Raw genomic sequence first — 57,671 nt, forward strand, 5'->3', positions numbered from 1 at the left:
GGAGGACCACACCGATGTCCGAAGTCCATGTCTTTCCGGTGCCGGAAGCCACCGCCGCCAGCGCCCGCGTCAATTCGGCGACATACAACGAGATGTATCAGCGGTCGATCAAGGATCCGGAAGGCTTCTGGGGGGAGCACGGTAAGCGCATCGACTGGATCAAGCCGTACACGCAGGTCAAGGACGTCTCCTATGACCCGCACGACGTCCACATCCGCTGGTTCCACGATGGTACGCTGAACGTCGCGGCCAACTGCCTGGACCGGCATCTGGCGACGCGCGGCGATCAGACCGCCATCATCTGGGAGGGCGACGATCCCGCCAAATCGGAAAACATCACGTACCGGGATCTGCACGAACGCGTCTGCCGCATGGGCAACGCCATGCGTGACATGGGCGTCAAGAAGGGCGACCGGGTCTGCATTTATATGCCGATGATCCCGGAGGCTGCGGTGGCCATGCTGGCCTGCGCGCGCATCGGCGCCGTTCACTCCGTGGTGTTCGGCGGTTTTTCGCCCGACAGTCTGGCCAACCGCATTCAGGATTCCGAATGCTGCATGGTCATCACCGCCGACGAGGGCCTGCGCGGCGGCCGCACCGTGCCCCTGAAGGCGAACGCCGACAAGGCGCTGGAAAGCTGCCCGTCGGTGAAGCATGTCGTGGTGGTCAAGCGCACTGGTGCCGACGTGACCATGGTCCAGGGCCGCGACCACTGGTACGACGCCGTCACCGGTGGTCAGTCGACCGACTGCGCGGCCGAGGAAATGAACGCCGAGGACCCGCTGTTCATTCTCTACACCTCCGGCTCGACCGGCAAACCGAAGGGCGTGCTGCACACCTCTGGCGGCTATCTCGTCTACACGTCGATGACGCATGAGTACGTCTTCGACTATAAGGACGGCGAGATCTACTGGTGCACCGCCGACGTCGGTTGGGTCACCGGCCACAGCTACATCGTCTATGGCCCGCTGGCCAATGGCGCGACCACTCTGATGTTCGAGGGCGTGCCGAACTACCCCTCCACCTCGCGCTTCTGGGACGTTGTGGACAAGCACAACGTGAACATCTTCTACACCGCGCCGACCGCCATCCGCGCCCTGATGCGCGACGGCGAGGACCCGGTGAAGAAGACCAGCCGCCAGTCCCTGCGCATCCTGGGCACGGTGGGCGAGCCCATCAATCCGGAAGCCTGGATGTGGTACTATAACGTTGTTGGTGAGCAGCGCTGCCCCATCGTCGATACGTGGTGGCAGACCGAGACCGGCGGCATCCTCATCACCCCGCTGCCGGGAGCCATCGACCTGAAGCCCGGCTCGGCCACCCTGCCGTTCTTCGGCGTCTGCCCGGTGGTGGTGGACAACGAGGGTAAGGAACTGGAAGGCGCGACCGAGGGCAACCTGTGCATCGCGCAGAGCTGGCCCGGCCAGATGCGCACGGTCTACGGTGACCACGAGCGCTTCGTGCAGACCTACTTCACGACCTACAAGGGCTACTACTTCACCGGGGACGGCTGCCGTCGCGACGCCGACGGCTACTACTGGATCACCGGACGCGTCGACGACGTCATCAACGTCTCCGGCCACCGCATGGGCACGGCCGAGGTGGAAAGCGCCCTGGTCGCCCACCCCAAGGTCTCCGAGGCGGCCGTCGTCGGCTTCCCGCACGACATCAAGGGCCAGGGCATCTACGCCTACGTCACTCTGGTGGCCGGCGAGAAGGAGACCGAGGAGCTGCGCAAGGAACTGGTCAAGTGGGTGCGTCAGGAAATCGGCCCTATCGCCAGCCCGGATGTGATCCAGTGGGCGCCGGGCCTGCCCAAGACCCGTTCCGGCAAGATCATGCGCCGCATCCTGCGCAAGATCGCCGAGAACGACTTCGGCAGCCTGGGCGATACCTCGACCCTCGCCGATCCGTCGGTGGTTGACGATCTGATCGACAACCGGCCGGGCTGATCCCGACCGAAGGCACGGTGACCGAACCCGGCCCGGTCCTTCCGCGCGCCCCCGAGAGAGTGTTCGGGGCATGCGGAGGGACCGGGCCGGCGCCGTTGTCAGGGACTGGAAAGGAACCGTGATCCGAAAACCGCTTGATTGGTTCGCGTTCTTCGACCGGATTTCCGTAGGTTGGGGTGAGGTGCCACGCACCGAACCCCAACGTTTCGGCCCCCAGAACCGAATGGCGTTGGGGTTCGCTGCGCTCACCCCAACCTACGCATTTGCGCACGGACCAAACGGACATCGTATGATCCGTCGTAGGGCGGCTGGCCGAAGGACAGCTGCCGGGGTGTGGGTGGGCGGCGGGTGCCCTGCGGTCACCCGCCCTACGGTGCTCGCGATCTGATATTCAAGCAAATCGTCGTCGCGATCCGGTCCGGATCGCTCGGGATTTGCTTCAAGCCGCCGCCGGCTGTTCCAGGGCCTTGCCGTTGACGATCAGACCGCCCTCGCCGGCGGAGACGCGCGCGGTGTCGCCGTCACCGATCTTGCCCTCCAGCACCATCATGGCCAGTGGGTTTTCCAGGTGGCGCTGGATCACGCGCTTGAGCGGACGGGCGCCGTACACCGGGTCGTAGCCGCGCTCGGCCAGCCACGCGCGGGCGGATGTGTCCATCTCCAGGATGATCCCCCGGTCCTCCAGCCGCTTGGCGAGGCGGGCGATCTGGATGTCGACGATCCCCGCCATGTGCTCCCGGAACAGACGGTGGAACAGCAGGATCTCGTCCAGCCGGTTCAGGAATTCCGGCCGGAACGCGGCCTGCACCTGCTCCATCACCAGCCCGCGCACGGCCGACGAATCCTCGCCCTCGGCCTGCGAGGCCAGCACATCCGCGCCCAGGTTGGAGGTCATGACGATCAGCGTGTTCTTGAAGTCCACGACGCGGCCCTGACCGTCGGTCAGGCGGCCCTCGTCGAGCACCTGAAGCAGCACGTTGAACACATCCGGGTGGGCCTTCTCGACCTCGTCGAACAGCACCACCTGATAGGGCCGGCGGCGCACCGCCTCGGTCAGCGCGCCGCCCTCGTCATAGCCGACATAGCCCGGGGGCGCTCCGATCAGGCGAGCGACGGCGTGCTTTTCCATGTACTCCGACATGTCGACGCGGATCAGCGCCGTCTCGTCGTCGAACAGGAAGGCGGCCAGGGCCTTGGTCAGCTCGGTCTTGCCGACGCCGGTCGGCCCCAGGAACAGGAACGAGCCGATGGGCCGGTTGGGATCGCCCAGCCCGGCGCGCGCCCGGCGCACGGCGTTGGAGACGGCGGACACGGCCTCCGCCTGCCCAACGACCCGGTTTGCAAGCGCGGTTTCCATCGCCAGCAGTTTGTCGCGCTCGCCGGTCAGCATCTTGTCCACCGGAATGCCGGTCCAGCGCGAAACCACGGCGGCGACCGTCTCTTCGGTCACCACCTCGTTCAGCAGGGCGTCGCCCTGGGAGGTCTCGGCGTCCTCAAGCTGTTTCTGCAGGCCCGGGATGACGCCGTATTCCAGTTCGCCCGCGCGGGCCCAGTTGGCCTCGCGCCGCGCGATGTCCAGTTCGCCGCGCGCCCGGTCGAGCTGTTCTTTGAGCGCCGTGGTGCCGGCCAGGGCGCCCTTCTGCCGCTCCCAGTCGGCGGCCATCGCCGCCGCTTTGGCCTCCAGGTCGCCCAGTTCGTCCTCCAGCTTGCCCAGGCGTTCGCGGGAGGCGGGGTCGCTTTCCTTCTTCAGGGCCTCGCGCTCGATCTTGAGCTGGATCACCCGGCGGTCGAGGTCCTCCAGCGGCTCCGGCTTGCTGTCCACCTGCATGCGCAGGCGCGCGGCCGCCTCGTCCACCAGGTCGATGGCCTTGTCGGGCAGGAAGCGGTCGGTGATGTAGCGGTTGGACAGGGTCGCCGCCGCCACCAGCGCGGCGTCGGCGATGCGCACGCCGTGGTGCAATTCGTACTTCTCCTTGATGCCGCGCAGGATGGAGACCGTGTCCTCCACGGTGGGCTGGGAGACGAACACCGGCTGGAAGCGCCGCGCCAAGGCGGCGTCCTTCTCGACATGCTTGCGGTACTCGTCCAGCGTGGTGGCGCCGATGCAGTGCAGTTCGCCGCGCGCCAGGGCGGGTTTGAGCAGGTTGGAGGCGTCCATGGACCCCTCCGCCCGACCGGCGCCGACCAGGGTGTGCATCTCGTCAATGAACAGCACGTATTCGCCGTCGCTGGAGGCGATCTCGGATAGCAGGGCTTTCAGGCGCTCCTCGAACTCACCCCGGTACTTGGCGCCGGCCACCATGGCGCCCAGATCGAGCACCATCAGTGCCTTGTCGCGCAGGCTTTCCGGCACGTCGCCGTTGATGATGCGCAGGGCGAGGCCCTCGACGATGGCGGTCTTGCCAACGCCTGGCTCGCCGATCAGGACGGGGTTGTTCTTGGTGCGCCGCGACAGCACCTGAACCGTCCGCCGGATCTCGTCATCGCGGCCGATCACCGGGTCGAGTTTGCCCTCGCGCGCGGCGGCGGTCAGGTCGCGGGCGTACTTCTTCAGGGCGTCGTACTGGTTCTCCGCGCCGGCGGAATCGGCGGTGCGGCCCTTGCGCAGGCGCTCCACGGCGGTGTTGAGCCCCTGGGGCGTCACCCCGGCGTCGGCCAAGACCTTGGCGGCCGGGGAGCCCTTGGCCAGCGCCAGCGCGAGCAGGATGCGTTCGACGGTGACGAAGCTGTCGCCGGCTTTCTCGGCGATCTGCTGCGCCTGATCGAGCAGCCGCGTGGTCTGTTGCGCCCAGTACATGGAGGACGCACCCTCGACCCGGGGCTGTTTGCCGACCGCCATGTCGATGCCGGACTTGGCCTTCTCGACGTCGCCGCCAGCGGCCGCGATCAGGCTGGCGGCCATGCCCTCCGGATCGTCGAGCAGCGCCTTGAGCAGGTGCTCCGGCGTGACCTGCTGGTGGTGTTCGCGCACGGCGATGGTCTGTGCGGCCTGCAGAAAGCCCTTGGCGCGGTCGGTGAGCTTCTCGAAGTCCATGATCAGGGTCCCCTTGGCGTGGCAGGGACGCCGGCTCCCGATGATGGGCCGCCCCGCGTCCCCCCGAACGGCGCCCCCTGTTCAAGGCGGGCACCAAGTGGTGGCGGGTCGTCGTGAAACCCGCGCTCTCGCTCCGGTCGATATAGGGAGGGCGATGAAGGGCGCGCAAGTTGGGGAATTGTCGGCGCGCCGATCGTTGGCATATTCTGCCAAGAGCGTCTGTGCCCGCCCAGGGCAATCGGGTGAATGCACTTTTGACAGAATGCGAAACTGCGTGGGGCGGGTTCGCGCCGCAGGCGCAACCCGCCGCATCACCGCCACGCGGCGGATTGCCCCGCTGCGCGGGGCGAATCCGCCCTACCCAAAAAAAGCGGTGGGACGTACTACCACAAGGCACACGATCCCCCGTGTTAACGACCACACACCTTTTCACCCGATTGCCCTGTGTGTCCGCCGAGGAGGCCGCCCGCCTGGAGGCGCTGCGCGAGGCGGTCGCCGTGGGGATCCGGGACATCGAGGCAGGGCGGTCACGGTCTTGGACAGCGCGGAAGCGCTGGCGGATCATATCGACGCCATTGCCGAACAATCCTTCGCGGCAGCGGAAGCGCCCCGGCCGCCCGTCGAATGAGGTCAGTTCATTCGACGGCCGCGATCAATGGTGGGCCGGCGCTGTTCGTCCAGTGTTTGTCTCAGCGGGCGTTCAACTCGATGTGCATGTCGAGCGCGATGCCGCCGGACACGGCCTTGACCGATTTTTCGGCGTTGCGGGGCAGGGGAATGCGGTTGTCCATGCAGAACCGGATGACCGCCGCCGCCAGATGGGTCGGCCCCAGGGTCAGGAACTGTTCCTGCCCCGTCTGGGTGCGCACCACCACCTCGACCTCCAGGGGTTCGGCTTTCTTGATGCCGCTGTCGAGCAGCGTGGCGCCATGAAACATCTGATCCCGGGCTTTCACGAATCGCTTCAGCGCCGTTTCGAATTCTGCCTCGGACAACAAGACCCGACGCATTTCCTTGGCCATCGCGAAAAGCCCTTCGCCACTCTGAAACCCGAGAAAAATAAAGGGGACACCACCCTAAAACAGGCCACCCGGAATTGGAAACATTTCCTGCGCCCCCCGCGTCCAGTGTGACCCTGGGGGGCGTTTTGCTCAGGCGACCGGACAAGAGCGCGCCCGAGTGCTTCTTTCCATGGAGGATCATGAACCTCGCTGCGGCCATGATCCGCGCGGTTGCCCGCTCACACAAAAACGGCCGACAAGGGAGGCTGACCCCCTCGTCGGCCGCTCTGGATCCCCGGACCCGTCCGGCGCCCCCGATCAGTGCAGGCGGCGCGGCAGCTCCTCAATGGCGGCATCCACCAGCGTGGCCTGAGCGCGATCATCCAGGCGTTCGGCGATCAGGCGTTCCGCCGCGGCCACGGCGACATCGACCATGCGAGCGCGGACTTCTCGGATGGCCTGGGCCTCCGCCTGGGCGATGCGTTCCGTGGCCTGCCGTTCACGACGGGCAATGGATTCCTCAAGGTCGTCCAGGGCCTTCTTGCGCAGGCGCTCGGCCTCGTTATGGGCGTGCTCGACGATTTCGTCGGCCGTGCGCAGGGCGTCCTTGTGCTTCTGCTCGTATTCGGCCAGCAGGGACTGCGCCTCCTCGCGCAGGGTGCGGGCCTCGTCGAGTTTGGCGCGGATGCCGTCCGCGCGCGCATCCAGCGCGCGGACGGCCGGAGCCCCGAACTTGACGGCGATGAAGCCGATCACGATGACGAAGGCGACCAGCACCCAGCTTTCGGCGTGACTGAAGAACCCGCCAGCGGCGTGCTCCCCGGCGTGCTCGGCGACGTGACCGGCCGTTTCGGCGGCAAGAGCCTCGAACATCAGCGTGCCTCCCGCATCACGGCGTCCACAGACGCCCGCGCGGCCGTCTGGTCGGCCGCGCCACCCATGAGTTTCGAGGTCAGGGCGGCGGTCACATCGGCGGCCGCGTCGCGCACGTCGTCAAGCGCCGCGGCCTGGGCGGCGGCAATGCGCGCCTCTCCCTCGGCGACCTGCTGGGCCAGCGCCTCCGCGACCTCGCGGTTGCGGGCCTCGCTCTGCTTGGCGATCTCCTCGCCGGTCTCGCGCAGCAGCGCTTGCGCCCGACCGCGCGCCTCGGCCAGCGCCGCCTCATAGCTTTCGATGGCGGCATCGGTGCGCGCCTTTAGGTCGGCGGCCTTGGCCAGATCCTCGTCGATGGTGCGCTGCCGGTTCTCCATGACGCCTCCGAGACCCGGGATCACCAGCTTGATGACCACTTGGTACAGAAGCGTGAAGAACACCGCCAGCCAGAACAATTGCGAGGCGAAACTGGAGGGGTCGAACTGCGGCATCCTGAGGGACTCCCGGTGTTGCGTGCGCTCCACGCGACGGGCCGGCGCGCGCCGACCCCAAGGATCGGCACGGCAACGGGCACCGCGCCGCGCGGGCCGGCGGCCCGACGGCGAGCGGCACCCGCCCGACGCGTGTCTTAGCTGAACAGGACGATCAGCGCGACCACCAGGGCGAACAGCGCGATGGCCTCGGTCACGGCGAAGCCGATCCAGCCGTACAGTTCGACGTTGGACTTGGCGGCCGGGTTGCGGCCCACGGTGGCGATCAGGTTGGCCCAGATGTTGCCCACACCGATACCGGACCCGATCATGCCGATGGCGGCCAGACCGGCACCAATCATCTTAGCGGCTTCAGCTTCCATGTTCCCAGGTTCCCTTGGTTGACTTCTCGAAAGGACAGAGACCGGCGGTGCCGCCGGCACGCGGGACCACCAACCGGGACCACCTCCGGCCCCGGCCCGGTCATTTCAAACCCTCTCAGTGCATATGGATCGCATCGTTCAGATAGATGCACGTGAGGATGACGAACACATACGCCTGCAGGGCGGCGATGAAGAACTCCAGCACCGTGATGCCGACCACCGCGGCCAGCGGCACGATGCCGCCAAGCAGCCCCAGGGAGACCACGAACCCGGCCAGCACCTTCAGCATGATGTGCCCGACCGTCATGTTGGCGAACAGTCGAACGGACAGGCTGAAGGGGCGCGACAGGTAGGAAATGATCTCGATGGGAATCAGGATCGGGGCGGTGGCGATGGGGGCGCCGTGCGGGAAGAACATCCGCAGATAGCCCACGCCGTGGCGCATGAACCCGATCACCGTCACTGCAAAGAAGATGAACAGCGCCAGCGCGCCGGTGACGATGATATGGGACGTATACGTGAAGTTACCGGGCACCATGCCCAGCATGTTGCCGAAAAACACGAACAGGAACAGCGTCAGGATGAAGGGGAAATACCGCATCCCCTCATTCCCCACGTTGTCCCGGATCATGTTGGCAACGAATTCATACATCATCTCGGCCAGCGACTGCATGCGCCCGGGCACCAGCGAAAGCCGCCGGGTGCCGGCGTAGAACAGCGCTGCGGACAGGCCGACGGCGACCGCCATGGCCATGGAGGAATTGGTAAAGGACAGATCGATGATGCCCAGATCAAGGGGCACGATCGGTTCGATTTGAAACTGCTTGACAGGATCCGCCACGGTCTTTGGTTCCTTACCCGCTTGTTTCGCCGCCTGCCCTTACCCCGACCCGGAGCGGTCATCGTCCCGTTCCCTGGACGACAATGCTCCTGTCTGGGCGGTCCGCGCCTCCGCCTCCGCCGCCTCCTGGCGGCGTTTCGCCTCAATGGCCCGGCCGAGGCCGACCCCTTCATCCAGGCCCTGCACGACCCGATAGACGTTGCTCACGCCGGCCGCCGCGCCCAGAAACAAAAACACGATCATCAGCAGCGGCGCGGTGCCCAGCCAAGCATCAAGAAGATAGCCGATCCCGGCGCCAACCGCGACAGTCACGACCATCTCGACACTGATGCGCATGCCCAGGCCCATGCCCGAGCCTCGCGCCGGCCCGTCTCCAGACTCCTTGCCACCCGTGTGTTCGGGTCCACGGGCGGCGCGGATGCGCTGCTCCAGGTCGTCGAGCGCGGAGCGCCGTTCCCGTTCATCGGCCACGGAACCCGCCTCCCGCAAAAAAAACCAACCCTCTCCGCGCCGTCAGGCACGCGGCGGGGGCCGGAAGCGCGGGCACCATAGTGAGCGGGTCAGGACGTGTCAAGCATGCCAAGCCCCCCGCGCATCGGGGCCTTGAGGGACCGCTCGCGGTTGCGCGAGAGGCGCCGGGGGCGCAGGATGACAGCCACGGTCCGCCCCGTTCGGGGCGACGCCGATAACCTGGAAAGAATCAAGCAGGAGGGTGAGACCATGACCCATGGCAAGGTGTTGGTGGCGCAGGGGGGCGGGCCGACGGCCGTCATCAACCAATCGCTGGTGGGCGCGGTCCTGGAATCGCGCAAGTTCCGTGAAGTCGAGCGCGTCTACGGCGCCTATCACGGGGTGCGCGGCATCGTGAACGAGGACTTCCTCGATCTAACCCAGGAGACCACGCATAACCTTGAAATGGTGGCGGACACGCCGTCCTCCGCGCTGGGGTCGACCCGGGACAAGCCGGACCTGGAGTACTGCAAGGAGATCTTTCGCGTCCTCCAGGCGCACGAGATCGGCTACTTCTTCTATGTCGGCGGCAACGATTCGTCCGACACCGTGCGAATCGTGTCCGAAGAGGCCGCGAAGGCCAACTACGACCTGTCCTGCATCCACATCCCGAAGACCATCGACAACGACCTGGTCATCAACGACCACACGCCGGGCTTTCCCTCCGCCGCCCGCTTCGTCGCCCAGGCCTTCACGGGCGTCAACCTGGACAACTCGGCCCTGCCAGGGGTTTACGTCGGGGTGGTCATGGGGCGTCATGCCGGCTTCCTGACCGCCGCCTCGGCCCTGGGCAAGAAGTTCACCAATGACGGCCCGCACCTGATCTATCTGCCCGAGCGCGACTTCGAGATTGATCGCTTCGTGTCCGACGTGAAGACCGTGCATGACCGGTTGGGGCGCTGCGTGGTGGCCGTCAGCGAGGGCATCCACGACGACTCCGGCAACCCGATCATCGTGCAATTGGCGAAACAGGTCGAAAAGGACGCCCACGGCAACGTTCAACTCTCGGGCACTGGGGCGCTGGCCGACCTGTTGGTTCAGGTCATCAAGGACAAGGCCGGCATCAAGCGCGTGCGCGGCGATACCCTGGGCTATCTGCAACGCTCGTTCGTCGGCTGCGTGTCCGACGTCGATCAGCGCGAGGCCCGTGAGGTCGGCGAGAAGGCGGTGCAGTATGCCATGTGGGGCGCCAAGGCCGGATCGGTGACGATCCACCGCACCGGCTTCTACTCAGTGGATTATCAACTCTCCGATTTGACCGCCGTGGCCGGCAAGACCCGCGTCATGCCGGACGAGTTCATCGCCGACACCGACAACGACATCACCGACGCCTACCGCATGTACCTGCGTCCGCTGCTGGGACGCGGCATGCCGGACGCCTTCCGGCTGCGCTCCAGCAACTTCGTCGAACGCATCCTGCACAAGGACATACCGTGGACCAACGCGCCCTGGTCCACGGCTTTGTAAGGCGCAAGGCCGTCCGGTGGAACGGGGGGGGTGTTCGTTCCGTCGGACGGCCGGCCCGCGGCGGGTTGCCGAAACGGCGCCGTGGCCTGGCCGGGTGATCGTCAAGCCCTTGGACGCGCCTGACCGCCGCTCGAACGCGCCCAAGGGGGTGATGACGGGCCCTCATCGAAAGCCGCCCGGCCAAGGTCGCCGAGAATCACGGCCGGGCCTGGAGCCATTTCAGAGCCTCCTCCAGGGTGCGGCACAGCTGTATGTCGGCGGCGATGCCGGACTGGCAAAAGATCTCGGCCACCATCGGCACAATGGCCGACTCCGCCTCCCGGTCGCTGATGTAGCACAACAAAAGGCGCTTGACGCGGGCCTGGGCGAGGATCCCGGCCTGCAGGAACAGGCCGTGGGCGTCGGTCTGGCGGTCGGAGCCGCGCGTGTCCACGACAGCCATGAGCCGCCGGGGCCACGACCGCGGCGCCATGATGCGCCGCAGGCAGTGGGCGAAATCCGTCGAGGTGCCCGCCCCGCTGACCTTGATCAGCACCACCGGACGGCCGTCGCCGGTGTCAAGCTCACTGACGGTCACGGCGCAGGTGCCGTGCCGTTCGGTAACGGTCTCCATGGCCGCGACGATTCCCTGTGCCGGTCACGGACTACACTGCACGAATCTTCAGCGCTCCGTCCAGCGCGGTTCGCACCGGGACGGGGTGGGCCGGCCTGGATGACAGCCGCTCACGCCCGACCCGGTTCGTCGGTTGACGATGCTTCGGTTCTCTCAAATGAAGCGCCGAGCGAGAAGAGGGGGCATATATAGTGCGCGGAGTGCGGAGGCGCGCCATATGAAGGGGCGGCGCCTCTCTTTTCACTCGGGGCGGGGCGGCGGATGGATGGTGGGGAACGAGAAAGAAACTGCGACACGTTGGAGGGCGGCTGGCCGAAGGACAGCCGCCGGGATGTGGGTGGGCGGCGGGTGCCTGTCGGTCACCCGCCCCCGTCCGAACGCGGCGTCGTGCAAACGGATCATCCGCAGACCCGATCAGGCGTTCCCCAATCGCAGCCGGAGCGCATTCAGCTTGATGAAGCCCTCGGCGTCGTGCTGGTCGTAGACGTCGTCGGCCTCGAACGTGACGTGTTCCATGCTGTACAGGCTGACCGGCGCCTTGCGGCCGACCACCATGGCGCTGCCCTTGTACAGCCTCAGCCGCGCGGTGCCGGTCACCCGCTCCTGGGTCTTGTCGATCAGGGCCTGCAGCGCCTCGCGCTCCGGCGCGAACCAGAAGCCGTTGTAGATCAGCTTGGCGTAGCGCGGCATGATCTCGTCCTTCAGGTGAAGCGCCTCGCGGTCGAGGGTAACGGACTCCACCGCCCGGTGCGCCGCCAGCAGGAGCGTGCCGCCCGGGGTTTCGTACACGCCCCGAGACTTCATGCCGACAAAGCGGTTCTCCACCAGATCAACGCGGCCCACGCCGTGCCGGCCGCCGATCTCGTTCAGCCGGCGCAGCAGTTTGCCGGGGGACAGCCGTTCCCCGTTGACGGCCACGGCATCGCCTTTCTCGAAGTCGATCTCGACATACTCCGGCGTGTCCGGGGCCTGCTCCGGGTTCACGGTCATGCGGAACATGTCGTCGTCCGGCTCGGCCCACGGGTCCTCCAGCGCCTTGCCCTCATAGGAGATGTGCAGCAGGTTGGCGTCCATGGAATAGGGCGCCTCGCCGCGCTTGTCCTTGGGCACCGGGATCTGGTGCGCCTCGGCGTAGGCGATCAGGCTGGCGCGGCTGTTCAGGTCCCACTCGCGCCAGGGCGCGATGACCTTGACGTCCGGCTTCAGGGCATAGGCGGTCAGTTCGAAGCGGACCTGATCGTTGCCCTTGCCGGTGGCGCCGTGGCTGATGGCGTCGGCGCCGGTCTCCTGGGCGATCTCCACCAGACGCTTGCCGATCAGCGGCCGGGCGATGGAGGTGCCCAGCAGATAGGTGCCCTCGTACAGCGTGTTGGCGCGGAACATGGGGAAGACGAAGTCGCGGACGAACTCCTCCGTCAGGTCCTCGATGAAGATCTCCTTGATCCCCATCATCTCGGCCTTCTTCCGGGCCGGCTCCAGTTCCTCGCCCTGGCCGATGTCGGCGGTGAAGGTCACCACCTCGCAGCCGTAGGTGTCCTGCAGCCAGCGCAGGATGATCGAGGTATCGAGCCCGCCCGAATAGGCCAGCACCACCTTCTTGACGTCGCCCGTGGTCTTGCTCATGCGCGTGCGCCCTTGTGTCCCGAGTCCTGGAAAGGGCGGGGAGTATAGGCCATGCGGGCCGGGGGGCAAGGGGGGCGCTGGCGGATCAGGTCAGCGACGCACCCAGCACGACGGCGCCGAACACGACGCTGAACACGACGCTGAACACTGGGGCGGTCATGACGCCGACGACGCCCCACATGTAGGTCTCCAGCGGCTCGACGTGTCGCGTCAGGTCGGACATCGGCTCGTCTCCACCTCGACTGCCGTCAGGACACCACAGGGGGGGCGGAAGGTGTCATGATCGTGGCCATCGGCTTCAGGGCCATCGGGTGAAGGCACAGTCGGCGAGCCGCGAGACTCCGTAGGGCGGGTTCGCGCCGAAGGCGCAACCCGCCGCATCATCGCCGCGCGGCGGATTGCCCCGCTGCGCGGGGCGAATCCGCCCTACCTTACGAAAAGAGGGTGGGGCGTTCCGCCACAAGGCACACGATCCACCGGGTGTTTGCGACCGCACACCCTTTCACCCGATTGCCCTGCGTCGGCCTTGCCGGGCGACGGGCAACCGTCAGAACAGGCCTTCCAGGATGCCCTTCTGGCGCCGCTCGATGGTCGGGGAGGCGCCAGTGGTTGGTGGCCGGCCCAGCGCCTGATTCTCGCGCAGACGTCGGCTTTCCGCTGCCGCGTCCACTTCGGTGCCGTAGGGGACCGGCTCGCGCCAGAACAGCAGCCTGTCGGCGAAGCCTTCGCTTTCGGCGGCCAGCGCGCTGGTTTCCTCGTCCACAACGCGCCGGATGTCGGGAATGGCCTGATCGGTGCCGGCCCGGGTCAGCAATGCCCGTTCCCCCGGGGTGATGCCGCCGGGCAGACCCTGTCCACCGCTGCCCGGTTGCTCCGGCGCGCCGGTGATGACGCGACGCGCCTGATCACGCGTCGTGCCTTCCTGCGGGCGGGGCGCGCCGGGGTTCGGTGGCGTCAGGCTATACTCGGGCGGCAGACTGAGCGGCGCGCGGGTGACCACGGCGAACTCGTCGGGCGCCTGCCGCTCCAAGCCGAGCACGCGCTTGGGGTTGTCGCACCCCGTCAGGCCGACCAGCAGGCCGGCGGCGACGCCCGTGGCGATCCAGCCTCGCATTGTCCCAAGCTCCACCCAAGTCCTCAGTTGTTCGCTGTCTTAGGCGATTTTCTGCCCGCGAACAAGGTATCCCACAGCAACAGGGCGGCCCCCACCGAGATGGCGGCGTCGGCCACGTTGAACGCGGGCCAGTGCCAGCCGGCCACATGGACATCCAGAAAGTCCATGACGGCGCCGTACAGCGCGCGGTCGACGGCGTTGCCGAGCGCGCCGCCGATGATGAGGCCCAGCGCCGCCACCAGAAGCCGGCTGTCGGCCCGGCGCAGCCACAGCGCCAGCGCGAGCGCCACCGCCAGGGCCAGCCCGATCAGCAGGACCGGCGTCCACGGCGAGCCGTTGGCGAGCAGGCCGAAGCTCACACCCGGATTCCAGATGGTGACGATGTTGAAAAAGCCGGTCACCTCCAGACCACCGAAAGGCGGCCGCAGCCCCAGGAACACGGCGTACTTGGTGGCTTGGTCCAGGGCCACGACACAGGCCGCCAGCAACAGACCCCAGGTCAGGGGCCGGCGCTCGGTGGAGTTCCTTGAACCGTTCTGTCCGCTCATCTTGCCCTACGTTTCCATCGCCGTCGCCGTCGCCGTTGCGGCGCCATGCTACGCGCAACCTGATCGCCATCCAAGAGCGCGGGTTCGCCGCAGTCCGGGGCGCCGGCCGGTGGCGGAGCCGTTGAAGACGATGGGGATCCGCTGTACCGTTTGATGCCTGACGTCGGAAGACTGGAGTGATCGCGATCAACGCGCCGTTGAGCGGCCGCTTCGAGTGGCCAAAACGCCGCCAAATCGTCAGACAGGGGAGGGGTGCCATGATTGTCTTCGGCTCGAATCCGCGACATGACGCTGACCGTGCTGTCCGGTTGACGGGGCTGTTCGTGATCGCGCTCATCGCGCTCACCCTTGTGGCGAGCCTTTCCCCACCCGCCCGCGCCGCTGACGACGACCGTCTGGCCCGGATCGAGGCCAGCGGCACGCTGCGGGTCTGCATCTGGCCGGACTACTACTTCATCACCTTCCGCAATCCTCGCACCGGCGACCTGGAGGGCATCGACATCGACATGGCGCGGGCTTTCGCCGACGATCTGGGGGCGGACCTGGAGGTGGTGGACAGTTCGTTCGCCGAACTGGTCGCGTCCATGACCGAGGATCGCTGCGACATCGCCATGCACGGCGTCGGGGTGCGCGCCGACCGGGCGGAGCACATGGATTTTAGCGAACCGTATCTGGTCAGCGGCATCTATGCGGTCACGTCCCTGGAGCATCCGACCGTCAAGACCTGGGACGACATCGACCAACCCGGTATCATCGTGGTGGTCCAGAAGGGCACCTACATGGAACCCGTGATGCGCACGTATCTGAAACGGGCCAACCTGACGGTGGTCGATGCCTTCCTGGCCCGCGAGCAGGAAGTCATGAGCGGGCGTGCCGATGTCTTCATGACGGACTATCCCTATGGCCGGCGCATGGCCGACCTGACCGACTGGGCGCGCCTGCTGGCGCCCGAGGAACCGCTGGCTCCCACGCCCTATGCCTACGCCGTGCCCAAGGGAGAACCGGCGTGGCTGGAGCGCGTCAATATGTTTGTCCGTGCCGTGAAGGCCGACGGTCGCCTACGGGCGGTGGCGGAGCGCAACGGCCTGCTGCCCATCCTGGCCACCGAATGAGATGAGTGATGGCGCGTCAGACGAGGGGAGACGTGAGGTCAAGGCGTCCGACGCGCCCGGGAACGCGATCGCCCACGCCGCAAAGCGCCGTCCCAACCGAACCGTGCTGCTGTCCGCGTTCGCCCTGGCGGTGATCGCGCTGTTCGTGGGTGCCGTCTACGCCACGTTCCTGTTGACCGAGGCCCGGTATGCCGAAACGACGCGGATGGCCGCCCATCTGGTCGAGGACAGCATCACCCGCACGCTGGAATCGACGGAGACGACCCTGCTGGGCGTCGCCACCATGATCCGGTCGGTGGGGTCACTGGAGACTCCCCAGGCCCGTCAGGACATGGCGATCCTGGTAGACCAGTCCCTGCGGTTCGCGCCCTATCTGCGCCAGATCATGATCGCCCGGTGCAACGGCGCCGTTGTCTTCGACAGCGTGGGGCGCGTCCCCGAAGACGGCGGTCACCGCATCAATCCCATCGGGCTCGGGCTGTGCGACATTGAAAAGGGGGGCGCCACCCTGTCTCACACCAGCCTGTTTCGGGGGCTGCGCATTGGCCCGGAAACCCCAGGCCGGTTCCTCCCGTTGGTGGATGGGCCGGAGGACCTTTCCCCCCGAACCATCATTCCGGTGGCGGTGATGGCCACGCCCGAGGTTCTGGTCGTGGGCGCCCTGAACCCCGCCAGCCTGCGGCGAATCCTTGACGACGCGCGATTCGGCGTGGCCAGCGCGGTGCGGATCACGCGACTGGACGGCACGACGGTTCTCGACGCGGAGGATCCCGAGGTCTCCGTGCTGCGGGGCCGCTCCGTTTCGCTGATCGACGCGGCGCGGGACGGCATTGAGGTCGGTCAAAAGACGCTGTCCGACCCGAACAGAATGCTTCCGGCCGGCAGCGCAACCTTCCGCCTGTCGTCGCGCTATCCCGTGGCCGTGGTGGTGGCCGTCGCGCGCGGTGATCTGGTACGGCAGTGGCTGGAGAGCACCGGCTCGCTTCTGTTCTGGAGCGTCGTCTCGCTGTTGGCCCTGGGTCTGGGCGGCGCGGTTCTAATGCGGGAATCGATGCGGCGCGCCCGGCTGGAGGGGCGGCTGCGGCTGATCAGCCTGACCGAGGCGGTGTTCGCGCACACCGCCGAAGCCATGCTGGTCACCGACCGGAACCATCGCATCCAGGCCGCCAACCCCACCTTTCTGACAACGACCGGGCACCACTCCGAAACCGTGATCGGCGCCACCCCGGACGATTTTCTGACCCGGGCCACTGTTGCAACGCCGGAAGACGGGGGGGAAGACCCCTCCGGCCCGCCGCACTGGTGGCTGCGCCGGGCCTCCGGCCCGCCGCGCGCGGTGGAACTGCGCGGTGCCCCGCTGGGGCCGGACACCACCATCCTGACGCTGAACGACATTACCGACCGCATCGCCGTGCAGAAGGCGTTGAAGGACGCGCTGCGCGAGGCGGAACTGGCCAATCGCGCCAAGTCCGAGTTCCTGGCCGCCATGAGTCACGAGTTGCGCACGCCCCTGAACGCCATCATCGGCTTCTCGGAAATCCTGCGCGACGAGATGTTCGGCCCCATCGGCATGGCAAAGTACAGGACCTATGCCGAGGACATTCATGGCAGCGGCAGCCTGCTGCGCGACATCATCAATGACCTGCTCGATCTGGCCAAGATCGAGGCCGGCAGGTTCGAGTTGTTCCCGGAACCGCTGGACATCAACGCCGAGATCGAGGGGGCGTGCCGTCTGGTCCGAGAGCGAGCGACCAATCACGGCCTGACCTTGACCGTGGCGGGCTGTGCGTCGGCGCCCACCCTGGTTGCCGACCGCCGGGTGTTCCAGCAGATCCTGATCAATGTTCTGACGAACGCGATCAAATTCACGCCGCGCGGCGGGCGCATCTCGGTGTCCTGCGAGCAAGACGCCGACGGAGGCCTGAGCGTGGCCGTGAGCGACACGGGCATCGGCATCGCGCTGGAGGAGCAGGCCCGCATCTTTCACACTTACGAACGGGCCATCAACACCGAGACCCGGCACATTGAGGGCAGCGGCCTGGGCCTCGCCCTGGTCAGGTCCATGATGGACCTGCACGGCGGAAGGGTCTCGCTTCAGAGCGCGCCCAACGAGGGGTCGACCTTCACGATCACGTTTCCGCCGGTTCCAGGTGACGAGGCTGATCGGAGCCATGCGGAACCGGATGACTGACTGAGTCCCGACCCGCCACCGAAAACAACCGACCGATGGCCAGGTGGGGTCTTGTTGGAGATCCCTCGACGTGCCGCCGGGCCGCCGTTCCACAGGGGTGGAGACCGGTTTTAGAGCACATCCCGAGCGATCCGAAACGGATCGCGACGACGATTTGCTTCAAGATCAAATAATTAGAGCGCATTGCGTGATTTGGAGCGCACGCAATGCGCTCTAAGGTTCTCCCGAGGCGGACAGACAGGGCCGCGCGCCAGCATGCGGAGACTCTCGTTCCGTCGCGATATGCTCCAGGAACACGACGGCCTTGTCCCCAGGGCCATAATCCGCGCGGCCGATCTCGCGAAAGTCGAGGGCCTTGTGAAACGCGAGGGAGCCCGGGTTTGGCGGGCGCTCATTGACCTCGCACAGCACGCGGCCATGCCCCTCGCGCCGTGCGGCCGCAATCACCGGATCGTATAGCGCCCGGCCGATGCCCCGCCCGCGCGCGTCCGGCGCGACCACGATCCGGTCCACATAGATCAGGTGACTCCGGTTGGCGCATCCCCAGCGATAGTTCGGGCTGTCATGGTCCAGGCCGGGCGGCAGGGCCAGCATGAAGCCGGCCAGGCCCCCATCCGCGTTCCGGCAGGCGACGGCCACCGCCGACAGCGCCCTCAACCGGTCGAGGGCCGCGAGATCCAGCGCGTTGACGTGCGGCACGGCGGCGTTGTTCAGGGCCAGGGCGTCGGGCAGGTCGGCGTCCGTCAGGGGTGTCGGCGAAGGGGTCATGACAGCGGGTCCGGCGGAGAGGTGTGGGCAAGGCCACCATGGCATAGCAAGACGGCCGGCGAGATCAAGGCCGGACGGCTTCATGCCACGTCCGCTCACCCTTGTCGGCTCAGAACTGGTCCGCGCTTGGTTGTCCTCCGGACGCCTGCCGAAGGGAGCGCGCACCATGCGCCGGCCCGGGCCGTGCTTGCCCGTCCCTGCTGGCCCCGATATAGTGGAGCAGTTCTGCATTCGTACCATATGTCGCCGCCGCGCCCGAACCGGGCGGTCCCAAACCCCGGGGGAGCCATGACCGATCCGTTCGACCTGACCGACGAGCCGTTGGACGACCCGGCCCCCGGCGCGGCCGCGGCGCCGGCCCCGGCGGATGCCCCACCGCCGCCCTGGCTGACCGGTTTGAACCCGGAGCAGCGCCACGCTGTCGAAACGACCGAGGGGCCGGTCCTGGTGCTGTCCGGCGCCGGCACCGGCAAGACCCGGGTGCTGACCACCCGCGTCGCCTATATCCTGCACCGGCGCCTGACGCGGCCGTGGCGGGTGCTGGCGGTGACCTTCACCAACCGGGCGGCCCGCGAGATGCGGGAGCGACTCGGGTCCATGATCGGCCCGGTATCCGAGAGCGTCTGGCTCGGCACCTTCCACGCGCTGAGCCTGAAGATTCTGCGTCGTCACGCCGGGCTGGCCGGGCTGCGCGACGGGTTCACCATTCTGGATGCCGACGACCAGCTCCGCCTGCTCAAGCAACTCATGACCGACGCCGGCCTTGACCCCAAGCGCGAGCCGCCCAAGGGCCTGATGGGCCGCATCCAGCGCTGGAAGGATCGCGGCCTGACCCCTGACCGGGTGCCCGAGGACGACGTGAAGGGCGCCGCCGGCCGCCGCGCCGGGGACCTTTATGCGCGCTATCAGGCGCGGCTTCTTGAACTCAACGCCTGCGATTTCGGGGATCTGCTGTTGCACACCCTGGGGATCCTGCAAAAACACCCCGACGTCGCCGAAGAGTACCAGACCCGCTTCGACTACATCCTGGTGGACGAGTACCAGGACACCAACGTCGCCCAGTACCTGTGGTTGCGCCTGTTGGCGGCGCGGCACAAGAACCTGTGCTGCGTCGGCGACGACGACCAGTCGATCTACTCGTGGCGCGGCGCCGAGGTTGGCAACATCCTGCGCTTCGAGACCGACTATCCGGGTGCGGCCGTCATCCGCCTGGAGCGCAACTATCGCTCCGCTCCGCCCATCCTGGGCGCCGCGTCGGCCTTGATTCGCCACAACGCCGACCGTCTGGGCAAGGACCTGATCGCCGCCGGAGCCACCGCCGACGACCCCGACGCGCCGCCGGTCAAGGTGCGCGGCCTGTGGGACGGCGAGGCCGAGGCGCGCTGGGTGGTGGAGGAGATCGAGGCTCTGGGGCACGAGGGCCTGCCCGCCGCCGGCACCGCGATTCTGGTCCGCGCCACCTTCCAAATGCGCGAGTTCGAAGACCGCTTGATGGCCTGCGGTGTGCCCTATCAGGTCATCGGTGGCCCGCGCTTCTACGAGCGCCTGGAGATCCGCGATGCCCTGGCCTACCTGCGGCTGGTGGCGCAGCCGGACGATGATCTGGCGTTCGAACGCATCGTCAACACGCCCAAGCGCAGCTTGGGCGAGGCCAGCCTTCAGATTGTGCAGAAGCATGCCCGGGCCGAGGGCAAGCCGCTGCTGAACGCCGCCCGTGACCTGTCGGACGGCGACGACCTGAAGGCGCGGGCGAAAAAGGCGCTGGCCGCGTTCGTCGCCGACGTGGACCGCTGGCGCGCGCTGGTGGGCGGGCTGCCCCCGGCCGAGCTGTGCGCCACGATCCTGGAAGAGTCCGGCTACGCCGCCATGTGGAAGGCCGACAAGAGCCCCGACGCCCCCGGCCGGGTTGAGAACCTGGAGGAACTGGTCGGCGCGGTGGCCGAGTTCGAGAGCCTGGACGCCTTCCTGGAGCACATCGCCCTGGTGATGGAGACCGAGAGCAAGGGGGCCGCCGCCGGGGTGACCCTGATGACCCTGCACGGCGCCAAGGGCCTGGAGTTCGACGTCGTGTTCCTGCCGGGGTGGGAGGAGGACATTTTCCCCCACCGCCGTGCCCTGGAGGAGGGCGGGCAGGCCTCGCTGGAGGAGGAGCGCCGGCTGGCCTATGTCGGCCTGACGCGGGCGCGTAAGCGGGCGTTCGTCTCCTTCGCCGCCAACCGGCGCATCTACAACAACTGGCAGGCGTCGCTGCCCAGCCGCTTCGTGGACGAACTGCCCGACGACTTCGTCGAGAAGGCCAGCGATACCGGCCTGTACGGCGCCGTCACCGCCGGCTTCGCCGAGGAGCCGGGCGGCTGGGGCACGCGACACGCCCGGCGCTCGCTCAACGGCAATGGGAATGGCGGAGGCGGTGGCGGCACGCGCCTGTCTCCCGGCACCGGCTCATGGAAGGCGCGCGACCGCTCCGGCGAGGGCACGGACATCGCCGTCGGCCAGCGCGTGTTTCACCAGAAGTTCGGCTACGGCCGGGTGCTGTCCAACGACGGCGGCAAGCTGGCCGTGGACTTCGAAAAGGCCGGCCGCAAGACCGTGGTGGCGGGGTTTGTGGAGGCGGCATAGGGAGGGGCATGCCGCGCGCGGGGGCGCGTTCGGCCCCGAATTTCAAGAAACGGTCATGCCTCCGGATGGGACCGCCGTCGCATGGTGCCGGCCGCGCGGGCGGCCGCGCTGACAGAGCCACCGATACCGAAGAGAGCTTTGATGCGTGATCCCCTGCTGCTGACCCCCGGCCCCGCCACCACCGACATCGCCGTCAAGGCCGCCATGCTGCGCGACTGGGGGTCGTGGGACGACGATTTCCGCGCTGTCACCGCCGAGATCCGCCGCCGCCTGCGGGCCATCCTGGGGCCGGCGGGCACCGATTACGAGTGCGTGCCGATGCAGGGCTCCGGCAGCTTCGTGGTCGAGGCCATGCTGGGCACCCTGGTGCCGCCGGACGGCAAGGCGCTGGTGCTGATGAACGGCGCCTACGGCAAGCGCATCACCCGCACGCTCCAGGTCATGGGCCGGCCGCCGGTGGTTCTGGACAAGGGTGACTATCTGCCCCCGACCCCGGCGGAGGTGGACACCCTGCTGGCCGCCGATCCGGCGATCACGCATGTCGTCGTGGTCCACTGCGAAACCAGTTCCGGCATTCTCAACCCGGTGGAGGCCATCGCCCGCGTCGTCGCTGGGCACGGCCGCCGCCTGCTGATCGACGCCATGAGCAGCTTCGGCGCGCTCGACCTCGACCCGGCGCGCATCCCCTTCGACGCCGTGGTGGCCTCCGCCAACAAGTGCCTGGAGGGCGTGCCCGGCTTCGGCTGGGCGCTGGTGCGCCGCGATGTGCTGGAGGCGGCGGCGGGCAACGCCCATTCCCTCAGCCTCGACCTAGCCGACCAGTGGCGCCACATGGAGGCCACGGGGCAATGGCGTTTCACCCCGCCGACCCATGTGGTCGTGGCCCTGCGGGCGGCGCTGGACGCCTACGAGGCCGAGGGCGGCCTGCCCGCGCGCGGCGCCCGCTACGAGGCCAACCGCGCCGCCCTGGTGGAGGCCATGGCCGGGATCGGCATCCGGCCGTTCCTGGAGCCGGATGTGATGAGCCCGATCATCGTCACGTTCCGGTGCCCGGACGATCCGGCGTTCGACTTCCCGGCCTTCTATGAGGCGGTCAAGCGGCGCGGGTTCGTGCTGTACCCCGGCAAGCTGACGGAGGCCGAGACCTTCCGCGTCGGCTGCATCGGGCAGGTCTGGCCGGCCGACATGCGCGCCGCCGTGGCCGCCGTTGCCGAGGCCTGCGCCGAGATGGGGGTGAGCCTGCCATGACCTTCCGCTATGCCCGCGCCTATACGGGGCCGTTGCGCGCCGTCGTGTTCGACTGGGCCGGCACGCTGATCGACTTCGGCTGCCGGGCGCCGGCGGCCGTCTTCCAGGCCATCTTCGCCGAGGCCGGCGTGCCGGTCACCGAAGCCGAGGCGCGCGCGCCCATGGGCCTGCCCAAGCGCGATCACATCGCCGCCGTCGGTGCGGCGCCACGCGTGGCCGCCGCGTGGCGCGCGGCCCACGGCCGACCCTTTGGCGAGGCCGATGTGGACGCACTCTATGACGTCTTTCTGCCGCGCCAGATCGACACCGTGGGACAGTATGCGGATCTCATCCCCGGCGTGGCGGCGGCGGTGGCGGCGGCCCGCGCGCGCGGGCTGCTGATCGGCTCCACCACCGGGTACACGCGGGACATCATGGACATCTGCCTTGCCCGCGCGGCCGAGCAGGGCCTGACGGTCGACGCGCTGGCGTGTGCCGGTGACCTGCCGCGCGGCCGGCCCGGCCCCTACCTGCTGTGGCGCGTGCTGACCGAGTTGGCGGTCTACCCACCCGAGTCGGTGGTCAAGGTCGGCGACACCCCGGCCGACGTCGAGGAAGGGCTCAACGCCGGCTGCTGGGTGGTGGCGGTCGCGGCCTGCGGCAACGAGACCGGCCTGTCGGAGGCCGACCTCGCGGCTCTGCCCGAGGCCGAGCGCGCCGCCCGGATCGAGCGGGCGCGGGGTGTGCTGGCCCGCGCGGGCGCCCATGTGGTGATCGACAGCACCGCCGACCTGCCGGCGATTCTGGACGACCTGTCGGCCCGCTTCGCGCGGGGCCAGCGGCCGTAGGCCGTTTACGGCTGATGGGTTTCCAGGCCTGTCGTGGCGGGCGCGCCGCGTTCCATTCGGTCCATCAGGCCGTCCATCGCCGCCGTCAACAGGCCGTCCGTGACCGTCACGCCGTCCACCGTGCGGCCGACCAGCGAGGCGCACAGGTTGAGCGCCGCCAACGGTGCCTCGTGGGCCTGTCGCAGCGTGTCCCAGGCCGGGCCGCCGCCGGTCGCCAGATCGCGCAGCACCGGCGGGCTGGCCATGCCGACGGATTCGATCAGCGGGAAATCGGCGACGCCGTGCAGGTGGGTCAGCATCTTGGGGCCGATGATTTGCGGGGACGTTCGGCCGGGTGCCGCGCGCGCCAGCAGACCGCCCGCGACGTGGATCAGGAACGGCAGCACCGGATCGCCCGGGCCGAACACGCACACCGCGTTGTGAACATGGCGGCGCACACGCGGCTCGCGTCCGTCCGGGCGGACCTCGACCCAGGTCTCGCGGCCGAAGGCATGGGTGCCCGCCGTGCTCAGGTCGAGTCGATCCGGCGCGAAGACGAACACGTCGGCGTCGAGCCACGCCACGCGCTCCCAGCGACCGCTCGCCAGTTCATCCCGGATCCAGAGCAGGCGGGCGAGATCGGCGCGCACCGGCCCGCGCGCATCCCGTGCCGCCAGCGCGGGCGGTAGACGGTCGAACAGGGTGTCGCCCTCAAGGCGGTGGTCCGCACCGACGCGCCCGGCCCACGCCCGCACGCTGGCCACGCATCGGCGCACCCAGGCGGGCGCGTCCGGCCCGTGCGACTGCAGGACCAGCAAACCGCCCACGTCAGGAGGCGGCGCGCGCGGCCAGGACCTCGCAGTATTCGCGGGCCAGTGCGGCGTAGCGGTCGGCCTGCTCCTGCCAGGTCTTGGTATCGTCCTCGGTCAGGTCCCGCTTGAGTTTCGCCGGGCTGCCGGCCCACAGTTCGCCGGCCTTGACCCGCTTGCCGGGGGTGACCAGCGCCCCGGCAGCGACCATGGCGCCCGTCTCCACCACGCAGCCGTCCATGACCGTCGCGTTCATGCCGACGAAGCAGCGGTCCTCCAGGGTGCAGGCGTGGATCAGGGCCTGATGGCCGATGGTGACGGAATCGCCGATGTAGGTTCCGAAGGTCCCCTTGCTGACGTGGATCACCGTGCCGTCCTGAACATTGGTGTTGGCGCCGATGCGGATTTCGTGCACATCGCCGCGCACCACGCACCCGAACCAGATGCCGGTTCCCGGCCCGATTTCGGTGTCACCGATGACCGTGGCGCCGGGCGCGACGAAGGCGTCCGGCGCGATGGTCGGCAGCACGCCCCGATAGGGCAGGATGATGGGGGTCATGGCGAGGACCTCCGCAGGTGTCAGGGGAAGATCGGTTGCAGGGCCAGCCCGGCGGTTTCCGGCAGACCGAGCATGACGTTCATGTTCTGGATCGCCTGACCGGCGGCGCCCTTGACCAGATTGTCGATGGCCGTGACCAGGATCACCCGGCCGGGCAGGCGGTCGTCGGCGGCGCCGATCAGGCACAGGTTGGAGCCGCGCACATGCCGCGTCTGCGGCAGCGTGCCCTTCGGCAGCACCTTGACGAACGGTTCGCCCTGGAACCGGACGGTCAGCTTTGACAGCAGGGTGCCGGCATCGGCTTCACCGACCGTGCGCACGTAGATGGTGCACAGGATGCCTCTGTTCATGGGCACCAGATGCGGTGTGAAGTTGACCAGCAGGGGGCGGCGCGCGGCGCGCGACAGTCCCTGCTCGATCTCCGGGGCGTGGCGGTGGCTGGCGACGGCGTAGGCATGCAGGCCCTCCGAGACCTCGCCGTGCAGCAAGCCCTCCTTGGCGCCCCGGCCGGCGCCGCTGACGCCCGACTTGGCGTCGATGATGATGTCGTCGGGCTCGATCAGGCCCGACTCGATCAACGGAATCAGCGCCAGTTGCGGGCCGGTCGGATAGCAGCCGGGATTGGCGACCAGTCGCGCGTTCGCGACCCGCTCCCGATCCAGTTCGGTCAGGCCGTAGATGGCGGTCTTCTGAAGCTCCGGCGCCTTGTGCGGGCCGCCGTACCATTCGGCGTAGACGTCGGTGTCGAACAGACGGAAGTCCGCCGACAGATCGACGATGCGCAGGTGCTCCGGCAGGCGGGCGATCACGGCCTGGGTGGTGGCGTGGGGCAGGGCGCAGAACACCACATCGACGCCAGCCCAGTCCTCGGCCGTCACGTCGTCGATGGAGACCAAGGGCGGTGCCTTGACCTGGGCGAGGTGGGGGAACACGGCGCCCAGGGTTTGGCCGGCGCGGCGGTCGGCGGTGAGGATCGCAAGCTCGGTATTGGGATGGGTGTCCAGCAGGCGCACCAGTTCCGCGCCGGTGTAGCCGCTGGCGCCGAGAATCGCGATCTTGACCGTCTTCGTCATGGGACGGGGCTTCCCCTATTCGTATGGGTGGGAACGGCCGACACCATGCCCGATCACGCGGCGGGTCTCAAGGTGGCGCTGAACCGCGTTCAGGGCTGCTGGAGTCATCTCCGACGCCGGCATTAAGCCCACGTTAGGTCTCCCGATGCTATGCCCTGTAGGAACCATCGTGCGCCGTGCGGTGCCGAAGCCTCCCTCCCGAGGCCGGGGCCGCCGGCCTGCCCTCTGGTGCGCGCCTCATGGACCTGGACACCTATACCCGGTTTGCCCTCGCCCTGATGCTGGTGCTGGGCCTCATATTCCTGATGGCCGCGTTGCTGCGGCGGTTCGGGTCGGGGGCCGGCGCGGCCGGTGGCGGGCGTGGCGCGCGCCGCCGCCTGGGCGTGGTGGAGGGCGCCGTTGTCGACAACCGGCGCCGGCTGGTGCTGGTGCGGCGCGATGACCGCGAGCACCTGCTGCTCATCGGCGGCGTCACCGATCTGGTCGTCGAGCGCGACATCGTGCCCCCCGCGATGCCGGAGCCGCCGCAGGAGGCGCCGACGCCGTCCTTTCGGACCTTCCTGGCGCGCGGTCAGCAGGCGGGGTCGTCATGACCCGGACGGCGCTCGTTCTCCTCGCGGTTCTGTCGGGCGTCCTGGCGATGGCGGTCATGGCCGCTCCTCCGGCCTGGGCGCAGCAACTGTCCATCGACCTGGGCAACGGCGACGGCACCATGACCGCCCGCGTGGTCCAGCTTGTAGCCCTGATCACCGTGCTGTCGGTGGCGCCCGGCATTCTGCTGATGACCACGTCTTTCATCCGCATCATCGTGGTCTTCTCCATCCTGCGCCACGCCATGGGCACGCAGACCACACCGCCCAACATGCTGTTGATGGGTCTGTCACTGTTCATGACCATGTTCATCATGGCCCCGACCTTCGAGCAATCCTGGGAGTCCGGCATCGCGCCGCTGGTCAACGAGCAGATCGACGAATTCGAAGCCTTCGACCGGGCCGTGGTGCCGCTGCGGGAGTTCATGCTGCGCCATACCCGGCCCAAGGATCTGGCGCTGATGATCGACCTGTCGAATGCGCCGCCGGAGACCACGGCGGACGACGCCTCGCTGGCGGCCATCGTGCCCGCCTTCGTCATCAGCGAATTGCGCCGGGCGTTCGAGATCGGGTTCCTGATCTACGTGCCGTTCGTCATCATCGACATGGTCATCGCCTCGGTGCTGATGTCCATGGGTATGATGATGCTGCCGCCGATGATGCTGGCGCTGCCGTTCAAGCTGGTGTTCTTCGTGCTGGTGGACGGCTGGTACTTGGTGGTCGGCAGCCTGGTGCAGAGCTTCGGCGAGGCCGGCGTGGCGATTCCGCCGGGCGGATAGGGCCGCTCAGGCCGGCTCCGCACCCGAACACGCGCTCTATTGAATTGATATTGAAGCAAATCGTCGTCGCGATCCGTTCCGGGTCGCTCGGGATTTGCTCTATGATGAACCGTCCGCCCGCGCCCGCCGCCTGAAATCGAGATAGACCGGCCGGCGTCCCTGGGTCAGCGCTTTGGCCTCGTAGCGTGTCCGGACATGGTCGGCCGGGGGCCGGCGCCAATCGTCGGGCCGCCGCGCGGTCCAGGCGAAGGCCGGGTGGACGGTGGTGTGCATCAGGGTCCAGCGGATATAGCCCATGTCGTCGCTGGCCACCCGCAGCAATCCACCGTCCGCCAGCAGCCGCGCGAACAGATCCAGCCGCCGGGGGGCGATCATGCGCCGCTTGGCGTGGCGGCTCTTCGGCCAGGGATCGGGAAAGAGGACGAAGATCCGCTCCAGGCAGGCCTCAGGCAGATGCTCCAGCACGGGGCGGATGTCGTCCGGATGGACCCGCACGTTGGTCAAGCCGGCGTCGTCCACCGCCGCCACCAGCTTGGCGACCCCGTATTCGAACACCTCGCCGCCGATGAAGCCCACGTCGGGATGCGCCGTCGCCTGGGCCGCCAGATGCTCACCGCCGCCGAAGCCGATCTCCAGCCAGACCGCGCGTTTGGGCTCTGGGAAGAGGGCCGCCGGATCGAGCGTCTCACCCTCTCCGGGGGTCGGAATGGCCAGATCGGGCAGGCGCCGCTCCATGGCCGCCTGCCGGCCGGCGCGCAGGGGCTTGCCCTTGCGCCGGCCGTAGAAGCGGACGTCCTCGGTGCGGACGGCGTTGGGGTCGGACACGGTCTGACACTCCTCCTCGGCGATCTCTTTCAAGGGCTCGGGATCGGCTCACTCTTCCGCCGCGCCGGGGCACGCGGCGACCAACTCCGGATGGCGCGCCAGCAGGTAGTCGGCGCCGGCGGCGGAGAGGTGGCTGGAATCGTGGAAGGCCGGAACCCCGTCGATGGCGGCCAGGCAGGTCTCCTCCGGGCAGAAGGCATCCAACGGGTCGATGAGCGTTCCGCCCCACCGCTGGGTGGCCTCACGGAACACCGGCATGTAGGTGGCCCGGCGTTCTTCCTGCCGGGACCGGGTCATCCAGCTCTGGCCGGGCAGCCAGGGGAACCGAAGGTCCAAAGCCAGGGATTGCGGGACGTCGATATCATGGGTCGGCACGTCAACCAGAATCCGCAGGCGTGTCGTCTCGGCGAGTTGGGACACGGTGTCCTTCAGCGCGGCCTCGAACAGCCGATCCGGCGGCTCGGATCGACCGACCGCCTTCAGTTTTCCCGGGCGAAGCTGGCCGAACCATCCGGTTGGGCGCAGCGCGTAGGTGTCCCAGTGCGCCACCAGCGTCACACAGGGCGGGTGCAGGAGGCGGATCACTTCGGCGACGGCGACATTGCGGTCGGCGCAGGCCTGCGCTGCCTCCGCCGACAGGGCCGACCAAGCCGTGCCAAACAGCGGCGGACAGGCGCCCATCGCGAACGACAGCCCCAGGCTGCCGGCTTCGCTGGCGGCGATCCCGGCGGCGGGCTGGATGGCCCCCAGATGGCTGTCGCCCCACAGCACGAAGGATACCCGCTGTGCCGATGGGTCGCCCAGGGCGCAGGCTGTGACGTCCGCGTGGCTCCCCAGCACGCTGTCGGGAATGGGGAGGGTTCGGCTCAGGTCGGCCAATGAGCCGCAGCGCATGCCGTCCCGGCGTTGGTCGGCCTCGACCGCAAGAACCGTCTGAATTTGGGGAGAAATTCGACCGGGCAGACCCTTGCCGAGCACCGCGACGGCGATGGCGCAGAGCAGCAGCGCGACCGCGAACCCCATGGCGAGCATCAGGTCGCGGGGGCGCCCCAGGACCCGCCGCTTCCGCACGGGCATCTCGATCCAGTGATAGCTCAGGCTGGCCAGCCCCAGCGACACCAGCAGCAGCAGGATCGTCTCCAGTTCGTTGATATCGACGAACGCCTGACGCGCGGCGACCAGGACCGGCCAGTGCCAGAGATACCAGGAATAGGACAGGCGCCCGACATAGACCACCGGCCCACTGGACAGGCCAAGGTGACGGCCGGCCCGTCCGGGAGCCGGGTGCTCGACGGTCAGAATCACCAGCAGCGCCCCCACCACGGCGGGCACGGCGGCCGGCCCGGGAATCCCGGTCTGGCCGGAGACCAGGACGGACGATCCCAGGATGAGCCCAAGGCCGGCGGCGAGCGTTCCGATGTACACCCAGGGCATGCTCAGGGCGCTTCGCAGCACCACGGGCCGCGCGGTCAGGGCCAGACAGGCTCCGGCGGCCAGTTCCCAAACGCGCAACGGGGTCGAAAAGAAGGCCCCCGGCGTCTCTTCGGTGGCTCCACTCCATCCGGCGAAGGCGAACGAAGCCAAGCCAACGCCGGCGACAACGGTCGCGAGACCCGCCCGACGCAGGGGCAGCAAGAGAAGAAACGGCCAGACGAGATAGAATTGCTCCTCGACTGACAGCGACCAGTAATGAACGAGCAGGTTCGAGTCCCGAACCGGGTTGAAGTAGTCTTCCGTGAAAAAGAAGTACCAGTTCGCGGACAGGCCGAGTGCTGCGGCCATCGCCTGGGCCAGATCGACCAGACTGTCGGCGTCCAGGGCCACGAAGCCGAAGGTCAGCACCACGGCGGACACGGTCACCAGGGCCGGCCCCAGGCGCCGCATGCGGCGGACGAAAAACGCCCGCACATCGAACGTGTTGCGCTGGATCTCGGCGTGGATCAGGCCGGTAATCAGGTATCCAGAAATGACGAAAAAGACATCAACGCCCAGAAACCCGCCCGGCATGAAATCCGGAAAGGCATGGTACAGAGCGACGATGGAGACCGCGATGGCCCTGAGCCCATCCAGCGCGGGGATGTAGTCGCTCCTCATGTCGAGACGTGCCTTGCCCATCATCGCGGGTCCGGAACAGGCGGAACACGGGCCGGCCGGTGTCGAAAGCAACGTGGTTTCAGCCCGTCACGGACCAAGGTCAGGGGCTGCCACCGCAACACGGACGGGCGGCGGGTGTCCTTCGGCCACCCGCCCTACGCCTTGATCCCGGATCAGCCGCCCAGGGCGCTCTTCAGATCGTTGACCAGATCCAGGCGCTCCCAGGAGAAGCCGCCGTCGTCCTCCGGTGTGCGGCCGAAGTGGCCGTAAGCGGCGGTGCGGGCATAGATCGGCCGGCTCAGCTTCAGGTGCTCGCGGATGCCGCGCGGCGACAGGTTCATGACCTCCTGCAACGCCGCCGCCAGCTTGGCCTCGTCCACCGTGCCGGTGCCGAAGGTATCGACATAGACCGACAGCGGCTTGGACACGCCGATGGCATACGACAGCTGGATCACGCACTTGGTCGCCAGCCCGGCACCGACCACGTTCTTGGCCAGATAGCGCGCGGCGTAGGCGGCCGAGCGGTCCACCTTGGTGGGGTCCTTGCCGGAGAAGGCACCGCCGCCGTGCGGCGCCGCGCCGCCGTAGGTATCGACGATGATCTTGCGCCCGGTCAGGCCGCAGTCGCCGTCCGGCCCGCCGATGACGAAGCGGCCGGTGGGGTTCACATAGAACTCGTCCTCCGGGCACATCCAGCCGTCGGGCAGGACCTTCAGCACATGCTGGCGCACGTACTCGCGGACCTCCTCGGTGGTGGCGGCGTCGGCGTGCTGGGTGGAGACCACGACGCTGGTGGCGCCGACCGGCTTGCCGTTGGCGTAGCGCAGGGTGACCTGACTCTTGGAGTCGGGACCCAGAATGCCGGTTGCGCCGCTCTTGCGCGCCTCGGCCAGCGATTTCAGGATCCGGTGCGAAAAGGCGATCGGCGCCGGCATCAACTCGTCGGTCTCGTCGCAGGCGTACCCGAACATGATGCCCTGGTCGCCGGCGCCCTCGTCCTTGTTGCCGGCGGCGTCCACGCCCTGGGCGATGTCGGACGACTGCGCGTGCAGGTGGACCTGGACGTCGGCGGTCTTCCAGTGGAAGCCGTCCTGCTCGTAACCGATGTCCTTGATGGCGTCGCGGGCCACCTGCTCTAGAAGGTCCCTGTTCTGGGCCACCTCGGCCGGTCCCCGGACCTCGCCGGCCAGCACCACCAGATTGGTGGTGGTCAGCGTCTCGCAGGCCACGCGGGCCAGCGGATCGGCGGCCAGGAAGGTATCGACGACGGCATCCGAGATGCGGTCGCAGACCTTATCGGGATGGCCCTCGGACACGGACTCGGACGTAAACAGGTAGTCTTGCAGCGGCACGGCGGGGCTCCTTGGCGACGGGCGGCGGGACGGACCCGGAGAGAATAGAGGCAGGCGCCCGGGGCTTGAGGTCGCGGTCTCGCGCGGTCCTCCCCCGGCCGCCATTAAGGCGCGGTTCTTGGCATGAAACACGGGGGGTTGACAAGGGTGCGTCTCGCCGCGTCGTGAGACCAAGCCACCCTGGGCGGGCTCGTCCGGGTGTTCCGGCTTGACGCGGTCGGGGCCACATGCGGGAATGACAGGTGGACCGACCCCTGGTCCTTTTCGCGAAAGGAGCGAGCGCCATGCCCTTTCCCATTGTCGGCGTGGTTGCCCTGGGCACGGCGGCGACGGCCTTGCCGTACCTGCTGTATGGCAAATCCGCCTATGTCGGCGAGGCCAGCCCGAGCGGCCTGGGCGACACCGTGTCGAAGACCGTCAACACCACACTGGAGGCCGTCCATCAGCGTCTGGTCGAAAAGGGCGGCACCTTTTCCGTCACGAAATACGTCTGGAACGGCAAGTCCTGCGTTGAGGCCGCCGCCGACCGGGGCGCCTATCTGGCCGGGTTGCTGACCTCCCGATGGACCATTCACAGCTATACGGTGGGAAACTACACCCACACGTTCAACATGCTGGAATATCAGAAGAATTTCTGGATCGTGGACAGTTACGTGATCGTCTACATCAAGTGCCTCGGCGCCACCCTTCCGGCCGACCTCGTCAAGACGCCGCAAAGCACCAGCCTCAAGGGGACCGCCGGCATGGATCCGACGCCCCGCGCGGTGACCCCGACCGTGACCGTGCCGACCTACACGCCCGTCACCGTCACCAAGGACAACATGGGACGCATTCTCTACCACTGAGATGGGACCTCAACGCCTCCCCGTGTTCGCCTGTCCGCGCGCGGACACGGGTCGAGGCTGTGTTTCATTCTTCCATCACGAAAGCTCTCCGCTTATATCAGGGGCACCTCGGGTGGGGTGCCTGCCTGGCGGGCACTTCGACGACAGCCACCGGCAAGGAGACGACCAGGACCATGGCCCGTGACTGGAGCGCGCAGAGCTGGCGCGCCAAACCGATTCAACAGGTGCCGGACTATCCGAACCCGGATCGCCTGCGCGCCGTCGAGGCCGAATTGGCCGCGCTGCCGCCGTTGGTGTTCGCCGGCGAGGCCCGGCGCTTGCGCAAATCCCTGGCCCAGGTGGCGGACGGCAAGGCGTTTCTGCTCCAGGGCGGGGACTGCGCCGAGAGCTTCGCGGAGTTCGGCGCCAACACCATCCGCGATACGTTCCGCGTGATCCTGCAAATGGCCGTGGTGCTGACCTACGGGGCGGCCTGCCCTGTGGTCAAGGTGGGGCGCATGGCCGGCCAGTTCGCCAAGCCGCGCTCCGCGCCGATGGAGGAGATCGACGGCGTCTCGCTGCCGTCCTACCGGGGCGACATGGTCAACGGCATGGAGTTCGAGGCCGACACGCGGCGCCCGGACCCGGACCGGCTGCTGCGCGTCTATCACCAGTCGGCGGCCACCCTGAACCTGCTGCGCGCCTTCGCCCAGGGCGGTTACGCCGATCTGTTCCAGATGCACCGTTGGACACTGGACTTCGTCAAGGGCAGCCCGCAGGCCAACCGCTACGAAGACATGGCGAACCGCATCACGGAAAGCCTGGGCTTCATGGAGGCGTGCGGCCTGACCGGCGACTCGGTGCCCCAATTGCGCGAGACCGAGTTCTACACCGCCCACGAAGCCCTGCTGCTGAACTACGAGGAAGCGCTGACGCGCGAGGACTCGACCCAGCCCGGGGAGCACTACTCCACCACGGCGCACATGTTGTGGGTGGGCGACCGCACCCGCCAGCGCGACGGCGCGCACATCGAATACCTGCGCGGTATCCGCAACCCCATCGGTCTGAAGGCCGGCCCCTCGATGACCGAGGACGAACTGTTGCGGCTGATCGACGTCCTTGATCCCAACAACGATCCGGGCCGCCTGACCGTGATTGCCCGCATGGGCGCCGACGCCGTCGAATCTCACCTCGCGCCCCTGGCGCGGGCCACCAAGCGCGAGGGGCGCAAGGTCGTCTGGGCCTGCGATCCGATGCACGGCAACACGGTGAAGGCCTCCAGCGGCTTCAAGACCCGCTCGGTGGACCGCATCCTCAAGGAGGTGCGCGGCTTCTTCGCCGTGCACCACGCCGAGGGCACCCATGCCGGCGGTGTGCATTTCGAGATGACCGGGCGCGACGTTACCGAATGCATCGGTGGCGCCCAGGCCATCACAGAGGCTCGCCTGGGCGACCGTTACCACACCCATTGCGATCCGCGTCTGAACGCCAACCAAGCCCTGGAACTGGCCTTCCTGATCGCCGAGGGTCTGAAGCAGGAACGCAACCTGGGCAAGCTGGCCCCGCCCGGTCTGGCGGCCGTGTCGTAACACTGAGGCCGTTGCCCAGCATCCCGAGCGCGTGGGAGTTATCATGGAATCGTCCATTCCATCGGATGCCGGCGGCGGCATCGGCGTCACTTGGCCTCCGGCCGAGCGCATTCAGGCCTGGACGGACTCGTACTTCGTCCGCACCCGTGCCATCGTCCAGCGTTTCGGGGATTGCCGCGCGACCTATGCCATCTTCATGCGCCGGCCGGTCGTCTACGCCCCCCGGCTGGCGCTGAACTGGCTGCGGGCGGTGGCCGAGACCCGGGGCTTCGAGGTCACCATTGAGGAGACGTTCCGGGAAAGCCAGTGGGTCGGCGCCGGCGAGCCGATGATGTACCTCAGCGGCTCCATGGCCGGGCTGGCCGACCTGGAGACTCTGTTCCTGCAGAAGCTGGGGGCGTGCGGCGTCGCCGCTTACAACGCCTTCACCATGAGCGCCGAACTGCCCGGCGTGGCGTTCCTGGCCATGGACGCGCGCCACTGTGCGGGCACCGAGATGGCCGAATTGATGGCCTATGCCGCCTCCGTCGGCTCCAGCCGCGCCCAGCGCAAGGCCGGCGCCAAGGGCTTCATCGGCAACGCCACCGACGCGACGGCCCATTTCTTCGGGCAGGACCGAGGGTTGGGCACCATGCCGCACGGCCTGATCGGCTATGCCGGCTCCACGCTCCGCGCCGCCGAGATGTTCCACGAGACCTTTCCGGACACGCCCCTGACGGTGCTGGTGGACTATTTCGGACAGGAGATCTCGGATGCTTTGGCGGTCTGCCGCCGCTTCCCTGAATTGGCGGCCGAGGGCCGGCTGAACATCCGCCTGGACACGCACGGCGGGCGCTTCATCGAGGGACTGGACACCCAGAAGTCCTACGAGGTTCTGGAACGCTACTGCCCCGATGCCATCCGGGGCTACCGGTCGGAGACCGAACTGCGCTTCCTCATCGGCACCGGCGTGTCGGCGGCCGCCGTCTGGCATACGCGCGAGAGCCTCAACGCGGCCGGTTTCGACCGCGTCGGCATCGTGGCGTCGTCGGGCTTCGGCCCGGCCAAGTGCCGGGTGATGGGCTATGCCCGGGCCCCCATCGACGTGATCGGCACCGGCAGCTATCTGCCCGACAATTGGAACGAGACATACGCCACCGCCGACATCATTGCCTATGACGGCGAGCCGCGCGTCAAGGTCGGTCGCGAGTTCCTGTTGCGCCGCCTGGAAAAGGACGCGCCCCCGTCAGCGGACTGAGCCCGGGCGCCGGAACCGTCCCGCCACCACCGCCGGAATGTCGGCGCGGGTCAGGCCGATGTCGGCGAGTTGATAGTCGTCCATCTCCTGAAGCGCGGTCTCGACCTCCCGGCGCGCCATCCAGCCGCGGACCCGCTGTATGAGGCCGCGCAGCCCGGCGGCGCGGGACGGATGATCGTCGTTGGAGGCTGTCGCGCAGACCGCGCCGGAACTGCCGGTCCGCGCGGGGCTCGGCCAGGGCAGGAACGGCGTGCTCCACACGGTGCCGAGAACCGACGCCTGCCGCAGCGCGCCTCCGTCCTCTGTGTGATCGGCGGTCAGCCACATGGTGTTCACTCCTTGAAACCGAAACGGCGCTTCCTCATCTCCGGTGCGCCGAGTTGAGGCAGTCGAGCCACGTCCTCGCCGCCCGCGCGGCAAGAGGCCATCGGCTGCCCTGAAAAGCCAAAAAAGGCGGGCTTGGGTCCTCGCGAGACCCGCACCCACCCCATGGACAGGAGTATGGGGCCGGTGTGTTCGTTACGGCAGCGAAATCCGCGCAGATCCGGAATGCGCCGGGCGCATGGTGAGCGGGCCGTTTCGCGCATGGGTCCCGCGGCCCCTCCGCCCCCATATCAACGCTGGACAATCCCGCACCGACACGCTTCCCTGAGCCTGCCATGACACCTCAATCGCAATCCAAGTCCCGCGCCCGGTCGCCGTCCTCCCCGCCCGACACACGGCGGGTCGATGACGCGATCGCCACTCTGAGCGAGCTGATGGCCCGCGCGTGGCACGGGCCGCCCAACCGACAGGATCTGCGCGCGCTGATCGCCGGGATTTCCACAACGCCGCCTCCCGTCGATCACGCCTGGATGGACTTGGTCGCGGTGCCGCCCCGGTCCCCCGACATGGTCGAGGCCCTGGACGCCGCGCGCGCGGCGCTGACCCCGCCGCCGTTGACCCTGGATGGCGCGCGGGACGGATCCCGGTTGGGCGCGTTGCGGGCCATGCTGGACGGATTGAACGTCTGTGGCGTCATGGTCCCGCGCGCGGACGCCCACCAGGGCGAGTTCGTCGCCGCCAACGCCGAGCGCCTCGCCTGGCTGAGCGGATTCACGGGGTCGGCCGGGGTCGCGGTGGTGCTGAAGGACCGGGCCGCCCTGTTCGTCGACGGTCGCTACACCTTGCAGGCCAGCGAGCAGATCAACACCAGCCTGTGGGAGATCGTGCCGACCACCCGCGTGTCCGTGGGCGACTGGCTGGAGCGCACCCTGAAGTACGGGGATCGGCTGGGCTATGATCCGTGGCTGCACACGGTCGGCGAGATCGACCGGCGCACCGCCGTCTGCCGGCGTATCGGCGCCCGTCTCGTCGCGCTCTCCGCCAGCCCGATCGACACCCTGTGGACGGATCGTCCGCCCGCGCCCCTCGGCCCCGTTGTCCCCCACCCGGAAAGCTATACCGGGCGGGCCAGCGAGGCGAAGCGGGAGGACATCCGATCCACCCTGCGCGCGCGCGGCTGCGCGGCGACCGTCATCACCGACCCCGCCGCGCTGGCGTGGCTGTTCAACATCCGGGGCTCGGACGTGCCGTTCACGCCGCTCGCCCTGGGGTTCGCGATTCTGTGCGAGAACGGTCGCGCGACCCTGTTCATGGACAACCGGAAAATGACACCGGCGGCCCGCGCCCACCTTGGTCCCCATGTCGCGGTGCAGGCGCCGGGCGCGCTCGGCGCGGCCCTGGACGCGCTGGGCAAGGACGAGCGGCCGGTGCTGCTCAGCCGTGACGGCTGCGCCCAGTGGATCCGCGCCCGCCTGTCCAACGCCGGAGCCAAGATCGAGCTTGGGGACGATCCCGTCGCCTTGCCCCGCGCCCGCAAGACGGCGGTCGAAATCGATGGCGCCCGCGCGGCGCACCGGCGTGATGGGGCCGCGCTGTGCCGGTTTCTGTGCTGGCTCGACCAGGAGGGGCCGCGCGGGACGCAGACGGAACTCTCGGCCGCCGAGCGGCTGCGGGCCTTCCGCGCCGAAGGTGACCTGTACCGGGGACCGAGTTTCGAAACCATCAGCGCGGCCGGTCCCAACGGCGCCATCGTTCACTACCACGCCCGGCCCGAGACCGACCGGCGCCTGGAGCCGGACACGCTCTATCTGGTGGACAGCGGCGCGCAGTACCGCGACGGCACCACCGACGTCACCCGCACCGTGGTCATCGGCCAGCCCACGGCGGAGCAGATCCGCCGCTTCACCCGGGTCCTTCAGGGGCATATCGCGCTGGCCACGGCGGTGTTTCCCCCCGACACCACGGGCACGCACCTGGATATCCTGACCCGCCGCGCCCTATGGCGCGACGGCCTGGACTTCGACCACGGCGCCGGTCATGGCGTCGGCAGCCATCTGGGCGTTCACGAGGGGCCGCAGCGCATCGCCCGCCGGCCCTCCAGCGTGGGCCTGGAACCGGGCATGGTCCTGTCCAACGAGCCCGGATACTACAAGGCCGGCGCCTACGGCATCCGGATCGAGAACCTGGTGTTGGTCTCCACCGCCGCCGCTCCGGAGGGGGCGGAGATCGCCCTGCTCGGGTTCGAGACCCTGACCCTGGCGCCCATCGACCGGCGGCTGATGGACACGGGCGTGCTGAGTTCGGAGGAGCGTGCCTGGGTGGACGCCTATCACGCCCGCGTTCGCGACGAGATCAGCCCTCTGGTGGACCACGAGACCCAGGTGTGGCTGACCGGGGCCACGCGACCGCTGTAGGATCGGCCCCGTGCGGCACGCGTTGCCAGCCCGCCCCGTGACAGACGATGCCAGACGCATCACATGCCACCTGATGCGATCCTGATCCGAAGTCCGTTTGATCCGTTCGCGAATGCGTAGGTTGGGGTGAGCGTAGCGAACCCCAACGCCAGTCGGTTCTGGGGGCCGAAACGTTGGGGTTCGGTGCATGGCACCTCACCCCAACCTACGGAAATCCGGTCGAAGAACGCGAACCAATCAAGCGGTTTTCGTATGATACGGCTTCCGGAAAAATGGTTCGCACCTGTAGGGCGGCTGGCCGAAGGACAGCCGCCGCAAAGTCGAGAGCCGGCGGGTGCCCTTCGGTCACCCGCCCTACACGTGATCGTCGTTACACCGAGTCAATCATCCGGTTTTCATATGACGGAGCCCGTTCGCTCATGACTGCCGCCGACCCCGCCGCCAACGCGCTTCAGGCCGCCCCAAAGGCAAATGAAACCGCCGACCGCTGGCAGATCTGGATCGACCGGGGCGGCACCTTCACCGATCTGGTGGCGCGCCGGCCCGACGGCGCCCTGGTCACCCACAAGCTGCTGTCGGACAACCCGGAGCAGTACGCCGACGCCGCGCTTCAGGGGATCCGCGATCTGCTCGGCGTCGGCCCCGATGATCCCATTCCGGCCGCGCGGATCGAGGCCGTGAAGATGGGGACCACGGTGGCCACCAACGCCCTGCTGGAGCGCACCGGCGACCGGGTGGCACTGGTGACGGCCCAGGGGTTCGGCGACGTGCTGCGCATCGGCACCCAGAACCGGCCGCACCTGTTCACGCGCCGGATCGTGCTGCCGGAGATGCTGTACGAGCGGGTCATCGCGGTGCCGGGGCGGGTGACGGCGGAGGGCGAAGAGATCGCGCCCCTGGACGAGGAGGCCGCCCGCGCCGGCCTGCAACAGGCCCATGACGACGGCATCCGCGCCGTGGCGGTGGCCTTCCCGCACGGCTACCGTTTTCCCGACCACGAGCGCCGCGTCGCCGCCATCGCCCGCGCCATCGGCTTTCCCCAGGTCTCGGTGAGCCACGAGGTCAGCCCGCTGATGAAGCTCGTCGGGCGCGGGGATACCACGGTGGTGGACGCCTACCTGTCGCCGATCCTGCGGCGCTACGTCGACCGGGTGGCGGGCGAGTTGGGCGACACCCGGCTGATGTTCATGCAGTCCAACGGCGGCCTGACCGACGCCCGCCTGTTCCAGGGCAAGGACGCCATCCTGTCCGGCCCGGCCGGCGGTGTCGTGGGCATGGTCCGCACGGCGGAGATGGCCGGCTTCGGGAAACTGATCGGCTTCGACATGGGCGGGACCTCCACCGACGTGTCGCATTTCGATGGGGAGTACGAGCGCGCGTTCGACACCCAGGTGGCCGGTGTGCGCGTGCAGGCGCCGATGATGCGCATCCACACCGTGGCGGCCGGCGGCGGGTCGATCCTGCACTTCGACGGGGCGCGGTTCCGCGTCGGGCCGGACAGCGCCGGGGCGGATCCCGGCCCAGCCTGCTACCGGCGCGGCGGGCCGCTGGCGGTGACCGACTGCAACGTCGTCCTGGGCAAGATCCAGCCGGAGTCCTTCCCCAAGGTGTTCGGCCCCGACGCCGACCAGCCGCTGGATGCCGAGGCCGCCCGCGCTGGCTTCGCCGCCATGGCCGCGCGCATCGGCGACGGCCGCCCGGCCGAAGTGGTGGCCGAGGGTTTTCTGCGCATCGCCGTCGAGAACATGGCCAACGCCATCAAGACCATCTCCATCCAGCGCGGCTATGACGTCACCGAATACGCCCTGGTCTGCTTCGGCGGCGCCGGGGGGCAGCACGCCTGTCTGGTGGCCGACGCGCTGGGCATGTCGACCGTGTTCCTACATCCGTTCTCCGGCGTGCTGTCGGCTTACGGCATGGGGCTGGCCGACGTGCGGGCGATGGGCGAGCGCACCGTGGGCGCGCCCCTCGATGAGGCCGGAGCCGCCGAGGCCCAAGCCGCCCTGGACGCGCTGGCGGACCAGGGCCGCGCCGACATCGCCCGCCAGGGCCTGGACGGGGATGCCGCCACCGTGCTGCGCCGGGCGCACCTGCGCTATGACGGTTCCGACACCGCGCTGGAGGTGGAGGCCGGGCCGGTGGCGGACATGGCCGCCGCTTTCGCCGCCCTGCACAAGGCGCGGTTCGGCTTCACCCTGGACAAGCCGATGGTGATCGAGGCGGTCTCGGCGGAGACCATCGCCACCACCGTCGCCGTGGACGAGGCCGACCTTGATCTGCCCCGGCGCGACGGCGCGCCGGAGCCGCGCGACCGCGCCCGCCTGTTCAGCGGCGGGGCGTGGCACGACGCGCCCCTGCACGATCGCGCCGACCTGCGGCCGGGGGATGCCATCGACGGCCCGGCGATCATCGTCGAGCCCACCGGGACCATCGTCGTCGAACCCGGTTGGCGCGCCGGCCTGACGGCCAAGGGCCATGTCGTGCTCGACCGCGCGGTGCCGCGCCCCGGGCATCAGGCCATCGGCACCCAGGCCGATCCGGTGATGCTGGAGGTGTTCAACAACCTGTTCATGAACATCGCCGAGCAGATGGGGGCGACGCTCCAGAACACCGCCACGTCGGTCAACATCAAGGAGCGGCTGGACTTCTCCTGCGCCGTGTTCGACGGCGCCGGCAACCTGATCGCCAACGCGCCGCACATGCCGGTTCACCTGGGCTCGATGAGCGAATCGGTGCGCGCCATCGTGGAGGTCCACGGCGGCGCCATGCGGCCGGGCGACGTCTACGTGACCAACGCGCCCTACAACGGCGGCACCCACCTGCCCGACGTGACCGTCGTGACCCCGGTGTTCGACGACGCGGGCCGGGAGATCCTGTTCTACGTCGGCGCGCGCGGCCATCACGCCGACATCGGCGGCATCACCCCGGGGTCGATGCCGCCGCACTCCACCACCGTGGAGGAAGAGGGCGTGCTGATCGACGCCTTCCACCTGGTGGATGCGGCGGACGGTTTCCGCGAACGCGCGCTCCTGGATCTGCTGGAGGGCGGGGCGTACCCGGCCCGCAACCCGAGGCAGACCATCGCCGACCTTCAGGCCCAGATCGCCGCCAACGAGAAGGGCGTGCACGAACTGCGGCGCATGGTCGATCACTTCGGGCTTGATGTGGTGCGGGCCTACATGGGCCACGTCCAGGACAACGCCGAGGAGACCGTGAGGCGCGTTCTGGACGTGCTGGAGGACGGCGCGTTCCGGGTGGAGATGGACGACGGCGCGGAGATCCGTGTCGCCATCTCCGTGGACCGGGCCGCGCGGCGGGCGGTGGTGGACTTCGCCGGCACGTCGGCCCAGCAGCCGGGCAACTTCAACGCGCCCAAGCCGGTGACCCGGGCGGCGGTGCTGTACGTCTTCCGCACCCTGGTGGACGAGCCCATCCCGATGAACGAGGGCTGCCTGAAGCCCATCGACATCCGCGTGCCCGAAGGGTGCATGCTGAACCCGGTGTATCCGGCGGCGGTGGTGGCCGGCAACGTCGAGACCAGTCAGGCGGTGGTGGACTGTCTGTACGGCGCGCTCGGGGTCATGGCCGCCGCCCAGGGGACCATGAACAACCTGACCTTCGGCAACGCCCGCCACCAGTATTACGAGACCATCTGCGGCGGTGCCGGGGCCGGGCCGGACTGGGACGGCGCGTCGGCCGTACACACCCACATGACCAACAGCCGCCTGACCGACCCGGAGGTGTTGGAGGCCCGCTTCCCGGTGCTGGTGGAGGACTTCCGGGTGCGCGAGGGCTCCGGCGGGGCGGGGGCGCACCGGGGCGGCGACGGCGTGGTGCGGCGGTTGAGGTTCCGCGAGGCGATGACGGCGGCGATCCTGTCCAACCGCCGCCGTGTGCCGCCGTCCGGGCTGAACGGCGGGACGGACGGTGCCTGTGGCCGCAATGCGGTCGAACGCGCCGACGGGACGGTCGAGGACCTGGGCCCCACCGCCAGCGTCGAGGTGGCGCCGGGGGATGCGGTGGTCATCGAAACGCCCGGCGGTGGGGGATTCGGAGAAACGTAGGGTGCGTCCGCGCCGAACGGCGCGATGCACCGTCAGCCGGTCCGTCGCTCGCTGCGGTTGCGGCGGTCAGGTGACGGCCCCGACGTATTGACGCTGGCGTTGCCAGGGCTTGAGGGCGTCTTCCACACCGCTCATGACTCGTGGGGCAGATTCGGCCCACGGCCGCACACGAAACCGCCTGCGGCGGCGCGGCCATCGCCATTGCCACGACCGCGTCGCCGCACACGCTAATGCCGCGATTCGACGCGGAAACCGAACTTTTCAGCATCGCCGATTCGATACAGAGACGGAAGAGTTAATCTATCGTTGCTCGGTATGTGAGTGTACGATCATGTGCCTTGGCCGGCTGAGGGGTGATGCTGGCCCGGTGTCACGGCCGTGGGGGCCGGGAGGGGGGGGCAAGCGCGCGGCGCGTTTCAACGCAGACCCTGGACAGGACGACCTCGTCTGCTCCGAAATCGTCCAGAAAGCGTTCCCCGGATCGTTTGCGGGAGGGTCGCAAGACAATGCGTCTGATCAACAGTGTTCGGGGTCGTGTCGGTTTCATTCTGGCCGTTTCATCGATCGTGATTGCCGTCTTCGTTGCGTTCTATATTGCCCGCTTCTTGCTCATTAACAGAACGTACTTGGCGGCTGAAGATACGGCCATGACGGGGATCGCCCGGTCGGCCGAAATGTTTATGGTGTCGACAAAGCAGTTCTACGACGCGCTGCGGGACGCCGAGACGCCGGAGGCGGAAAGCGTGGTTCGCGCCGACTGGGCCCGCACCATCCGCGCGGTCGACGAGGCGGTGATCCACGATTTCGGCACGGAGGCACTGCGCGTGCGCCTGATTGGCGACAAGGCCTTGACCGATCAGCCTCCGATGGGGGGCGCCAGCACGGCGATCGAGCTGCCCTTCGAACGCACGGCGTTGCGGCGCATGGTCGACGATGGGGCGGCAATGGTCCGCACCGAGGAAGACGGCATCCTGCGCATCGCCGTGCCCCTGAAGGCCGACATACATCCCGGCTGTGCCGCCTGCCACAACTTGGACATCGGCTCGCCGGCCGTTCTTGGGTCGCTCAATGCCTACGTGCCGCTGGCGGCGGCGCTGGGCACGGCCTGGCGGGAGTCGTTTCAGTCCGGGGCCGTGGTCTTCGCGGCCATGGTGCTGGCGGGCTTGGCCCTGTTTTTCGTGCTGTCTAAGGTGGTCGTGAACCCACTGGTGGCCATCACCGGCTGCATGCGCCGCGTGGCCGAGGGCGACAGCTCGATTGACATCCCGTATACCCACAAGAAGGACGAGATCGGCGCCATGGCGGGCGCCATAAAGGTCTTCAAGGACAATGCCCAAGAGGTGCAGCGACTGCAGTCGGAGCAGGCCACCGAACAGCGCCGTAGCGCCCGCCGCATTCAGGCCGAAATGCTGGCCCTGACCAATGCCCTCGACGAGGAGGTCAAGAGCGCCATCGCGCAAGTGCTGTCCGAGACGGCCGCCATGCACGAGGCCACCCTCGCCATGAACCGCAGCATGTCCGACATGGAGCAAGGCTCCACGGCCGCCGCCGCGGCCTCGCGCGACGCCTCGGGCAACGTCGATGCGGCCGCCGCCGCGTCCGAGCAGCTCTCCAACTCGATCGCCGAAATCGGCGGCCAGGTTGCCCAAGCGGCCGAGGTCGCCCGCCAGGCGGTGGAGGAAGCGGAATCCACCACCGCGCGGATCAATGGCTTGGCCGAGGCCGCCAATCAGATCGGCGAGGTGGTCAATCTGATCAGTGATATCGCCAAGCAGACGAACCTGCTGGCGCTCAACGCCACGATCGAGGCGGCACGGGCCGGCGAGGCCGGCAAGGGGTTTGCCGTTGTTGCAAACGAAGTCAAGACGCTCGCCAACCAGACCGCCAAGGCCACGGAGAATATCGCCGACCAGATCGGTGGCATGCAGTCCGCCACGCAGCGCGCCGTGGACGCCATTCACGGGATCACACGCGTGATCGAACAGTTGAACGAGATCTCGACAGCCATTTCGGCGGCGGTGGAACAGCAAACGGCGGCCACCGGCGAAATCAGCCACAATGTCCAGTTGGCCGCCCGCAGCACACAGGACTCCGCCGACAACATCGGGAGCGTCTCGACAAGCAGCGAAACCACCAGCGGGCATGCTCGGACCGTCCAGGCGTCGGTCGAGCAGGTGCGCACCGATGTGGAGACCATGAAAACCGCGCTGGAACGCATCATCCGCTCGACCACGTCGGCCGACCGCGAAAACAATCGGCTGCGCACCGTCAACGTGGCGGTCACCCTGGCCTTTTCGGGCGGGCTCACGGAACCCTGTCTGCTCCAGGACCTGTCGTTCGCCGGCGTCGGGACCCTGAACCGGGTGTTGAGCGACATGCGCGAGACCGCTTTTCAGGTCACGGTGCCGGACGTCGGAACCGTGCCGGGGCACATCGTCACCACCACCGATGTCTCGACCCACATCCGGTTGGACATTGATGAGAGCAAGGCGGCCGCGTTCCGCGCTTTTGTCGGCCGCCAAGGCGGCCGGACCCCGTAACGGCCGACACCCGAGATCCCCGGCCGCGCGTGGTGGCCGGGGAGTCGAGGCCGCCCGGGCTTCCTCACGGGCCACGTCTTGCTCGACGGCCTCTTGCGCGAGGCCTTCCGGCGACCGCCGCCGGAACGCGGCAACCCGCATCATACCGCCCGACGATCAGATTGACTCGTCCGACCTTTACGACGCCGAGCCGGCGTTGTTGAGTCTTTGTTTTTCTCGCCGCAGCGCCCCTTCGGGACGCGCGGCTCCGCCGCCCCGGCCGCCCAAAGGGCGGCCACCCTTAAACTGGCGCCGCAAAGCGGCGCCATGAGCGCCGGCGCAGTCGCCCCGGCCGGCCGTCGAATGAAGTCAGTTCATTCGACGGCCGGTATCAGGCGCGCGGACAGCATGTCGTCAAGGGGGATCGATGTCGGCATCGGCGACCGGTTCAAAGGTGGAACTACTCTTTCACCGTAACCACGGATAAAGGGCGTGTCGAAACTTTTGGCAGGGCAATCGGGTGAGCGCCCTGTTGACGGAATGCGAAACATCGTAGGGCGGGTTCGCGCCGAAGGCGCAACCCGCCGCATCACCGCCACGCGGCGGATTGCCCCGCTTCGCGGGTCGAATCCGCCCTACCGAGACAAAAGAGGGTGGGGCGTTCCGCTTTGCCACCACACCCTCTTTCCCCCGATTGCCCTGGGGCCGATCAGACGGTCGCCCATGCCTCACCCGCCCGACGCGCCCGCGACCCCCACGCCCAACCCGGCCAGCAGGGTGAAGAACGGCGGGCAGGTCTTGGAGACACAGCCGGGTTCCAGCAGTCGCACGCCCGCCCCGGCCACGCCCAGCACGGCCAGCGCCATGGCCACGCGGTGGTCGTCATGCGTTTCCATCACCCCGTGGGAAGGGCGCGCCGGGTGCACCGTCATGCCGTCCGTGCGCTCGTCCACCGGCACCCCCAGCGTCGACAGCGCCGCGCACATGACGCCGATGCGGTCGCTTTCGTGCTTGCGGATGTGGGCCACGTTGTGGATCGCCACCGGCCCGTCGGCGAAGGGCGCGATGGCCGCCAGCGTCAGGGTGGCGTCCGACAGCGGCCGCATGTCCACGTCCAGTCCGCCGGTCAGGCGCCCCTCCGGCGGTCCTTCCACCGTCACCGCCGCCGGCTCGCGCGTCACCCGGCATCCCATGCGCTCCAGGATGTCGATGAAGCGCAGGTCGGGCTGGCGCGTCGCCGTGCCCACGTTGGTCACCGTCACCCGCCCGCCGGTCACCGCCGCCAGCGCCAGGAAATAGGTCGCCGTCGAGGCGTCGGCCTCCAGCGCCACGTCCGCCGGGCGATAGCCGCCGGGCTCGACCCGCATTTCGGCGAGGTCGTCGTCGGCCTCCACGATGGCCCCGAAGGTCTCCATCATGTCCAGGGTCATGGCCACGTAGTCCTTCTGCACCACGTGGTCGGTGATGAGGACGTGAACGCCGTTCAGGGCCATCGGCCCGGCCATTAGCACGCCGCTGATGAACTGGCTGGAGACCGCGCCGGACATGCGCACCGGCCCGCCCAGCAGCGACACCCCCTCGATCTCCAGCGGCGGCGCGTCCTCGGTGCCGGGGCAGGTGATGTCCCCCCCCAACTGGCGCAGCGCCAGCAGCAGCGGCGCCAGCGGCCGTCCGCGCATCTGCCGGCTGGCATCCAGCGTGAACCGGCCCGGCCCGCCGGCCGCCAGCAGACCGGGCAGGAACCGCGCCGTGGTGCCGGCGGAGCCGATGTACAGCCGCGCCTCCGGGTGCGGACGGCGCCGGCCCAGGCCATCGATGATCGCGGTGGTGCCGTCCATCGTCACGGCGGCCCCCAGGCGGCGCAGGCTCTCGACGCACCAATAGCTGTCGTCGGAGCGCAGCAGGCCGGTCAGGGTCGAGCGCCCGTCGGCCATGGCGGCGCACAGCAGGGCGCGGTTGGTGTAGCTCTTGGAACCGGGCAGGGCGATGTCGGTGACGATGGGCGCGCGGTGTGGGGCGACGTCCACATGCGGCACGCCCACCAGCGCCGACCAGGGCGACAGCCCGGAGCCCTCCGCCTCGGCCCGATCCGCGTCAACGCCCGTGGTGGTGTCCGTCGCCGTCATCGTCTTCGTCCCGCGTTCGTGCAAACCGGCCGGAGAATGGCGGCATGGGGAGTCGCTGGCAAGGGACCCGTGGGGGCCGGGGCGTCTGATGCCGGCCGGCGATTGCCTCACGTCCCCCGGCTCGGGGGCACGGCGACGCCTTGGGGAGTCAGGACAGGCGGCCCCTTCATGACCATTGCCATCATCGATTGCGGCTCCGGCACCCTGCGCTCCGCCGCCAAGGCGGTCGAGCGCACGGCGCTGGACGGCCACCGCGCCCCGGAGGTCATGGGCTGCTTCCGATATTTGACGGATTCATTCCCGTTTTCGGACAATTTCCCGTGAATTCGGCCGTTCGACCAGAGCCGATCGTTCGAAACCGGACCCGTACATGCGGTCCGATTTCGAACGTGAGTCGGCTCGACAGTATTGACGTCACGCCGAATTGATCACGATGGGCCCGACTGCTGCCGGCGTGGGTTGGGATGACTGCGGTACGATCCCTGCCGTTCGAACATCCAGCCGGGGTACTCGGGCGGCAGCTTACTCGCCTCATCCAGCGTGGCGAGTTCGTCCGCCGTCAGGTTTAGGTCGCTAGCGCCGATGTTGTCCTGGAGTTGTTCGGTGCGCTTGGCGCCTACGATCACGGTGCTCACCACCGGTTGGTGCAACAGCCAGGCCAGCGCCACCTGGGCCACGCTGACGCCACGCGCCTCGGCGATGGGTTTCATGGCGTCGATGACGTCGAACGCGCGCTCGCGGTTGACCGGCGGGAAGTCGAAGGTGACCCGCCGCGCCGCGCCGTCCGACGCACCGTCCCGCGTGTACTTACCGCTCAGCAGGCCGCCGGCCAGCGGGCTCCAGACCATCAGGCCGACCTTCTCGTGGGTCAGCATGGGGACGATCTCGCGCTCCAGGTCGCGCCCGGCCACGGTGTAGTACGCCTGCAGCGAGGCAATCCGGGAAAACCCTTTCCGCTCGGCGATGCCCAGGGCCTTCATGATGTGCCACGCGGCCCAGTTGGAGACGCCGATGTAGCGCACATACCCCTGGCGCACGAGGATATCGAGCGCCTCCAGCGTCTCCTCGAACGGCGTCAGGGGGTCGAGGCCGTGGATCTGGTAAAGGTCGATGTGGTCGACCTGCAAGCGCTTCAGGCTCGCCTTGGCCTGATCCAGGATATGGCCGCGCGACGCCCCGGCGCCGTTCGGGCCGGGCCTGGCGCGGCCGAACACCTTGGTGGCGATCAGCACGTCGTCGCGGGGCACGCCGAGGTTTTTCAGGGCCTGTCCGGTGATCTGCTCCGACAGGCCCTCGGCGTAGACGTTGGCGGTGTCGATGACGTTGATGCCGGCGTCGAAAGCGGTGCGCACGATGGCGTCGGCCTCCTGCTGCTGCACGGTGCCGATCTGGCGCCACATGCCGTCGCTGCCGCCGAAGGTCATGGTGCCGAGGCAGAGTTCAGAGACCAACAGGCCTGTGTTTCCGAGTGTGTTGTATCGCAAGGGTCTCTCCCGTCGCTGTCGCGGAGTGATCGAAGGGGGGCCGGGGGGCCGCGCGCCCCGGTCCCCTTGACATAGGCCCAAGGCGCGCCGGCCGAGAGCCGGATGCTGGCGGATCCTTGCCCGACCCTCTCACCGGGGTCGGTTCGGGGGTCGTTTTCCCGGCTCGGATCGCTATCTTCGAGACGGAGACCCGAGGCGGGGACCCAAGGCGGAGACGGACCATGACAACACTGGAAACCCTGCGCGACCTGATCGACCGGCATTGCGGCGGGGGTCGGTGCGCCACCTCCCTGCCCCGGGTGGCGCTGATGCGTGCCGACCGGCCGACCGTGCGCCGGTGCGCACGGTCTACGAGCCGCTGTTCTGCGTCGTCGCCCAGGGCGGCAAACGGGTCCTGCTGGGCGACCGGGTGGTCGAATACCGGGCCGGCGCCTTCGTGGTCGTCTCGCTCGACCTGCCCGTGAGCACGGAGATCCACGACGCCGCGCCGGACGCCCCGTACCTGTCGGTCACCATGACATTGGACCGGGCGCTGCTGACGGAGATGCTGCTGGCCCTGCCGGACCCGGCCGAAGGACCGGCCACCGCGCCGCCCGGCATGGACGTCAGCACCGTGACGGACGACCTGCTCGATCCGGTGGTGCGTCTGATCCGCCTGCTCGATCACCCGGCCGACATCCCGGTGCTGGCGCCGCTGGTCGAACGCGAGATTCTGTATCGCCTGCTGCGCGGGGAGCAGGGCGCCATGCTGCGCCAGATCGCCCTCGCCGACAGCCATCTGGCCCGCATCGGCCGCGCCATTGCCTGGATCCGGGGCCACTACACCGAACCGCTGCGCATCGATGCCCTGGCCGCCACCGCCGGCATGAGCCCGTCGACCTTCCACCGCCATTTCAAGGCGGCCACGGCCATGAGCCCGTTGCAGTTCCACAAGCAGATCCGGTTGCAGGAGGCGCGCCGCCTGCTGGTCGCCCACCAGGGCGACGCCTCCCGGGTCGGCTTCACCGTGGGCTACGAAAGCGCCTCCCAGTTCAGCCGCGAGTACAGCCGGCTGTTCGGCGCCCCGCCGGCCCGTGACGCCGCCCTGCTGCGGGCGGCCGCCACCGGCGACGGACACCGGGCCGCGATGGGCGAAGGGAGCGCGTAAGACAACGGATCCATTCCCGTTTTCGGACAAGTGTCCGAAAACTGGCGTGCGCCAATCGTGCGTTACGTCAGCAGCGCCAGTGCCACGGCGCCCACCAGCAGCACGGCGAAGACGATGTTGATGGCCCGTCCCAGGCGCGGGTCGGCGAGCGTGCGCGACAGCGCGGATCCGATGTTCAGCCAAACAACGTCAACGAACAGGATCAGACCGGTGAGGGCGATGACCTTGACGGTTCCGTCGAGCACCACATTGCCCTCGATCACCGTGTTGCTGCCCAGGAGTGCCCCCAGCGCGGCGTAGGCCTTGGGGTTGGTCAGCGCGAGGAACAGGGCGCCCCGAACGGAGGGGCGGCCCGCTTGGCGCTCGCCCCGCGACAGCGGCGGCGCAGTGGCGATCCGCCACGCCAGATACAGGATGTACAGCGCGGCGGCGGTCGTGATGACCGGCAGCAGGTCGGGCGCCACGACCAGGGTGCCGCCCAGGCCGGAGGCCAGGATCACCATGACCAGCGCCGTCCCGCCGACGATGCCGGCCAGGTAGCCCAGGCTGGCCCGCACGCCGTAGGCCGAGCCCATGGCGGCGAGGCTCAGCGTGGCCGGGCCCGGACTGCCGACCAGCGGCAAGGCCGCGAACCAGAGGAGGACAAGCTCGTCGATCATGGGCGCGTTCCCAACACAGCATGACACCCGGAGAAGCATACAAGGTTCGCCGTCCGTGTCATGCCGGCCGAAACATCCATGATGGGGGCGGCCGCCGCCACAGCGGTCCGGGCAGGGGCTTTCTCCGTCGCCGCCATCCTGCTAAAAGCGGAGCCGTCACACGACAGGTGTCCCGCTCATGACCATTGCCATCATCGACTACGGCTCCGGCAACCTGCGCTCCGCCGCCAAGGCGTTCGAGCGCGCGGCGCTGGAATGCCAGCTTGACCAGACGATTCTGGTGACCGACGACGCGGACGCGGTGGCGCGCGCCGACCGCATCGTGCTGCCCGGGGTGGGGGCCTTCGCCGACTGCCGGCGCGGGCTGGCCGCCGTGGACGGCATGATCGACGCCTTGACCGAGGCCGTTCTCAACAAGGGCCGGCCCTTCCTGGGGATCTGCGTCGGCATGCAGTTGATGGCCCGGGAGGGTCACGAGCACGGCACCACGCCCGGTCTGGGCTGGATCGACGGCACGGTGGAGGCCATCCGGCCCGCCGATTCGGCGCTGAAGGTGCCGCACATGGGCTGGAACGACCTGGTCCTGGGCGATGCCGCGCATCCGGTCCTGGAGGGCCTGCGCTCCGGGGACCACGCCTATTTCGTCCATTCCTATCATCTGGAGGTGGACGATCCGAAGCAGGTGCTGGTCACCGTGGACTACGGCGGCCTGGTGACGGCCATGGTCGGCCGCGACACCATGGTCGGTACCCAGTTTCACCCGGAAAAGAGTCAGGCCACCGGCCTGCGCCTCATCACCAACTTCCTGCGCTGGACACCCTGAGCCGATGATCCTGTTTCCCGCCATCGATCTGAAGGACGGTCAATGCGTGCGCCTGCTGAAGGGCGACATGGCGAAGGCCACCGTGTTCAGCGACAGCCCGGGCGCCCAGGCCAAACTGTTCGTGGACGCCGGCAGTCGCTGGCTGCACGTGGTGGACCTGAACGGCGCGTTTTCCGGACACCCGGTCAACGAGGCCGCCGTGGAGTCGATCTTGACCGCCGCCGGAGAGGTGCCGGTGCAGTTGGGCGGGGGGATCCGCGATCTCCAGACGGTCGAGTTCTGGCTGGAAAAGGGCGTCGCCCGGGTGATCCTGGGCACGGTGGCCCTGCGCGATCCCGACTTGGTGCGCAAGGCCTGTCACGAGTTTCCCGGCCGCGTCGCGGTGGGCATTGACGCCCGCGACGGCATGGTCGCCGTGGAGGGCTGGGCCGAGACCTCGAAGGTCACCGCGCTGGACCTCGCCCTGCGGTTCGAGGACGCGGGCGTGGACGCCATCATCCACACCGACATCGAGCGTGACGGCGCCATGGGGGGCCCCAACCTGGACGCCACGGCCAATCTGGCCGAGCGGTTGACCACGCCGGTCATTCTGTCGGGCGGCATTTCCTCGCTGGACGACGTGCGCGCCGTGGCCCGCCGGCGCGCCAGCGGCATCATCGGCGTCATCAGCGGCCGCGCGCTGTACGACGGGCGGCTCGATCCGCGCGCGGCGCTGGCGGTGCTGGCCGGGGAGGAGGACGCCACGCCATGATGAAGATGCGCATCATCCCCTGCCTGGACGTCAAGGACGGCCGCGTGGTCAAGGGCGTCAACTTCGTCGGTCTGCGCGATGCCGGCGATCCGGTGGAGCAGGCCACAATCTACGACGCCGCTGGCGCGGACGAGTTGTGCTTCCTCGACATCACCGCGAGCAGCGACAACCGCGAGACTCTGTACGACGTGGTCGCCCGCACCGCCGAGCGCTGCTTCATGCCGCTGACCGTCGGCGGCGGCGTGCGCACGGTGGAGGATGTGCGCCGGCTGTTGCTGGCCGGGGCCGACAAGGTCTCGATCAACACGGCGGCCGTGAAGACCCCCGAATTCGTGCGCGAGGCGGCCGAGAAGTTCGGCACCCAGTGCATCGTCGTGGCCATCGACGCCAAGCGGGTCAGTGACGACCGCTTCGAGATCTTCACCCACGGCGGCCGCACGCCCACCGGCATCGAGGCCATCGGCTGGGCAAAGCACATGGTGGAGCTGGGCGCCGGCGAGATCCTGTTGACCAGCATGGACCGCGACGGCACGCGGCAAGGCTTCGACATTCCGCTGACCCGGGCCATCGCCGACGCCGTCACGGTCCCGGTGATCGCCTCAGGCGGAGTGGGGACGCTCGATCATCTGGTGGAGGGCATCCGCGACGGCCACGCCACGGCGGTTCTGGCGGCCTCCATCTTCCACTTCGGCGAACACACCATCGGCGAGGCCAAGGCCCACATGCGCGCCGCCGGCATCGCGGTGCGGGAGGATGCCAGTGACAGCCCCCGAACCTGAGGCGCTCGACGCGCGCGTACTCGACCATCTCAACCGCGTGGTCGAAAGCCGTAAGGGGGCCGATCCCGACACGTCCTACACCGCCAAGCTGTTCGCCAAGGGCCCCAACAAGATCGCCCAGAAGGTCGGCGAGGAGGCTACCGAGGTCATCATCGCCGCGCTGGCCGAGGGACCCGACAAGGTGGTCAGCGAAAGCGCTGATCTGCTCTATCACCTCAGCGTGTTGTGGGCGCAGACGGGGGTGGCGCCGGAGCAGGTGTGGGCCGAACTGGCGCGCCGCTTCGGCACCTCCGGGCTGGAAGAAAAGGCTGGCCGGGCGCCGGGCGCTTGATCCCACGTTCGCGCCACGCCCTCACGGCCCGAGCCGCTCCGTCAGCGCCGCCGCGTGATGGGCGACGTGCTCGGCCATGAACGTCGCGATGAAGTAGTAGCTGTGGTCGTACCCCGGCTGCAGGCGTAGCGTCACCGACACGCCGCTGTGTCCGGCGACGTCGGCGAACACCTCCGGCGTGAGCTGCGTGTCCAGAAAGGTATCGGCCTCACCCTGGTCGATCAGGATCGGAGTCCGCCAGCCCGACTCCGGCACCAGGGCCGTGGCGTCATAGGCCGCCCACGCGGCGCGGTCCGGGCCGAGATAGCCGGTGAAGGCCTTCTCCCCCCACGGCACCCGCGACGGCGCGACGATGGGCGCGAAGGCCGACACAGACCGATAACGATCCGGGTTTCTTAGGGCCAGCACAAGAGCCCCGTGCCCGCCCATGGAATGGCCGAAGATGCTCTGTCGTGCCGGGTCCATGGGGAACTGCGCGGCCACCAGGGCCGGCAGTTCGTGCAGCAGGTAGCTGTACATGCGGTAGTGCGCTGACCACGGCGCCTCGGTGGCGTCGACGTAGAAGCCCGCCCCGCTGCCGAAGTCGTAGTCGTCGTGCTCGCCCGGCAGGTCGAGCCCGCGCGGGCTGGTGTCCGGCGCCACCAGCATCAGGCCGTGCTCGGCGGCGTAGCGCTGCGCGCCGGCCTTGGTGATGAAGTTTTCCTCCGTGCAGGTCAGGCCCGACAGCCACCACAGCACCGGCACCGGCCCCGCTTCAGCCTGCGGCGGACGGTAGACGGCGAAGCGCATGGGGGTTTTCGTCTCGGCGGAGTCGTGGCGGTAGACGCCCTGGACACCGCCGAAACACTTCTGTTCAGAGATCGTTTCCAACGTCATGGGTTTGTTGCTCGGCTTCAGAGCAAATCCCGAGCGATCCGGAAGGGATCGCGACGACGATTTGCTGAACTGCGAAAGGGGTCGAGCGCGTTGCCTGAGTCAGAACTCACGCAACGCGCTCTAGAACCGGATTACGGTGCGGATGGAGGTGCCCTCGTGCATCATCTCGAAGGCCTCATTGATGCGCTCCAGCGGCAGCACGTGGGTGATCATGGGGTCGATCTCGATCTTCCCCTTCATGTACCACTCGACGATCTTCGGCACGTCGGTGCGGCCCCTGGCGCCGCCGAAGGCCGTGCCCTGCCACTTGCGACCGGTGACGAGCTGGAACGGCCGCGTGGAAATCTCCTCGCCCGCGCCGGCCACGCCGACGATGGTCGAAACGCCCCAGCCCTTGTGGCAGCACTCCAGGGCGGCGCGCATCACGTCCACCTTGCCGATGCATTCGAAGCTGTAGTCGGCGCCGCCGCCGGTCAGTTCGACGAGGTGAGCGACCAGATCGCCCTCGATCTCCTTCGGGTTGACGAAATGGGTCATGCCGAAGGATTCGGCGATGCCCTTGCGGGCGGGGTTGATGTCCACGCCGACGATCATGCCGGCGCCCACCAAGCGCGCGCCCTGGATCACGTTCAGGCCGATGCCGCCGAGGCCGAAGACCACCACGTTCGCACCCGGTTCCACGTGGGCGGTGTTGATGACCGCGCCAACCCCCGTCGTCACGCCGCAGCCGACGTAGCATACTTTCTCGAACGGCGCGTCCTCGTGGATCTTCGCCACCGCGATCTCCGGCAGCACGGTGTGATTGGCGAAGGTCGAGCAACCCATGTAGTGGTGCAGCATGCGGCCGTTCAGCGAGAACCGGCTGGTGCCGTCGGGCATCAGGCCCTGGCCCTGGGTGGCGCGGATGGCCTGACACAGGTTGGTCTTGCCGCTGAGGCAGTATTCGCACTGGCGGCATTCGGGCGTGTACAGCGGGATGACGTGGTCGCCCGGTTGCACCGAGGTCACGCCGTCGCCGACCTCCAGTACCACGCCGGCGCCCTCGTGGCCGAGAATGGTGGGGAACAGGCCCTCCGGATCGGCCCCGGAGAGCGTGTAGGCGTCGGTGTGGCAGACCCCGGTGGCCTTGATCTCGACCAGCACCTCGCCGGCCTTCGGTCCCTCCAGGTCCACCTCCTCAATGACCAGCGGCTGGCCAGCCTGCATCGCCACGGCGGCGCGTGTCTTCATGGGTCCGATCCTCCCTGTGAGTTCCCGATGTTTTCACTCGGGTTTCCAGGGATCATGACCCGAACCCGTCGCCCGGGGCAACCGTCCGTCGCGCGGACAGGCAGGAAATCTCGACGGTCGCCCCGCGAACAGGGTGGCGGGCGGCGACCGACTAAACCGGCCGGTCGAGCAGGCCGTGCGCCTCCAGGATCGCCCGAACCGGCGCGAGTTGCTCCGCATAGCGCCGCCAGCGGCCGACCGAGCCGGTGAACACCGGCTGGCGTACCTGCCACTTGCTGGCGGTGTAGACCGACCGTTCGGTTTCGTGGAAGCGCAGCACGGCCTCGTCCCAGGGCAGGCCGAGAAAATCGATCAGCCGCCGCCCCTCGCCCTCCAGGTCGTTGACCAGGGCCTCGTAATCGACGGTCATCGTCCAGGCCGGCAGCACCAGACGCCAATGCGCCATGATGCGGTCGTGCTGGACCAGGGCCTGGGCGATGCTCTCCAGCCCGTTGGCGTAGGGCACGCCGTCGGCGAAGTTCTGCTGGAACAGCGAGACGGCAGTGTCCAGCGGATCGCGGCGACAGACGATGATGCGCGCCTTGGGGAACGTCAGGGCGATCAGGCCCAGCCGCATGGCGTTGTCCGGCAGCTTGTCGCTGACCCGAAGCGCACCCGGCTTGCCGGCGCGATGGGCGGCGATGTCCAGCGTGTCCAGAACCCGCCCGGCGGCGTCCGCGACGGCCTCCCGGCTCAGGTCGGGCACGGCGTCCGGATAGTCGGGCAGGCCGGCCTGCAGCGCCGGCCACACGCCGAGCTCGCCGGCCCCGACGACGTCGGGGTGACTGGCGATCATCTGCTCGACCAGAGAGGTTCCGGAACGCGGCATGCCGACGATGAACACGGGCCGTTCGCTGTCGTGGCCCAAGGGGGCGAGCGACTCGAACAGGTCCGGTGTGAAGACCGCGCAAGAGCGTTCGATCAGGGCGTCACGCCGCAGGATGTCATCGGGCCGCCCCCGGCGTTGCAGGGTGTTGGCCTCCGACAGGGCGGCGAACACCTCATCCGGGGCGCCACCGCTGTCATCCAGAGCCTTGGCAAGCGCGAACAGCGCCTCTGCGCGGGTGCCCGGGTCGCCCGCCGACTCCGCCACGCGGCGCAGGGCGTCGAGCGCCGGATCGCCCGACGATACGGTGCCGGACTTCACCAGGCCGCGCAGGGCGATCACATTGCCGGGGTCGCGCTCCAGTGCCTCCCGGTAGGCTGCCCGCGCCGCCTCGAACCGGCCCTGGCGTTGCAAGGCGTCGCCCAGGGTTAGGCAGACACCGGGATGATCGGGCGCGCTCTCCCGCAGTGGAAGCAGCAGGGCCTCGGCCTCATCGGCGCGCTGGTCGCCGATCAGCATCCCGGCGAGGGTGATGATCCGCTCGGCGTGGCCGGGACCGGGCCGGGACAGGTCCACCGCCGCGCGTTGGGCGGCCATGGCCTCGTCCGCCCGGCCGAGCGCCGACAGCGCCAGAGCGAGGTCGTTGTGAAGGCCGGCGTCCTCACGCGCCCGCTCCCGCGCCGCCTCCAGGACCGGCAGGGCCTCGCCGGCACGGCCGAGCCGCAGCAGGGCGCGGCCGCGCAGGGCCAGCGCCTCGGCATGGTCCGCTGCCCCATCGAGAACGGCGCGGGCTTCCTCAAGGGCGCGCGCGGGGTCACCGGTGTCCAGCAGCGCCTTGCCGTGGGCGAGGCGGGCGCGCGGCTCGGCGGGCGCCCGGCGGGCCGCGTCGGCGAACGCCGCCAGCGCCTCGCGGCGACGGCCCAGACTCCACAGGGCGCTGCCGGCGTTGAGTGCATGGTCGATCACGGCTGGCTCGACGCTGGCGGCTTGTGCGAACAGCTTGGCCGCCGGTTCCAGGTGCCCGGCGCGCGCGGCGACCACGCCCAGGCCCCCCAGCGCCAGCCCGCACCGCCCGTCGAGGCCCAGGGCCTGCCGAAAGCGGCCCTCGGCGCCCCGCGCGTCGCCCTTGGCCAGCAGCCGGTGCCCCTCCGCCGCCAGTCGACCGGCCTGGGCGGGGTCGGCGGGCTGAGGTGCTCCGGCGCGCGGCACCATGTGCGACAGCGTGCCCCGGACGGTCGTCGTCGCGCGGGGGGCCGTGGCCTGTTGGCGAGGACCGGGCTTTGGGACTTTCCCGGGTTTTCTGGATTTCCTGCTCATGGGTGTTTCGCCGGCAGTGTCTCGGAACGGGGTCGCCGCAGGATAGCGGCCATGCCGGTGAATACCAGAGGGTGAAATCCGCCGTGAGTGTATTCCGGCGCCATCCGGCTTTCACCATCGCGGGAGCGACCAGCGCGACGGCCGTATTTCTACTCCGCGGAAACCCCGAACGTTTCCAGGATTTCCGTAGCCGCCAGAGTGACGGTCAGGGAGCCGTCGTCGACGCCCTTCAGCAGGTCGGGCAGGCGGCCCTTGACCTCGGGGTGGTCGCGCACGGCGTCCAGCACGCGGTCCTCGACCATCGACCACATCCAGTTGACGCGCTGGCGGCGGCGCTTCTCGGCGATCTCGCCGGTCGCGGACAGCGTGCTCCAGTGTTCCTCGACCTTCTGCCACAGCGTATCCAGGCCCTTTCCGGACAGGCCGGAGCAGGTGACCACCGGCACCATCCAGTTGGGGCTGGGCGGCTGAAGGATATGGACCGCATTCTTGTACTGATGCACCGCCTGATGCGCGGCCTGAACGCCCAGGCTGTCCACCTTGTTGACGGCGATCAGGTCGGCGAGTTCCAGCACCCCCTTCTTGATGCCCTGCAACTCGTCGCCGGCTCCGGCCAGCATCAGCACCAGGAAGAAGTCCACCATGTCGGCGACCACGGTCTCGTTCTGGCCGGCGCCGACGGTCTCCACCAGGATGACGTCGAAGCCGGCGGCCTCGCACACCACCATGGTCTCGCGGGTCGCCCGGTTGACGCCGCCCAGGCGCCCGCCAGACGGCGACGGCCGGATGAAGGCATTGGGGTCGGTGGCCAGCGCCTCCATGCGGGTCTTGTCGCCCAGGATGGAACCGCCGGAGCGTGTCGACGACGGGTCCACGGCCAGCACCGCGACCTTGTGGCCCTTCGCCGTCAGCATGCGCCCCAGCGATTCGATGAAGGTGGACTTGCCCACCCCGGGTACGCCGGTGATGCCGACGCGGTGGGCCTTGCCGCTCAACGGCAGCAGTTCCAGCAGCATTGCCTGGGCCAGATCGCGATGTCGCCGCGCCCGGCTTTCCAC

At 68.6% G+C, this 57,671-nt stretch carries 48 protein-coding genes (1 of these 48 cut by a window edge); 21 read left to right on the forward strand and 27 right to left on the reverse strand.

The annotated features are described in order from the left end of the window. Positions 1–14: 14 nt before the first annotated feature. Complete coding sequence (gene acs, locus BLS85_RS07070; protein ID WP_092784364.1) at positions 15–1,952, forward strand: acetate--CoA ligase; 1,938 nt, start codon at positions 15–17, stop codon at positions 1,950–1,952. Between the two features lie 439 nt (positions 1,953–2,391). Here the strand turns inward: acs and clpB are convergent, their stop codons facing one another. From clpB to BLS85_RS07105, 7 genes are all read right to left on the reverse strand, one after another. Next, the gene (clpB, locus tag BLS85_RS07075) at positions 2,392–4,986 is read right to left on the reverse strand and encodes an ATP-dependent chaperone ClpB (RefSeq protein WP_092784367.1); all 2,595 of its coding nucleotides are present in this window, start codon (positions 4,984–4,986) and stop codon (positions 2,392–2,394) included. Positions 4,987–5,675: 689 nt separating this feature from the next. After that, positions 5,676–6,008 (reverse strand): hypothetical protein, encoded by a 333-nt coding sequence (locus BLS85_RS07080; RefSeq protein WP_092784370.1) that lies wholly within the window; start codon positions 6,006–6,008, stop codon positions 5,676–5,678. A 297-nt stretch (positions 6,009–6,305) separates the two neighbouring features. Continuing rightward, entirely contained in the window at positions 6,306–6,860 is a 555-nt protein-coding gene (locus BLS85_RS07085) for a F0F1 ATP synthase subunit B family protein (protein WP_245699126.1), read from the reverse strand. Further along, positions 6,860–7,351: a F0F1 ATP synthase subunit B family protein gene (locus BLS85_RS07090; RefSeq protein ID WP_092784376.1), complete on the reverse strand. Its 492-nt coding sequence runs from the start codon at positions 7,349–7,351 to the stop codon at positions 6,860–6,862. Before BLS85_RS07090 ends, BLS85_RS07085 begins: the two co-directional genes overlap by 1 nt. A gap of 137 nt (positions 7,352–7,488) precedes the next feature. Then, entirely contained in the window at positions 7,489–7,713 is a 225-nt protein-coding gene (locus BLS85_RS07095; RefSeq protein WP_092784379.1) for an ATP synthase subunit C family protein, read from the reverse strand. 115 nt (positions 7,714–7,828) lie between these two features. Continuing rightward, positions 7,829–8,554: a F0F1 ATP synthase subunit A gene (locus tag BLS85_RS07100; RefSeq protein WP_092784382.1), complete on the reverse strand. Its 726-nt coding sequence runs from the start codon at positions 8,552–8,554 to the stop codon at positions 7,829–7,831. A 39-nt stretch (positions 8,555–8,593) separates the two neighbouring features. Beyond that, complete coding sequence (locus BLS85_RS07105; RefSeq protein ID WP_425438472.1) at positions 8,594–8,986, reverse strand: AtpZ/AtpI family protein; 393 nt, start codon at positions 8,984–8,986, stop codon at positions 8,594–8,596. 288 nt (positions 8,987–9,274) lie between these two features. On the opposite strand from BLS85_RS07105, the gene BLS85_RS07110 reads away from it, so the two are divergent. Next, positions 9,275–10,531 (forward strand): 6-phosphofructokinase, encoded by a 1,257-nt coding sequence (locus tag BLS85_RS07110; protein WP_092784781.1) that lies wholly within the window; start codon positions 9,275–9,277, stop codon positions 10,529–10,531. Between the two features lie 196 nt (positions 10,532–10,727). Here the strand turns inward: BLS85_RS07110 and BLS85_RS07115 are convergent, their stop codons facing one another. The 5 genes from BLS85_RS07115 to lspA all read right to left on the reverse strand — a co-directional run bounded on the left by BLS85_RS07115 (position 10,728) and on the right by lspA (position 14,429). Beyond that, positions 10,728–11,144: a hypothetical protein gene (locus tag BLS85_RS07115; RefSeq protein ID WP_092784385.1), complete on the reverse strand. Its 417-nt coding sequence runs from the start codon at positions 11,142–11,144 to the stop codon at positions 10,728–10,730. Positions 11,145–11,558: 414 nt separating this feature from the next. Continuing rightward, positions 11,559–12,767 (reverse strand): argininosuccinate synthase, encoded by a 1,209-nt coding sequence (locus BLS85_RS07120; RefSeq protein WP_092784388.1) that lies wholly within the window; start codon positions 12,765–12,767, stop codon positions 11,559–11,561. Positions 12,768–12,852: 85 nt separating this feature from the next. Beyond that, complete coding sequence (locus tag BLS85_RS19055) at positions 12,853–12,990, reverse strand: hypothetical protein (RefSeq protein WP_176793459.1); 138 nt, start codon at positions 12,988–12,990, stop codon at positions 12,853–12,855. A gap of 324 nt (positions 12,991–13,314) precedes the next feature. Beyond that, positions 13,315–13,881, reverse strand: coding sequence for a DUF3035 domain-containing protein (locus tag BLS85_RS07125; RefSeq protein ID WP_092784391.1), 567 nt, complete (start codon positions 13,879–13,881; stop codon positions 13,315–13,317). 23 nt (positions 13,882–13,904) lie between these two features. Next, positions 13,905–14,429, reverse strand: a complete 525-nt coding sequence (gene lspA / locus BLS85_RS07130; protein ID WP_092784393.1) for a signal peptidase II — start codon at positions 14,427–14,429, stop codon at positions 13,905–13,907. A gap of 323 nt (positions 14,430–14,752) precedes the next feature. Here lspA and BLS85_RS07135 point away from each other — a divergent pair, with 323 nt between their 5' ends. Beyond that, positions 14,753–15,541, forward strand: coding sequence for an ABC transporter substrate-binding protein (locus tag BLS85_RS07135; protein ID WP_245699127.1), 789 nt, complete (start codon positions 14,753–14,755; stop codon positions 15,539–15,541). 1 nt (position 15,542) lies between these two features. After that, a complete protein-coding gene (locus BLS85_RS07140; protein ID WP_092784399.1) occupies positions 15,543–17,732 on the forward strand; it encodes a sensor histidine kinase in 2,190 nt (729 codons plus the stop codon). Positions 17,733–17,945: 213 nt separating this feature from the next. Here the strand turns inward: BLS85_RS07140 and BLS85_RS07145 are convergent, their stop codons facing one another. Continuing rightward, on the reverse strand, positions 17,946–18,500 hold the full coding sequence (locus BLS85_RS07145; RefSeq protein ID WP_092784403.1) for a GNAT family N-acetyltransferase: 555 nt from the start codon (positions 18,498–18,500) through the stop codon (positions 17,946–17,948). Positions 18,501–18,788: 288 nt separating this feature from the next. Between BLS85_RS07145 and BLS85_RS07150 the strand changes: the two genes are divergently transcribed. The 3 genes from BLS85_RS07150 to phnX all read left to right on the forward strand — a co-directional run bounded on the left by BLS85_RS07150 (position 18,789) and on the right by phnX (position 23,194). Then, entirely contained in the window at positions 18,789–21,119 is a 2,331-nt protein-coding gene (locus BLS85_RS07150) for an ATP-dependent helicase (protein WP_092784406.1), read from the forward strand. Positions 21,120–21,260: 141 nt separating this feature from the next. Further along, a complete protein-coding gene (locus BLS85_RS07155) occupies positions 21,261–22,367 on the forward strand; it encodes a 2-aminoethylphosphonate--pyruvate transaminase (RefSeq protein WP_092784409.1) in 1,107 nt (368 codons plus the stop codon). Continuing rightward, entirely contained in the window at positions 22,364–23,194 is an 831-nt protein-coding gene (phnX, locus tag BLS85_RS07160) for a phosphonoacetaldehyde hydrolase (protein WP_092784412.1), read from the forward strand. Before BLS85_RS07155 ends, phnX begins: the two co-directional genes overlap by 4 nt. Before the next feature lie 5 nt (positions 23,195–23,199). On the opposite strand, the gene BLS85_RS07165 is transcribed toward phnX, so the two are convergent. From BLS85_RS07165 to argC, 3 genes are read right to left on the reverse strand one after another with little or no spacing between them, the layout of a single operon-like run. After that, a complete protein-coding gene (locus BLS85_RS07165) occupies positions 23,200–23,991 on the reverse strand; it encodes a hypothetical protein (protein WP_143027122.1) in 792 nt (263 codons plus the stop codon). Between the two features lie 10 nt (positions 23,992–24,001). Continuing rightward, positions 24,002–24,541 carry a gamma carbonic anhydrase family protein gene (locus tag BLS85_RS07170; RefSeq protein WP_092784418.1) on the reverse strand — a complete coding sequence of 180 codons (540 nt, stop codon included), beginning with the start codon at positions 24,539–24,541 and terminating at the stop codon, positions 24,002–24,004. A gap of 20 nt (positions 24,542–24,561) precedes the next feature. Continuing rightward, entirely contained in the window at positions 24,562–25,614 is a 1,053-nt protein-coding gene (gene argC, locus BLS85_RS07175) for an N-acetyl-gamma-glutamyl-phosphate reductase (protein WP_092784420.1), read from the reverse strand. Between the two features lie 239 nt (positions 25,615–25,853). Between argC and BLS85_RS07180 the strand changes: the two genes are divergently transcribed. Both BLS85_RS07180 and fliP read left to right on the forward strand, forming a co-directional pair. After that, a complete protein-coding gene (locus BLS85_RS07180) occupies positions 25,854–26,207 on the forward strand; it encodes a flagellar biosynthetic protein FliO (protein WP_092784423.1) in 354 nt (117 codons plus the stop codon). Next, positions 26,204–26,983, forward strand: coding sequence for a flagellar type III secretion system pore protein FliP (gene fliP / locus BLS85_RS07185; RefSeq protein WP_092784426.1), 780 nt, complete (start codon positions 26,204–26,206; stop codon positions 26,981–26,983). Before BLS85_RS07180 ends, fliP begins: the two co-directional genes overlap by 4 nt. Before the next feature lie 99 nt (positions 26,984–27,082). Here the strand turns inward: fliP and trmB are convergent, their stop codons facing one another. From trmB to metK, 3 genes are all read right to left on the reverse strand, one after another. Then, positions 27,083–27,808, reverse strand: coding sequence for a tRNA (guanosine(46)-N7)-methyltransferase TrmB (trmB, locus tag BLS85_RS07190; protein ID WP_092784784.1), 726 nt, complete (start codon positions 27,806–27,808; stop codon positions 27,083–27,085). Positions 27,809–27,856: 48 nt separating this feature from the next. Beyond that, on the reverse strand, positions 27,857–29,902 hold the full coding sequence (locus BLS85_RS07195) for an acyltransferase family protein (protein ID WP_176793461.1): 2,046 nt from the start codon (positions 29,900–29,902) through the stop codon (positions 27,857–27,859). Between the two features lie 173 nt (positions 29,903–30,075). Further along, a complete protein-coding gene (metK, locus tag BLS85_RS07200) occupies positions 30,076–31,254 on the reverse strand; it encodes a methionine adenosyltransferase (protein ID WP_092784432.1) in 1,179 nt (392 codons plus the stop codon). Positions 31,255–31,538: 284 nt separating this feature from the next. Here metK and BLS85_RS07205 point away from each other — a divergent pair, with 284 nt between their 5' ends. From BLS85_RS07205 to BLS85_RS07215, 3 genes are all read left to right on the forward strand, one after another. Beyond that, positions 31,539–32,099 (forward strand): hypothetical protein, encoded by a 561-nt coding sequence (locus tag BLS85_RS07205; protein ID WP_092784435.1) that lies wholly within the window; start codon positions 31,539–31,541, stop codon positions 32,097–32,099. 173 nt (positions 32,100–32,272) lie between these two features. Then, positions 32,273–33,667: a class II 3-deoxy-7-phosphoheptulonate synthase gene (locus tag BLS85_RS07210; RefSeq protein WP_092784438.1), complete on the forward strand. Its 1,395-nt coding sequence runs from the start codon at positions 32,273–32,275 to the stop codon at positions 33,665–33,667. Positions 33,668–33,710: 43 nt separating this feature from the next. Continuing rightward, positions 33,711–34,904, forward strand: a complete 1,194-nt coding sequence (locus tag BLS85_RS07215) for a nicotinate phosphoribosyltransferase (RefSeq protein WP_092784441.1) — start codon at positions 33,711–33,713, stop codon at positions 34,902–34,904. On the opposite strand, the gene BLS85_RS07220 is transcribed toward BLS85_RS07215, so the two are convergent. After that, positions 34,893–35,231: a DUF1127 domain-containing protein gene (locus BLS85_RS07220; protein ID WP_092784444.1), complete on the reverse strand. Its 339-nt coding sequence runs from the start codon at positions 35,229–35,231 to the stop codon at positions 34,893–34,895. The genes BLS85_RS07215 and BLS85_RS07220 overlap by 12 nt on opposite strands. A gap of 332 nt (positions 35,232–35,563) precedes the next feature. Here BLS85_RS07220 and BLS85_RS07225 point away from each other — a divergent pair, with 332 nt between their 5' ends. The 3 genes from BLS85_RS07225 (at position 35,564) to BLS85_RS07235 (ending at position 44,246) form a co-directional block, all read left to right on the forward strand. Further along, positions 35,564–37,642, forward strand: coding sequence for an aminopeptidase P family protein (locus BLS85_RS07225; protein WP_245699128.1), 2,079 nt, complete (start codon positions 35,564–35,566; stop codon positions 37,640–37,642). 419 nt (positions 37,643–38,061) lie between these two features. After that, positions 38,062–41,706: a hydantoinase B/oxoprolinase family protein gene (locus BLS85_RS07230; protein ID WP_092784447.1), complete on the forward strand. Its 3,645-nt coding sequence runs from the start codon at positions 38,062–38,064 to the stop codon at positions 41,704–41,706. Positions 41,707–42,353: 647 nt separating this feature from the next. Further along, positions 42,354–44,246, forward strand: a complete 1,893-nt coding sequence (locus tag BLS85_RS07235) for a methyl-accepting chemotaxis protein (protein WP_176793463.1) — start codon at positions 42,354–42,356, stop codon at positions 44,244–44,246. A gap of 707 nt (positions 44,247–44,953) precedes the next feature. Here BLS85_RS07235 and aroA read toward each other — a convergent pair. After that, a complete protein-coding gene (gene aroA, locus BLS85_RS07240) occupies positions 44,954–46,351 on the reverse strand; it encodes a 3-phosphoshikimate 1-carboxyvinyltransferase (RefSeq protein ID WP_092784453.1) in 1,398 nt (465 codons plus the stop codon). Between the two features lie 168 nt (positions 46,352–46,519). Between aroA and BLS85_RS19060 the strand changes: the two genes are divergently transcribed. Next, a complete protein-coding gene (locus BLS85_RS19060; protein WP_176793465.1) occupies positions 46,520–46,675 on the forward strand; it encodes a hypothetical protein in 156 nt (51 codons plus the stop codon). A gap of 104 nt (positions 46,676–46,779) precedes the next feature. Here BLS85_RS19060 and BLS85_RS07245 read toward each other — a convergent pair whose 3' ends face one another. Continuing rightward, positions 46,780–47,835, reverse strand: coding sequence for an aldo/keto reductase (locus tag BLS85_RS07245; RefSeq protein ID WP_092784456.1), 1,056 nt, complete (start codon positions 47,833–47,835; stop codon positions 46,780–46,782). 337 nt (positions 47,836–48,172) lie between these two features. Between BLS85_RS07245 and BLS85_RS07250 the strand changes: the two genes are divergently transcribed. Further along, complete coding sequence (locus BLS85_RS07250) at positions 48,173–48,982, forward strand: AraC family transcriptional regulator (protein WP_245699129.1); 810 nt, start codon at positions 48,173–48,175, stop codon at positions 48,980–48,982. 62 nt (positions 48,983–49,044) lie between these two features. On the opposite strand, the gene BLS85_RS07255 is transcribed toward BLS85_RS07250, so the two are convergent. Beyond that, positions 49,045–49,641, reverse strand: coding sequence for a LysE family translocator (locus BLS85_RS07255; RefSeq protein ID WP_092784459.1), 597 nt, complete (start codon positions 49,639–49,641; stop codon positions 49,045–49,047). Between the two features lie 178 nt (positions 49,642–49,819). On the opposite strand from BLS85_RS07255, the gene hisH reads away from it, so the two are divergent. The 4 genes from hisH to BLS85_RS07275 are packed head-to-tail and all read left to right on the forward strand — an operon-like array spanning position 49,820 to position 52,325. Continuing rightward, positions 49,820–50,464, forward strand: coding sequence for an imidazole glycerol phosphate synthase subunit HisH (gene hisH / locus BLS85_RS07260; RefSeq protein ID WP_092784462.1), 645 nt, complete (start codon positions 49,820–49,822; stop codon positions 50,462–50,464). A gap of 4 nt (positions 50,465–50,468) precedes the next feature. After that, positions 50,469–51,215, forward strand: a complete 747-nt coding sequence (gene hisA / locus BLS85_RS07265) for a 1-(5-phosphoribosyl)-5-[(5-phosphoribosylamino)methylideneamino]imidazole-4-carboxamide isomerase (protein ID WP_092784465.1) — start codon at positions 50,469–50,471, stop codon at positions 51,213–51,215. Then, positions 51,212–51,994: an imidazole glycerol phosphate synthase subunit HisF gene (gene hisF, locus BLS85_RS07270; RefSeq protein WP_092784468.1), complete on the forward strand. Its 783-nt coding sequence runs from the start codon at positions 51,212–51,214 to the stop codon at positions 51,992–51,994. The genes hisA and hisF overlap by 4 nt, the downstream gene beginning before the upstream one ends. Then, on the forward strand, positions 51,969–52,325 hold the full coding sequence (locus BLS85_RS07275; RefSeq protein ID WP_092784471.1) for a phosphoribosyl-ATP diphosphatase: 357 nt from the start codon (positions 51,969–51,971) through the stop codon (positions 52,323–52,325). The genes hisF and BLS85_RS07275 overlap by 26 nt, the downstream gene beginning before the upstream one ends. A 21-nt stretch (positions 52,326–52,346) precedes the next feature. On the opposite strand, the gene fghA is transcribed toward BLS85_RS07275, so the two are convergent. The 4 genes from fghA to meaB all read right to left on the reverse strand — a co-directional run. Further along, positions 52,347–53,201, reverse strand: a complete 855-nt coding sequence (fghA, locus tag BLS85_RS07280) for an S-formylglutathione hydrolase (RefSeq protein WP_092784474.1) — start codon at positions 53,199–53,201, stop codon at positions 52,347–52,349. Positions 53,202–53,321: 120 nt separating this feature from the next. Beyond that, complete coding sequence (locus BLS85_RS07285) at positions 53,322–54,431, reverse strand: S-(hydroxymethyl)glutathione dehydrogenase/class III alcohol dehydrogenase (protein ID WP_092784477.1); 1,110 nt, start codon at positions 54,429–54,431, stop codon at positions 53,322–53,324. A 151-nt stretch (positions 54,432–54,582) separates the two neighbouring features. Next, complete coding sequence (locus BLS85_RS07290; protein ID WP_092784480.1) at positions 54,583–56,613, reverse strand: tetratricopeptide repeat-containing sulfotransferase family protein; 2,031 nt, start codon at positions 56,611–56,613, stop codon at positions 54,583–54,585. Positions 56,614–56,762: 149 nt separating this feature from the next. Beyond that, a protein-coding gene (meaB, locus tag BLS85_RS07295; RefSeq protein WP_092784483.1) for a methylmalonyl Co-A mutase-associated GTPase MeaB crosses the window boundary here: on the reverse strand, positions 56,763–57,671 show its 3' portion. It continues 87 nt past the right edge of the window; 909 of the gene's 996 nt are visible here — the last part of the coding sequence; its start codon lies beyond the right edge, outside the window — the gene reads right to left on this strand; it ends in the stop codon at positions 56,763–56,765.

This window comes from Rhodospira trueperi, assembly GCF_900101965.1.
In the GTDB taxonomy this organism is placed as follows: domain Bacteria; phylum Pseudomonadota; class Alphaproteobacteria; order Rhodospirillales; family Rhodospirillaceae; genus Rhodospira; species Rhodospira trueperi.

Bases quoted from the DNA above. Each gene is read 5' to 3' on its own strand.
- BLS85_RS07225 (WP_245699128.1), top strand. From the start codon at position 35,564: ATGACACCTCAATCGCAATCCAAGTCCCGCGCCCGGTCGCCGTCCTCC.
- BLS85_RS07090 (WP_092784376.1), bottom strand. From the start codon at position 7,351: ATGCCGCAGTTCGACCCCTCCAGTTTCGCCTCGCAATTGTTCTGGCTG.
- BLS85_RS07290 (WP_092784480.1), bottom strand. From the start codon at position 56,613: ATGAGCAGGAAATCCAGAAAACCCGGGAAAGTCCCAAAGCCCGGTCCT.
- BLS85_RS07255 (WP_092784459.1), bottom strand. From the start codon at position 49,641: ATGATCGACGAGCTTGTCCTCCTCTGGTTCGCGGCCTTGCCGCTGGTC.
- BLS85_RS07095 (WP_092784379.1), bottom strand. From the start codon at position 7,713: ATGGAAGCTGAAGCCGCTAAGATGATTGGTGCCGGTCTGGCCGCCATC.
- BLS85_RS07195 (WP_176793461.1), bottom strand. From the start codon at position 29,902: ATGAGGAGCGACTACATCCCCGCGCTGGATGGGCTCAGGGCCATCGCG.
- clpB (WP_092784367.1), bottom strand. From the start codon at position 4,986: ATGGACTTCGAGAAGCTCACCGACCGCGCCAAGGGCTTTCTGCAGGCC.
- BLS85_RS19060 (WP_176793465.1), top strand. From the start codon at position 46,520: ATGACCATTGCCATCATCGATTGCGGCTCCGGCACCCTGCGCTCCGCC.
- phnX (WP_092784412.1), top strand. From the start codon at position 22,364: ATGACCTTCCGCTATGCCCGCGCCTATACGGGGCCGTTGCGCGCCGTC.
- BLS85_RS07120 (WP_092784388.1), bottom strand. From the start codon at position 12,767: ATGAGCAAGACCACGGGCGACGTCAAGAAGGTGGTGCTGGCCTATTCG.
- hisA (WP_092784465.1), top strand. From the start codon at position 50,469: ATGATCCTGTTTCCCGCCATCGATCTGAAGGACGGTCAATGCGTGCGC.
- BLS85_RS07220 (WP_092784444.1), bottom strand. From the start codon at position 35,231: ATGTGGCTGACCGCCGATCACACAGAGGACGGAGGCGCGCTGCGGCAG.
- fghA (WP_092784474.1), bottom strand. From the start codon at position 53,201: ATGACGTTGGAAACGATCTCTGAACAGAAGTGTTTCGGCGGTGTCCAG.
- BLS85_RS07085 (WP_245699126.1), bottom strand. From the start codon at position 6,860: ATGTTCGAGGCTCTTGCCGCCGAAACGGCCGGTCACGTCGCCGAGCAC.
- argC (WP_092784420.1), bottom strand. From the start codon at position 25,614: ATGACGAAGACGGTCAAGATCGCGATTCTCGGCGCCAGCGGCTACACC.
- BLS85_RS07230 (WP_092784447.1), top strand. From the start codon at position 38,062: ATGACTGCCGCCGACCCCGCCGCCAACGCGCTTCAGGCCGCCCCAAAG.
- hisH (WP_092784462.1), top strand. From the start codon at position 49,820: ATGACCATTGCCATCATCGACTACGGCTCCGGCAACCTGCGCTCCGCC.
- lspA (WP_092784393.1), bottom strand. From the start codon at position 14,429: ATGAGCGGACAGAACGGTTCAAGGAACTCCACCGAGCGCCGGCCCCTG.
- BLS85_RS07145 (WP_092784403.1), bottom strand. From the start codon at position 18,500: ATGACCCCTTCGCCGACACCCCTGACGGACGCCGACCTGCCCGACGCC.
- BLS85_RS07215 (WP_092784441.1), top strand. From the start codon at position 33,711: ATGGAATCGTCCATTCCATCGGATGCCGGCGGCGGCATCGGCGTCACT.
- fliP (WP_092784426.1), top strand. From the start codon at position 26,204: ATGACCCGGACGGCGCTCGTTCTCCTCGCGGTTCTGTCGGGCGTCCTG.
- BLS85_RS07210 (WP_092784438.1), top strand. From the start codon at position 32,273: ATGGCCCGTGACTGGAGCGCGCAGAGCTGGCGCGCCAAACCGATTCAA.
- BLS85_RS07140 (WP_092784399.1), top strand. From the start codon at position 15,543: ATGAGTGATGGCGCGTCAGACGAGGGGAGACGTGAGGTCAAGGCGTCC.
- BLS85_RS07235 (WP_176793463.1), top strand. From the start codon at position 42,354: ATGACGGGGATCGCCCGGTCGGCCGAAATGTTTATGGTGTCGACAAAG.
- BLS85_RS07275 (WP_092784471.1), top strand. From the start codon at position 51,969: ATGCCAGTGACAGCCCCCGAACCTGAGGCGCTCGACGCGCGCGTACTC.
- BLS85_RS07150 (WP_092784406.1), top strand. From the start codon at position 18,789: ATGACCGATCCGTTCGACCTGACCGACGAGCCGTTGGACGACCCGGCC.
- BLS85_RS19055 (WP_176793459.1), bottom strand. From the start codon at position 12,990: ATGTCCGACCTGACGCGACACGTCGAGCCGCTGGAGACCTACATGTGG.
- BLS85_RS07205 (WP_092784435.1), top strand. From the start codon at position 31,539: ATGCCCTTTCCCATTGTCGGCGTGGTTGCCCTGGGCACGGCGGCGACG.
- BLS85_RS07115 (WP_092784385.1), bottom strand. From the start codon at position 11,144: ATGGAGACCGTTACCGAACGGCACGGCACCTGCGCCGTGACCGTCAGT.
- aroA (WP_092784453.1), bottom strand. From the start codon at position 46,351: ATGACGGCGACGGACACCACCACGGGCGTTGACGCGGATCGGGCCGAG.
- BLS85_RS07080 (WP_092784370.1), bottom strand. From the start codon at position 6,008: ATGGCCAAGGAAATGCGTCGGGTCTTGTTGTCCGAGGCAGAATTCGAA.
- BLS85_RS07180 (WP_092784423.1), top strand. From the start codon at position 25,854: ATGGACCTGGACACCTATACCCGGTTTGCCCTCGCCCTGATGCTGGTG.
- BLS85_RS07125 (WP_092784391.1), bottom strand. From the start codon at position 13,881: ATGCGAGGCTGGATCGCCACGGGCGTCGCCGCCGGCCTGCTGGTCGGC.
- BLS85_RS07155 (WP_092784409.1), top strand. From the start codon at position 21,261: ATGCGTGATCCCCTGCTGCTGACCCCCGGCCCCGCCACCACCGACATC.
- BLS85_RS07110 (WP_092784781.1), top strand. From the start codon at position 9,275: ATGACCCATGGCAAGGTGTTGGTGGCGCAGGGGGGCGGGCCGACGGCC.
- BLS85_RS07170 (WP_092784418.1), bottom strand. From the start codon at position 24,541: ATGACCCCCATCATCCTGCCCTATCGGGGCGTGCTGCCGACCATCGCG.
- acs (WP_092784364.1), top strand. From the start codon at position 15: ATGTCCGAAGTCCATGTCTTTCCGGTGCCGGAAGCCACCGCCGCCAGC.
- BLS85_RS07285 (WP_092784477.1), bottom strand. From the start codon at position 54,431: ATGAAGACACGCGCCGCCGTGGCGATGCAGGCTGGCCAGCCGCTGGTC.
- hisF (WP_092784468.1), top strand. From the start codon at position 51,212: ATGATGAAGATGCGCATCATCCCCTGCCTGGACGTCAAGGACGGCCGC.